The sequence below is a fragment of the Candidatus Aegiribacteria sp. genome, from assembly GCA_021108435.1.
GTDB lineage: Bacteria > Fermentibacterota > Fermentibacteria > Fermentibacterales > JCC-6 > Aegiribacteria.
Window position 1 is genome coordinate 1 of record JAIOQY010000184.1, and the last position, 57,671, is coordinate 57,671.

The 57,671-nt window shown below is 45.9% G+C and carries 37 protein-coding genes and 2 pseudogenes; 9 read left to right on the top strand and 30 right to left on the bottom strand.

Annotated features, from left to right (window positions below; all coding sequences use genetic code 11):
• Window positions 1-267: 267 nt before the first annotated feature.
• From K8R76_10745 to K8R76_10790, 10 genes and pseudogenes are all read right to left on the bottom strand, one after another.
• Window positions 268-348: pseudogene (locus tag K8R76_10745) on the bottom strand (prepilin-type N-terminal cleavage/methylation domain-containing protein).
• 850 nt (window positions 349-1,198) lie between these two features.
• A pseudogene (locus K8R76_10750) lies at window positions 1,199-1,288 on the bottom strand (prepilin-type N-terminal cleavage/methylation domain-containing protein).
• Between the two features lie 265 nt (window positions 1,289-1,553).
• Complete coding sequence (locus K8R76_10755) at window positions 1,554-2,870, bottom strand: hypothetical protein (GenBank protein MCD4848654.1); 1,317 nt, start codon at window positions 2,868-2,870, stop codon at window positions 1,554-1,556.
• 54 nt (window positions 2,871-2,924) lie between these two features.
• The gene (locus K8R76_10760) at window positions 2,925-4,334 is read right to left on the bottom strand and encodes a sigma-54 dependent transcriptional regulator (protein MCD4848655.1); all 1,410 of its coding nucleotides are present in this window, start codon (window positions 4,332-4,334) and stop codon (window positions 2,925-2,927) included.
• Entirely contained in the window at window positions 4,327-5,991 is a 1,665-nt protein-coding gene (locus tag K8R76_10765; GenBank protein MCD4848656.1) for a hypothetical protein, read from the bottom strand. Before K8R76_10765 ends, K8R76_10760 begins: the two co-directional genes overlap by 8 nt.
• Window positions 5,992-6,045: 54 nt before the next feature.
• Window positions 6,046-7,254 (bottom strand): type II secretion system F family protein, encoded by a 1,209-nt coding sequence (locus tag K8R76_10770; GenBank protein MCD4848657.1) that lies wholly within the window; start codon window positions 7,252-7,254, stop codon window positions 6,046-6,048.
• A gap of 16 nt (window positions 7,255-7,270) precedes the next feature.
• A complete protein-coding gene (locus K8R76_10775; GenBank protein ID MCD4848658.1) occupies window positions 7,271-8,341 on the bottom strand; it encodes a type IV pilus twitching motility protein PilT in 1,071 nt (356 codons plus the stop codon).
• A gap of 1 nt (window position 8,342) precedes the next feature.
• A complete protein-coding gene (gene tadA / locus K8R76_10780) occupies window positions 8,343-10,145 on the bottom strand; it encodes a Flp pilus assembly complex ATPase component TadA (GenBank protein ID MCD4848659.1) in 1,803 nt (600 codons plus the stop codon).
• 11 nt (window positions 10,146-10,156) lie between these two features.
• Entirely contained in the window at window positions 10,157-11,944 is a 1,788-nt protein-coding gene (gene tadA, locus K8R76_10785) for a Flp pilus assembly complex ATPase component TadA (GenBank protein ID MCD4848660.1), read from the bottom strand.
• Between the two features lie 218 nt (window positions 11,945-12,162).
• A complete protein-coding gene (locus K8R76_10790; protein MCD4848661.1) occupies window positions 12,163-17,757 on the bottom strand; it encodes a hypothetical protein in 5,595 nt (1,864 codons plus the stop codon).
• Between the two features lie 117 nt (window positions 17,758-17,874).
• On the opposite strand from K8R76_10790, the gene K8R76_10795 reads away from it, so the two are divergent.
• The 3 genes from K8R76_10795 to serC all read left to right on the top strand — a co-directional run bounded on the left by K8R76_10795 (window position 17,875) and on the right by serC (window position 21,602).
• The gene (locus tag K8R76_10795) at window positions 17,875-19,281 is read left to right on the top strand and encodes an LptF/LptG family permease (protein ID MCD4848662.1); all 1,407 of its coding nucleotides are present in this window, start codon (window positions 17,875-17,877) and stop codon (window positions 19,279-19,281) included.
• Window positions 19,278-20,369: an LptF/LptG family permease gene (locus tag K8R76_10800; protein MCD4848663.1), complete on the top strand. Its 1,092-nt coding sequence runs from the start codon at window positions 19,278-19,280 to the stop codon at window positions 20,367-20,369. Before K8R76_10795 ends, K8R76_10800 begins: the two co-directional genes overlap by 4 nt.
• A gap of 147 nt (window positions 20,370-20,516) precedes the next feature.
• Window positions 20,517-21,602 carry a 3-phosphoserine/phosphohydroxythreonine transaminase gene (serC, locus tag K8R76_10805; GenBank protein MCD4848664.1) on the top strand — a complete coding sequence of 362 codons (1,086 nt, stop codon included), beginning with the start codon at window positions 20,517-20,519 and terminating at the stop codon, window positions 21,600-21,602.
• A gap of 178 nt (window positions 21,603-21,780) precedes the next feature.
• Here serC and K8R76_10810 read toward each other — a convergent pair whose 3' ends face one another.
• Window positions 21,781-21,927, bottom strand: coding sequence for a hypothetical protein (locus tag K8R76_10810; GenBank protein MCD4848665.1), 147 nt, complete (start codon window positions 21,925-21,927; stop codon window positions 21,781-21,783).
• A 666-nt stretch (window positions 21,928-22,593) separates the two neighbouring features.
• Between K8R76_10810 and K8R76_10815 the strand changes: the two genes are divergently transcribed.
• Window positions 22,594-24,723 (top strand): T9SS type A sorting domain-containing protein, encoded by a 2,130-nt coding sequence (locus K8R76_10815; protein MCD4848666.1) that lies wholly within the window; start codon window positions 22,594-22,596, stop codon window positions 24,721-24,723.
• A 789-nt stretch (window positions 24,724-25,512) separates the two neighbouring features.
• Here K8R76_10815 and K8R76_10820 read toward each other — a convergent pair.
• From K8R76_10820 to K8R76_10835, 4 genes are all read right to left on the bottom strand, one after another.
• On the bottom strand, window positions 25,513-27,672 hold the full coding sequence (locus K8R76_10820; GenBank protein ID MCD4848667.1) for a hypothetical protein: 2,160 nt from the start codon (window positions 27,670-27,672) through the stop codon (window positions 25,513-25,515).
• Window positions 27,673-27,753: 81 nt separating this feature from the next.
• Window positions 27,754-29,748 carry an NAD-dependent DNA ligase LigA gene (gene ligA, locus K8R76_10825; GenBank protein MCD4848668.1) on the bottom strand — a complete coding sequence of 665 codons (1,995 nt, stop codon included), beginning with the start codon at window positions 29,746-29,748 and terminating at the stop codon, window positions 27,754-27,756.
• Window positions 29,738-31,606, bottom strand: a complete 1,869-nt coding sequence (locus K8R76_10830; GenBank protein MCD4848669.1) for a DUF1926 domain-containing protein — start codon at window positions 31,604-31,606, stop codon at window positions 29,738-29,740. The genes ligA and K8R76_10830 overlap by 11 nt, the downstream gene beginning before the upstream one ends.
• A 133-nt stretch (window positions 31,607-31,739) precedes the next feature.
• Entirely contained in the window at window positions 31,740-33,878 is a 2,139-nt protein-coding gene (locus tag K8R76_10835) for a hypothetical protein (protein ID MCD4848670.1), read from the bottom strand.
• A 179-nt stretch (window positions 33,879-34,057) separates the two neighbouring features.
• On the opposite strand from K8R76_10835, the gene K8R76_10840 reads away from it, so the two are divergent.
• Window positions 34,058-34,750: a hypothetical protein gene (locus K8R76_10840; protein ID MCD4848671.1), complete on the top strand. Its 693-nt coding sequence runs from the start codon at window positions 34,058-34,060 to the stop codon at window positions 34,748-34,750.
• A gap of 115 nt (window positions 34,751-34,865) precedes the next feature.
• Here the strand turns inward: K8R76_10840 and K8R76_10845 are convergent, their stop codons facing one another.
• From K8R76_10845 to prfB, 14 genes are all read right to left on the bottom strand, one after another.
• A complete protein-coding gene (locus tag K8R76_10845; protein ID MCD4848672.1) occupies window positions 34,866-36,182 on the bottom strand; it encodes a hypothetical protein in 1,317 nt (438 codons plus the stop codon).
• 11 nt (window positions 36,183-36,193) lie between these two features.
• Entirely contained in the window at window positions 36,194-37,402 is a 1,209-nt protein-coding gene (locus K8R76_10850; protein ID MCD4848673.1) for a zf-HC2 domain-containing protein, read from the bottom strand.
• Complete coding sequence (locus K8R76_10855; protein MCD4848674.1) at window positions 37,399-37,998, bottom strand: sigma-70 family RNA polymerase sigma factor; 600 nt, start codon at window positions 37,996-37,998, stop codon at window positions 37,399-37,401. The genes K8R76_10850 and K8R76_10855 overlap by 4 nt, the downstream gene beginning before the upstream one ends.
• 13 nt (window positions 37,999-38,011) lie before the next feature.
• Window positions 38,012-38,506: a hypothetical protein gene (locus tag K8R76_10860; GenBank protein ID MCD4848675.1), complete on the bottom strand. Its 495-nt coding sequence runs from the start codon at window positions 38,504-38,506 to the stop codon at window positions 38,012-38,014.
• Window positions 38,507-38,538: 32 nt separating this feature from the next.
• Window positions 38,539-39,300 (bottom strand): acyl-ACP--UDP-N-acetylglucosamine O-acyltransferase, encoded by a 762-nt coding sequence (gene lpxA, locus K8R76_10865; protein ID MCD4848676.1) that lies wholly within the window; start codon window positions 39,298-39,300, stop codon window positions 38,539-38,541.
• Window positions 39,297-40,613: a UDP-3-O-acyl-N-acetylglucosamine deacetylase gene (gene lpxC, locus K8R76_10870; GenBank protein MCD4848677.1), complete on the bottom strand. Its 1,317-nt coding sequence runs from the start codon at window positions 40,611-40,613 to the stop codon at window positions 39,297-39,299. The genes lpxA and lpxC overlap by 4 nt, the downstream gene beginning before the upstream one ends.
• A complete protein-coding gene (lpxD, locus tag K8R76_10875; protein MCD4848678.1) occupies window positions 40,610-41,638 on the bottom strand; it encodes a UDP-3-O-(3-hydroxymyristoyl)glucosamine N-acyltransferase in 1,029 nt (342 codons plus the stop codon). The genes lpxC and lpxD overlap by 4 nt, the downstream gene beginning before the upstream one ends.
• A gap of 1 nt (window position 41,639) precedes the next feature.
• Window positions 41,640-42,146, bottom strand: a complete 507-nt coding sequence (locus tag K8R76_10880) for an OmpH family outer membrane protein (GenBank protein MCD4848679.1) — start codon at window positions 42,144-42,146, stop codon at window positions 41,640-41,642.
• A 72-nt stretch (window positions 42,147-42,218) separates the two neighbouring features.
• Window positions 42,219-44,453: an outer membrane protein assembly factor BamA gene (gene bamA / locus K8R76_10885; protein MCD4848680.1), complete on the bottom strand. Its 2,235-nt coding sequence runs from the start codon at window positions 44,451-44,453 to the stop codon at window positions 42,219-42,221.
• The gene (locus K8R76_10890) at window positions 44,450-46,930 is read right to left on the bottom strand and encodes an ATP-dependent Clp protease ATP-binding subunit (GenBank protein MCD4848681.1); all 2,481 of its coding nucleotides are present in this window, start codon (window positions 46,928-46,930) and stop codon (window positions 44,450-44,452) included. Before K8R76_10890 ends, bamA begins: the two co-directional genes overlap by 4 nt.
• 133 nt (window positions 46,931-47,063) lie before the next feature.
• A complete protein-coding gene (locus K8R76_10895) occupies window positions 47,064-47,741 on the bottom strand; it encodes an ABC transporter ATP-binding protein (GenBank protein ID MCD4848682.1) in 678 nt (225 codons plus the stop codon).
• Complete coding sequence (locus tag K8R76_10900; GenBank protein ID MCD4848683.1) at window positions 47,734-48,984, bottom strand: ABC transporter permease; 1,251 nt, start codon at window positions 48,982-48,984, stop codon at window positions 47,734-47,736. The genes K8R76_10895 and K8R76_10900 overlap by 8 nt, the downstream gene beginning before the upstream one ends.
• On the bottom strand, window positions 48,981-50,444 hold the full coding sequence (lysS, locus tag K8R76_10905; GenBank protein ID MCD4848684.1) for a lysine--tRNA ligase: 1,464 nt from the start codon (window positions 50,442-50,444) through the stop codon (window positions 48,981-48,983). The genes K8R76_10900 and lysS overlap by 4 nt, the downstream gene beginning before the upstream one ends.
• Before the next feature lie 2 nt (window positions 50,445-50,446).
• Complete coding sequence (gene prfB / locus K8R76_10910) at window positions 50,447-51,511, bottom strand: peptide chain release factor 2 (GenBank protein MCD4848685.1); 1,065 nt, start codon at window positions 51,509-51,511, stop codon at window positions 50,447-50,449.
• A 173-nt stretch (window positions 51,512-51,684) separates the two neighbouring features.
• Between prfB and K8R76_10915 the strand changes: the two genes are divergently transcribed.
• The 4 genes from K8R76_10915 to K8R76_10930 all read left to right on the top strand — a co-directional run bounded on the left by K8R76_10915 (window position 51,685) and on the right by K8R76_10930 (window position 56,231).
• A complete protein-coding gene (locus K8R76_10915; GenBank protein ID MCD4848686.1) occupies window positions 51,685-52,917 on the top strand; it encodes a cation:proton antiporter in 1,233 nt (410 codons plus the stop codon).
• Window positions 52,918-52,919: 2 nt separating this feature from the next.
• Window positions 52,920-53,750: a PTS sugar transporter subunit IIA gene (locus K8R76_10920; protein ID MCD4848687.1), complete on the top strand. Its 831-nt coding sequence runs from the start codon at window positions 52,920-52,922 to the stop codon at window positions 53,748-53,750.
• A 32-nt stretch (window positions 53,751-53,782) separates the two neighbouring features.
• Complete coding sequence (locus K8R76_10925) at window positions 53,783-55,231, top strand: hypothetical protein (GenBank protein MCD4848688.1); 1,449 nt, start codon at window positions 53,783-53,785, stop codon at window positions 55,229-55,231.
• Window positions 55,232-55,370: 139 nt separating this feature from the next.
• Window positions 55,371-56,231, top strand: coding sequence for a transposase (locus K8R76_10930; protein ID MCD4848689.1), 861 nt, complete (start codon window positions 55,371-55,373; stop codon window positions 56,229-56,231).
• Between the two features lie 20 nt (window positions 56,232-56,251).
• Here the strand turns inward: K8R76_10930 and K8R76_10935 are convergent, their stop codons facing one another.
• Window positions 56,252-57,622, bottom strand: a complete 1,371-nt coding sequence (locus K8R76_10935; protein ID MCD4848690.1) for a DUF4900 domain-containing protein — start codon at window positions 57,620-57,622, stop codon at window positions 56,252-56,254.
• Window positions 57,623-57,671: the final 49 nt, after the last annotated feature.

Genomic DNA, 57,671 nt, shown 5'->3' on the forward strand with positions numbered 1-57,671 from the left:
TATGCCGTCAACCATGCTTCCATGATTCGGAGCACCATTTGGACAGGGAACAGTGTAATTATCTCCAGTATGAGCAATTGTGTAAAAGTTTGAGTTAGTGGGGCATATTAACAATGTTGCATTATTCAATATACCTGATGTCTCAAGCGCCCCAATAAGGCAGTATGTACTGTTAATTGCATAATAGATGGCTTCCGCATTCGCCAGTTGTCGCATATTGCTCCTGCACGCAACCTCGTTTGCCTGCTGCTTCACAGACGTGAACTTAGGTATAGCAATAGCGGAGAGTATACCGATTATCACAACGACAATCATGAGCTCTATCAGAGTGAAACCTTTTCCGAACATTTTACAACCCCATTCAGTTGCTACACAATTAAACTCTATCTCTATAAACACTTGCATAATACTTGCCATCATGATTCTGATCAGATTATTCAAAGATATTTAATATATTCCTCTATTTTTCCTTGATGTATTCGAATGCGAAATATTCAATTTCTCTCCTGTATTGCATTTTGCATGTAATTTGAGAAATTACTACTTCAAGTAAATATTGGAATTCTGGAAATCTTCGGATGGAGTTCAAATATCGCTTATTATCTTTTCGATCTGATCTCAGGATCATACTGAGGAAATCCTGATGCACTTTTCAGCTCTGATAAAAAGAGTAAGAAATATTAATATTCTCAGTCCGTGTTTGTGGACTTTCGTTGGAGACAGCAAGTGGGAAAATCGTATCAGTGATCCCCTGCAGCCGGATTCTACTGAAATATGCAGTCTAAACCTTAACCAGGAACTTTCATCAATATGACTTAAGTACGGTTGTTAAAGAAAGGGAGGGCACAACGATTCTCTCTGATAATGCATGATGGCGGCATGAAAATCATACCGCCATTTTTTCTAGAACTGAATCAGAAAACTACTGCCAGCTCATGATTCCGTCGCTAGCACTTCCATGAGGCGCGTTTCCACCAGTACCGTTACAGGTGATTGTATATGTGTCGCCTGGAACCGCGTAAACGTAAGCTGCATTATCAGACGGACATGTCATTGCAGCAGCGTTATCCATCACTTCACTACTGACAAGTCCTGCTTCGTTACCATAGAAGTTGTTAATGCCGTAGTACATGGACTCAGCAGTTGCAAGTGACCTCATGTTGCTTCTGCAGGAGACTTCCTCTGCCTGATCTTTAACACTTGAGAACTTCGGTATCGCTATGGCAGCAAGGATACCGATGATGACCACAACGATCATCAGCTCAATGAGTGTAAATCCTTTTTTCATGTTTTGTCCTTTCCGTTCGAGTTATCAGTTACATTCAGATTATATGCTTGCAACTAGACTTAAGCAATATGCTTACCAACCTGCTATATCTACTTATTATTATTCAATTTTAATGCATACATGCATTAAAGATGAAACTGGCACACTTTCTCTTGAGTTATATCTATTGCATTATGCAAGAGATAAGGTAATGGTGAACAAGCAGAAGAACACCGTATTTCAGCCTGCATGTCCCTATATAGTGAATAGCAGTGACTGTTACCATTTAATCGAAAAATACGGGGTGACCTGGATTGTCCTGCATTGTAGCGTTTATGAGCCTGCTCGCAAGCACTTCACGGGACATGCTGTAGTCACCAACATCAAGAACGCTTCTTGAAAGATCAACCTCAGGATTGAACCAGGTAGCCATTCTTTCAAACCATCCGGAGAAGTTCGCTGTAGAGAGCAGAACCATATCAGGCCTCCTGTCATCAACGTATTTCATGACCCAGCCACCATATAACAGATCATTGCTGCTGATGAACAGGATGGATTCAAGAGGAGCGGGAGCAAAACACTCAGTGATATTCTCAGATTGATCAATAAGAGGATTCCAGCAAATCACACCAGCTGCAAGAACAGCTCCAGCTAACACTATACCTGCACTTCTGCGCCATTTCTCAACGGCAGTAATCCCGATTATTGAAAGCACAAGTATTACAAGAAGTGACAGAACTGCGGTCTGAGAAGTTCCAGCTGCCATCGGATTAACAATCAGTACAAACAGCAGATCTGCAATAAACAGAATTCCCAGTTTTGACAGAAGATACCTGTTCTCTTTGTACGTCCGAATTATTCCAATCAATGCCGGAAGCAGAAGAACCGGCCAGAACACCTTCAATAATGCACTGAAATGGCGAAAGATCGAATTGAGTGAAAGGCTCCCCATGCTGCTGCCGTAAACTTCTCTGTATCCTCCGGCAGTAACCTGCCTGAGGAAATCAGTAATAGATCCGGGATTGCCCCAGTCAACAATTGCTCCGGAAACCGAATATACCGGCAGAGCAAGATATAGACTGCATCCAAGAATCAGGCCGCCAATAAATAGCGAAGCTGAATCCTTCTTCCAGCTGAACAGTATCGGCAGAAATATCCCCTGCGGGTGAATCGCCAGCGCCAGTCCCATCAGATAACCGGCTTCAAGACCCAGAGAAGGTTTTCTGTACAAAGTAATCGCAAATATCAAAAATAAAGGTCCGTAAGCATCCCAGGCTAACAGCCTTTCAGTCAGAGATGGTAGTAAAAGTATACCTGTGGTGAATAACATTATCGAAATTGTTATTTTTCTGTTGATCAGTTTCAGCGCCAGTACTGCGAATAAAGCAAAAAGAACACGCAGTCCTTCCCTGCCGAAAAGAATCCAGGATACTCTTGACGACAGACTGAGCAATGGAAGTCCGGGAGGGTGGTTTGTACCGCCCAGACGGGCAACTGTCAGGAACTCCCCGCCATCTTCAACAGGAATACCTGTCTGGCCTGAAAGAAATGCTATGAAGAAGAGCAGAAGGAATATGGCTGCTGCTGTGAGCGGTTTAGTCATAAGGACACATTAAGTACAGGGGACACGCATAGAGTTGCATGTCCCCGTTCGCTGTCATTGGTTTTCCCGGTCTTTCGCGTATTTTTCCAGTTTTCTGTAGAGTGTGCTCTCGTTAATGCCGAGCAATTTTGCTGCAAGTCGTTTCTGACCTCTGGATCGATGTTCCAGTACATACAGCGTATATGCCTTCTCTATTTCGTCGAGAGTTGGTGTGTCTTTCCCTGCGGGAACAGCTGATTCAGCTTCTGAGGTTTTTTCCTCGAAAACACCTGAGTCTGTAACTGCTTGCTCCTTGATGAAGTCGGGAAGGTCAGTAAAAGTGATCTCGCTCCCGCTTGTCATAACGCAGACACGCTCAACTACATTTTCGAGTTCTCTGACATTGCCGGGCCAGCTGTAACAAATCAGAGCTTCTCTTGCCTCTCCGGTGATTGTTCTGGCGGTTTCCCCGGTCTCTTCATAATAATCTTTAATAAACTTATCAAGCAGAATTGGTATATCCGATGATCTGTCCCGGAGCGCCGGAACATGAAGAGGAATCACATTAAGCCGGTAATAAAGGTCGGGTCTGAAATCATCTCTGCTGACCATCTCTTTCAGATTGGCGTTAGTTGCCGCTATGATCCTGGCATCGAAGGATATGTGTTTCGTGCCTCCTACCGGAAGCACCTGGTGTTCCTGCAGGGCTCTAAGCAGTTTTACCTGCAGTTCCCTGTCAAGCTCGCCAACTTCGTCAAGGAAGAATGTTCCACCCTTTGCCGCAACCAGAAGACCCTCCTTGTCTCTGTGAGCACCTGTGAAAGAACCCTTCAGGTGGCCGAACAGTTCACTTTCAAGAAGGCTGTGAGAAAAACTGCCGCAGTTGACACCGAGAAATGGTTTATCAGCTCTTGGGCTTATTGAATGAATTGCTCTGGCTATGAGTTCCTTCCCGGTACCGCTCTCTCCTGTTATTAAAATTGTGCTGTCTTTATCGGCAACCATCCGGACTTCATCAAGAAGATCGATTATCGGCTTTGATTTCCCGATTATTCCCTCTATACTGAAACGTGAGCGGATTTTTTTCCTCAGCTCTTTGTTCTCTTTCCTGATCTTCTGTTCACCAAGAGCTTTCTCTATTGCTACAAGAAGCTGATCAACTTCAAAAGGTTTGATCAGATAATCAGTAGCGCCTTTGCGCATTGCCTGGACTGCTGAATCAACACTGGAAAATGCTGTTATTACAATACTTATCAATTCAGGAGATTTTTCACGAAGCCTGGACAGAACCTCAAGTCCGCTGATGCCCGGCATCTTGACATCAACTACAAGAATATCCGGCATATTCTTTCTGCCTTCTGCTACCGCTTTCCTGCCATCGGAGAAACACTTAACCGAATAATCCTGCTGTTCAAGGAGAATCGAGAGCCATTCAAGCATCGGTTTCTCATCATCCACGATCATGACTGAAAGCTGATTATCCATGCTCGATACCTCCGGTTTCGTATGCAACAACGTCAGGTGGAGCAATTGGAATTATTACTCTCACCGTTGTTCCCTTTCCTGAAGCAGACTCTATGTCCATTCTGCCATTATGATCCCGAGCGACTCTTCTCGCAACATACAGCCCGAGACCTGTTCCCTCATCTTTCGTAGTGAAGAAGGGATCGTAAATATCATTCATAACAGTATCCTTAATGCCAGGTCCATTATCCGTCACAATAAATTCAGCCATGCCCTGCATCTGTGATTTCATGAGAGAAATACCTATCCTGCCATCAGGCTTGTTCTCCAGAACTTCAACACTGTTGCGAATAATATTCGATAATAACTGAACAAGGCGTGATTGATTTCCAAAAACGATGAAATTGCCTTCAATATCCAGTTCAATTTCTGTCTGCCAGCCAAAGCCCTGTTTTGCCACATCAACCGCTTCCATGGCGACGGCTTCGAGTGAAACAGGATTAGTATACAGAACATTGCTCTTTCTGGATAGTTCGAGGTATCCCTCGATTATTTCCGAGATCCTCTTTGCCTGACTGCTTATGAGTTCTGTCATTCTGTCTGTCTTTTTCCAGTCAATTGATCCCATTTTCAATATATGAGCTGCACCGCTCATTGAGGCCAGCGGATTCCTGATTTCATGCGCGAGCGTACTGGACAGCTTGCCGATCGCAGCAAGTTTTTCCCGCTCCTGTAATCGTTTCTTCAGTTCGACTGTTTCCGTTATATCCGTCAGTGCGGCAAGGGCTCCGGCAGACTTGCCGTAATGATCGAGAAGTGTACCCATTCTGCATTCAATAACTCTGTTTCCCAGGATTATCTCGATAATTGAGGGCATTCCTTCGGATATCTGGTACTCTTTCAGCATAGTGTAGATATCCGTATTAGATATAGTCTTACGCCAGTTCTCATCAAGAGACAGAATCCGGAGACCAGATCGGTTAATACTGATTGGAGAGCCGGAGTTATTAATCACGAGAACTCCATCTGACAGGCTTTCCAGTATCTCCCTGGACATACTCCTGGCCTCCCGGAGTTCACTGAGAATTACTTCAGCTCTGCCTTTTTCAAAAAGAAGGTGCTCTGAGAGGTATCCGGTGACAAGCCCTGTTATCATCAGGAGACCGGCGTAAATCATTACGAACAGAAGCGCGTATTGGAAAGATACATTGGATGGAATGACTTCTACTAAACCCTCCAGGGAACCTCCTGCAGGACCGATATTCAGTATTCCTGAAATCGTTGAGTAAGCAAGCGCAGCTATCATCAGAGAATCGAGAACCGCCATGATTGCTCCACCCCTGATACCCAGATAGACACCTGCTCCGAATGTATGAATAAAGAAAAAGACCGTGAAAGGACCATCGAAATTGCCAGCCATCCGGATAAGGATCGCAGCCAGAATTGAATCGAGGGTGAAGAGAATCCAGATCTGCCATTCCCGTTCTTTCCAGATCTTTCTGCACAGCATGTCCATTATTATTGACAGAACTACCGCAATGCCGACAGAGAAGTAGATTCCACCGACTCTTGTCCATCCGAGAAACAGAATACCCAGCAGAACAAAGAGACCGAAGACAATGAAGCGCCCCACCTGAAGCCAGGCGCGGCGCCCCATTCTTAGAATTCCATTACTCATACGATATTGTCCCTGCAGCACGACAGAGGAGTACTACTTTTCCAGCAACAGTTATTACGCTCCCACCGTACCGATGAGGTCGAAAATCGGGAGATACATGGCTATCACGATACCTCCCACGATTACACCCAGGACTATGATCATAATGGGTTCGAGAGTTGCAGTAAGACCCGCAACTGCTGTGTCCACTTCTTCTTCATAGAAGTCGGCAACTTTAAGAAGCATTGTATCAAGCCCGCCGGTTTCTTCTCCAACAGCTATCATCTGAGTCACCATTCCTGGAAATACACCGGAAGCTTCAAGAGGATTCGAGATATTCTCTCCTCCGGAAATACTTCCCCTGGCTTCCATAATGGCATCCGCGACTACTCTGTTACCCGAAGTCTTTGAAGTGATACTCAGACCGTCAAGGATTGACACTCCGCTTGATATAAGAGTACCAAGAGTCCTTGTGAACCTGGCAATAGACATTTTTCTGAGGAGCATTCCGAAGATAGGCATCTTTAGTTTGACTGAATCAATTACTTTTTCACCGTTCTTTGTCCTGTAGTACAACTTGTATCCGGTAATCAGGGCTGCAAATCCAAGGAGAATGAATAACAGGTTTTCCTGTACAAACTCCGATGCTCCTACGACAATCTGAGTAGGCGCTGGAAGTTCTCCACCCATATCGGCGAACATCTGCTCGAATATCGGTATGACAAACAGAAGAAGAGCCATCACAACCACAACAACCACGATGAGTACGACAAGTGGATACATCATGGCGGATTTGATTTTCCCTTTCAGTGCTGCTGCTTTCTCCAGATGCGTTGAGAGCCTGTTCAGGATTGTATCAAGAATACCTCCCTGCTCGCCTGCTGCAACCATGTTGACGTACAGATCACTGAAAATCCTGCTATGCTTTCCGAGGGATTCAGCCAGTGTTCCACCCTTTTCCACATCAGCTGTCACTTCCTCAATAGCATCTGAGAAAATCCTGTTTTCCTGCTGAGCGCTCAGTATCTGAAGGCATTTAACCAATGGAAGCCCGGCATTGATCATTACAGCAAACTGACGGGTGAATGCGGCAAGATCCTTGTCTTTAATACCTGTACCAATTGTTCCAAAGGTGGCCAGGTCAAATCCTTTGCCGGTTACCTTTATATTGCTGACACCTCTCTGGGCGAGGAGTTCCTGCGCATCTGCCTTTTTCGCGGCAGTAATCTTTCCCGACATTCTCCTGCCGGCTCTATTTGTTCCTTCCCATTTGAACTCAGGCATTTTCAGCCTCCTGTCATTATAAGATATCCCGACCCGTTGCGATCATCTGTTCAAGTTCAGCGGCATCGTTCGAACGTTCAAGAGCAACTTCTCTGGTTATTTCCTTTTTCTTATACATGATAAGCAAAGCCTGATTCATTGTCTGCATGCCATGTTTGTGTCCAGCCTGCATCATTCCGTATATCTGATGAAGTTTGTCCTGCCTGATCGTGGCTTTAACGGCTGGAGTGCAGACCAGAACTTCCGCGCAAAGAACCCTGCCGTGTCCTCTGGCTTTTGGCACAAGCTGCTGCGTTAGAACACCAAGGGTCACAAACGAGAGCTGACTCCTGACCTGATCCTGACTCTGAGCTGGAAATGAATCGATGATTCTGTTAATTGATTCGTAAGTTGAATTAGTGTGCAACGTAGCCATCGTGAGGTGCCCTGTCTCGGCAATGTTAAGAGCAACCTGCATTGTCTCCATGTCTCTCATCTCGCCAATCAGGACGACATCGGGATCCTGCCGGAGAACGTATCGAAGTGAATTGCCGAAGGATGTTGTGTCCTGTCCTATCTCGCGCTGGTTGATAATACCCTTGTCATGATGATGGACGTATTCGATAGGATCTTCAATCGTAATTATATGACAGTGCCTTGATGTATTTATCTTACGGATAATAGAGGCCAGTGTAGTTGACTTGCCGCATCCCGTTGGACCTGTCACCAGAATAAGTCCCTGGCGTTTCTCCGCGAGAACACTGACTACCGGAGGAAGACCGAGTTCTTCAAAACCGAGTATCTCATGCGGAATAGACCTTATGGCACATGCCACGCAGCCGCGTTGAAGAAAAACATTAGCCCTGAATCTGGAAAGTCCTTTGATTCCAAAAGCGAAATCTAGTTCCTTCTCAAGTTCAAACCTTTTTTTCTGCTCATCTTTCAGCAAACTGTAAACAAGATTCTGAGTATCCTGAGCAGTGAGAGGATCGTACTCCATTCTGTCTAGTTCCCCGTCTATTCTGACAACGGGAGGAGTTCCTACAGTAAGGTGAAGGTCTGTAGCGCGTCTTTCCATCATTTCTTTTAATAGAGTCTTTATAATCATATCAGGCCGAATGTCCTTCCCTCTTTTGTTGCTTGTCCCTGGCTTTATTCGCCGCTGCAGCCTTGAGAACCCCAGGCTCATCTTCCGTGGTTACTCTCATTACTTCTTCCAGGGTAGTAATGCCGGCTTTCAATTTTTCGACTGCATCCATTCTGAGTGTTCTCATTCCATTCTTAACACCCATTGTTCTTAATTCTCCAGCAGTTACTCTATCAATGATAGACTGTTTTATATTCTTGTCAATCGATAGAACTTCGTAAAGCCCTATCCTTCCCCGGTAACCAGTACCGCTGCAGCTGCTACAGCCTTTCCCAATATACGTTATATAATTTTTCATCTCCCCGGGATCAATTCCTGCAGCCAGATACTCCTTATCGCTGTACTCATGAGGTGTTTTGCAATGCTTACATATTTTCTTGACCAGCCGCTGAGCCATGATGGTTCTAACCGCAGAAGCCACAAGAAATGGCTTAATACCAATATCAACAAGCCTGTTCACCGTGCTTGGAGCATCATTCGTATGAATAGTGGAAAAAACCAGGTGTCCGGTCAGTGCAGCTTTTATTGCTATCGAAGCCGTCTCCAGATCTCTGATCTCACCAACCATAATGATATTGGGATCCTGCCTTAGAATCGCTCGGAGGGCAGTTGCAAAATCGTACCCCATGCTGAAATCTATCTGTGTTTGTGTAAGACCCTCAATACTGTATTCTACAGGTTCTTCTGCGGTATGGATATTTCTATTATCCGTGTTCAGCGAACTGAGCGCTGAATACAGCGTCGTGGTTTTCCCGCTTCCTGTAGGTCCGGTTACAAGAACAATTCCAAAGGGGGAATTGACTCCCTGCATGAAGACTTTCAGAGCTTCTTCAGGAAATCCAAGCTCTCTGAGATCGAACTCCAGGCTTCCTCGGTCAAGTATCCTGAGAACTATTTTCTCACCGTTAACTGTGGGAACCGCGCTTACTCTGAAATCAATCCATCTTCCGTCGATTCTGGCCTTTATTCGACCGTCCTGCGTCTTTCTGCGTTCAGCAATATTCATGCCTGCCATGATCTTGAAACGACTGAGAATCTGCGGCTGTATTTTCTTGGGGAGCTTTCGCACAACAAAACAGGCTCCATCCCGTCTGTATCTTATCTGGAGGTAGTTCTCGTAGGGTTCAATATGAATATCACTAATCTCTGTCCGCACAGCTTTTGCTATGATTTCGTTAACAAACCCGACAATAGGACCGTCTACCGCTCCTGCGTACTCTTCTTCCAGATCCGATTCGAAATCCTCTTCTTCTTCCGGATCAAGGGATTCAACAATCTCCAGTTCATCAAGTTCACTGCTGTAATCATCAATCTGATCCTTTACCGAAACAAGAGAGTCAGCTTTTCCATAGAGTTCATCCTGTGCTCTTCTTACTGCAGGCGGCGCGGAAGCGTAAACGATAACTTCCTTCCCGGTAGCGAATTTCACTTCATCAACTGCGTACAGATCTCCTGGAGAGCCCATTGCTATATAAAAGTATTCCCTGTCCACCTTGATTGGTGAAATCAGGTATTTCCGGGCAAGATCTTCCGGCAGCGATTCAGCAAGCCTGGAATCAATTTCTATTTCATTGATATATATAGGTTTAACAGAGTATATTTCTGAAAGGAACTCAGTAACAAGATCCTCAGGTACAATTCCCGCTGATATCAGCTGATCCGCAAGTTCGATTTCACCAGGACCATATTCCTTAATTACCTGATCAATTTCATCCTGGCTGACCATTCCTGATTCAAGCAGCATTATTCCCAGTCTGCTTAACACTTATTCCTCCATCAGAAACTCGAAATTGTTTCTCTAATTACTTCATCGTATGTGGTCTCTCCGCGCTCAAGCTTTCGAAGAGCGGATTCTCTCAGATTTATCATACCCTTTGATAATGCGGCCTTTTCTATTTCAAGACTGTTGGCATCACCCTCGATCAGCTGTCTTATTTCTTCATCGACGCTCATAACTTCAAAAATCCCTATCCTGCCCTTGAATCCGGTATTGTTGCAGTACGAACATCCTGTACCTTCGAACAGCTTAACATTTCGGAAACGTTCCGGATCAATCCCGGCGTCCGAAAGTACTTCATCAGGAATATGGATTTCAGTTTTACATTTAGAACAGATTTTCCTGATCAATCTCTGGGAAGCGATACATGCCAGTGAAGTGCTGAGCATGAACGGTTCGGTTCCAATATCTATAAGCCTGTTAATTGTACTTGGAGCATCATTCGTATGAGTTGTTGAAAGAACAAGATGCCCTGTCAATGCTGCTCTGATGGAAATCTCAGCTGTCTCCTTATCCCGGATTTCTCCAACCATGATAATATCGGGATCCTGTCTGAGATAGGCTCTGAGAGCATTGGCGAATGTTAATCCAACATCGGAGTTCATCTGAACCTGGTTGATTCCTTTAAGATTGAACTCTACCGGGTTCTCAGCGGTCATTATATTCACTTCGATATCATTCCGCTCGGTTAGAGCGGAATAGAGTGTTGTTGTTTTTCCGCATCCTGTGGGACCTGTAACAAGAACGATCCCGAAAGGTCTTCTGATAGCCTTTCTGAATATTTTCAGGGGTTCTTCCTCGAAACCCAGTTTTTCCAGATCAAGAACGACCTTGGATCGATCAAGAAGCCTGACTTCGACTTTCTCCCCGAACAGAGTCGGAAGTGTTGCAAGCCGCAAATCAACAAATCTGTCTCCAACCAGGATCTTCTGCCGTCCATCCTGTGGAAGATGATGATCCGCGATATTCATGCCGCCAAGAATTTTCAACCTGCTGACCATAGCTGAACGGTATTTTCTGCTGGGACGCATTACTTCATGCAGGACACCGTCAATTCTGAATCTAACCCTGATATACCGCTCGAATGGTTCAAAATGTATATCACTGGCTCCTCTGCGGACAGCATCAGCGATCAGACTGTTAATAAGTTTAACTACGGGAGAATCAGATAGATCCAGAGCTATATCCTCCTCTTCGAATTCTTCCTCTTCCGTATCCTCGACGATCATTGACTCAAAGACTTCATCTCCCACGAGCAGGTCAACACCTTCGATCCTTTCTTCATCAATATCTGTAATAGACGTATGAACCGAACTTCCAACTTTCGCACGGCTTTCATCAACAGGTACAAGCGCCTCTGAATTCTCATAATACTTTCCAAGCGCTCTTCGAATCATGCTGGACGCGGTTATATGTGGCTCAATATCCATCCCGAGCGAGAATCTAAGATCATCAATCGCAAAAAGATTGTGAGGATCTGTCATGGCCACGATTAATTTTCTACCGACAATCTCAATAGGAATGACTTCATATCTGCGCGCAACATCACCGGATATCAGGTGAATAATGTTTTCATCAATATCTATTTCATCAAGATTAGCGCTTTCAATATTCTGCTGTCGTGCCAGAAACTTATTGAGATCATTTTCTGAAATGGCATTACTGCTCACCAGATAGTAGCCCAGTCTGGCGCCACCTTCATTCTGCTGATTGAGAGCATTTTCAAGCTGCTTATTTGATATCATCCCGGAATCAAGAAGAATTTGACCAATTCTGATGTTCATCAAGCCTCCGATACTATCCAGACAGATGATTTCCTTCGAGGTAATGAAAGGAGCCAATCACCTTCTGTCCAAATTCAATTTCATACCGTTCAAATCATAATTCCAGACAATGAAAAGCATATATAGAAAAAGCGTGATTGACCAGAGGGATTTTTTACTTGAAATATCATAAGCATTCCGGCCAACTGATTGAAGTGTGTATCAGGACGAAGCAAATACCGTCAGAAATTGATAATAACCCAGATATTCATTCCGATATCCCGCTGATTGTACTGGGAATTAACTCTGTCGGTCTTCCATCCGTAAATTCCTGTCAATCCGGCGGTGACAGAACCGAAATCGTAGTTAATGGCGGGTTCAATTCTCCATTCTTCCCTGTCGGATTGAAGCTGGTTTCCATAACCGCTGCTTATAAGTTCGCTTGTGGTTCTGGATCTGGTGAGGCTCAGACTAGTCGTGAGATCACTCTGAAAACTTATGCGAAGCTTGTCAAGAAGAGGAAGAGGAATCGCAAATCCTCCCGGAGCGCTGAATGAATACTGTACTCTGAATTGTAAGCTGTTGTTATTGCTTCTTGTTTCCGTCTGTGTGCCTGTATAGTTCTTCGAGACAGTATTTGTCAGATTGTCACTGATCGTAATTTGAATATCGTTCTTAAGAGTCACGTTTATACTGAGCAGAGGAGACCAGCGTGTTGAAGTCGTTTTCGTAGTTGGAATATATATATCACTTTCATATCTGCCGCTTTCAGTAGTCTCGATCTTGTATCCTGAACTCACTGTCCCGTTTCTCAGGAAATCCCTTAAACCGGCCAGCCCGTTCAATCCTGACCAGGATAATATTACGGATGGCCAGGTTTTTGATCTCTGATTATTCCAGAATCCGGAATACATCGTTTTTGAGTCAGAAGATCTGTACTCCAGGCGCACCGACATTGAAGATACAGGTCTGAAACCTCCTGTTATCTGGAGGTTCCATCCCTCTGTCCTGTCCCAGGGCGTGATATCATCCAGAACAGGATTCAGACCGGTCTGATACCGCCATCCTGGAAGGAAATCCATATCTCTGTATTCGCTTCCCTCCGTTTCTGAATAAACAATATTTGGATCAGTTATCAGGTTGGCCCATCGTTCCAGTTTCATGAGGAACCACCGGGGACTTCCGGGTTCGGCTTCTTCATCCAATCTTTCATCTCTCAACCTTGCCAGGCTTCTGATTGTATGGACAAGACCAATTCGGACATTGATCCTTCGAGTTGATGAAACTGAGAACTTCGGCAATCCAAGTGTATCAGCCCCGGATGTCGTATGAGGAGCCAGCCTTGATGCGTGATAGTTAACATCGTAGGAAAACCTGGGTTTAAGATAATTGAAAAGATTGATATCCTGAGAAATACTGATATTCTGATTTCTGGAAATCTCCCGCCCGATATTCACACCGATATTGCCTTCCCAGGGATAGAGAAGATCCCGCAGAAGCGAAAGAGAACCGCTGGCTGAAAAACCTTTCCAGACATTAAAAGTGAGTGTACCGCTTGATGAGAGGGTTGATACCGTAGTAGCTCTTGTCTGAACACTATCACCGTTTGCGAAGCTCCATCGTGTATCCCAGCTGTTATGTCTGGATAATGACCAGGCGACTCTTGTTGGTCGAAGTCTGAAAAATTCAATGATCGGCAGACTGAGCAGCTGCATTCTGCCGGGTGCAAGATCGTAAGACAGTGTTCCCTCAGCAGTACTGGCAGTATCTCGATACGTAGGAGACATTCCATAATTTCTGGAGTAAGTATGGATAAACCTGAATGGATCTATCAGATATCTGCCTGGCCATTCCTCCGCCCTGCTGTTTTTCCTCCACTGGAATCCGGTACTCCATCTCCTGGTCTGAGTTCTTTCATCCCAGGATTCATCATCATCAAGTCTTAGATCAGATCCTGATTGAAATCGAGGCCTGGATATATCCATAGACCATGAATAATTCGCAGGAATGGAAAGCGACCACAGTGGAGGAGTGAAGCGATCCAGATGGAGAGTAGCGAGAGCATCGTAGCTGGTCGTCGTAAACCCCTGCCCGGACCTGCTTCCAAGACCGTGGAAATCGGAATCTACTTCTCTGTAATCACCACTGAGTGACAGGAGATCAGCCAAATCGACACTTGCTGTAATTCTGTGTGCGGTTCCGGTATTATCCCACGGCTGGTGAAGCGTGATATCATCGATCCAAACCATTGTATTCAGAAATTCTCTTGTTTCGCTCTGAAGCCCAAGTGACATTTCCATGATCTTCGCAAGATTGGGGGAGCCTTTTACAGCAAGGTCACCCTCGCTGAGATAATCAAGGCGCAATTCATCTTTTTGGATCTTGAGATCCACCAGATCATCAAGATATATCTCGATAATCTGCCATCCATCCTCAACATCAACTGCGATCTCATAATAATTCAGGCTGTCAGTGCCGAGTCTGTATACTAATTCGGATTCACTTCTTTCCTCTCCGTGCACAAGGAACCTGATCTGCTTATAAGCTGTGAAATCTTCGCTGCTGTAGAAGCTCTGAGTCGCGATTCCGATATGCCCCAGCCTGATATCAACTGCCTGAAGGGACAGGGACTGCTCCAGCCTGCGGTCGCCATATTCATCATCCCCGTGATCTACTGAGGGTGGCGGATCGTTTGCATAGTCAGGATTGTCCTTATTGTTCACCGTTGAGACAAACAGCTTTTCTGATTCGAATACAGGGGTTCCGGATGTATCGGAGAGAATTACTCCTATCTCTTCCCAGCGATTTCCGATTATCGAGAAATCGTATATCTGAACGGTATCCACGGCTGTAAATCCATCCATCCAGATTCGGGCATAACTGATTTTCTCCCATGTTGGTGTACCTGATACAAGATCGGGAATTGAAACGAGAGAAGTGTCTCCCAGCGGGATCTCCAGAAGCATCCAGCCGTGTTCATTCGGTCCTGATATGATATACTCTTCGTCATCAAGAGGAATTCTGATCCGGAAAAATGAATTTGACCTGTCCAGAATACCGTTGGTGTTGAGATCCTCAGTATCCAGACTGTTGTTACCCTGCGTACCGTTTACACTGGTATATCTTTCAGAAGGTGGATCGTTTCCATCGTAATAGTAGTTGTCCCTGTTGGGATCACCCCCCTCTGGGGGATTCTCCTCATCATCCCATAGAATATCCAGACCGGTATCCTCATCATTGGCAAGAATTCCGTCCCGGTTCAAATCCTCCGTATCAAGTTCACCGTTTGCTCTTCTCGCCAGTTCTCCGGCTGTTCTTTCAAGCCAGTAGGAGTCCTCATCTATTCTTTCCCCGAGGTCCAGACAGATGTTCGCGTTCGCTGCATCACCTGTGAATCTGACATACAGCCTGATATGCGTCTTACGGGAGAAATCGATTCCGTACTTGTCAACGCAGCGCATCACTCCGCCCCAGGAGTTCGGATTATAATTTTCGGGCTGGAAGAATAATTCCAGAACATTGTTCACATAGTTATCCGCCTCGTTACCGGTTGCGCTGGATACAATTTCACCGAGCTTCCACCTTCTGTATGTGTTGTACCATCGAAGAACTCCAGCAGGATGAATCAGTGAGGAAACATCCAGTGGCATGCTGGAGAGATGCCATGCAGCTCGGCTCTGGCCCAGGGGAAATGATGATTCTGCACCTTCCATATCATCAATGTAAGCTACACCATTTACATTCGGATTCGGAAAGCTCATGGCAATCTCTCCGGATAGAGTAGCGTTGCTTTCCGCTTCAGTGTTTATTCCGGGTATGATATTCGCGAAATCAGTCAGGAATCCTGGTTTTACTTCAAAATGGGCATCCACATCAGCAACCAGGGTTCTTGTCGACTCCTCCCCTATCCTTGGTCTGTCCCCCGGAGTACTGGCGCTTTCGAACATCACCGTTGCTCCAAGCCAGGAGTCTGATCCGATACCGTATACAGCTCGTGTTCCAACAAGGGTTTTCTTCTGAGACGCGAAAAGAGGGATGTATTCGTATGTAACACGCAGAACATTACTCGGATTCTGTGCGTCCTCCGCTGCCTCACCCATTAAAGTGAGGAGTCCGATTTCATATATGATCGTATAATCAACGTCTTTAACAAGTGTTCTGGCAATTCCCGCGACGGTCAGGGTTACCGTTTCACTGCCTGGAATAATCCCCATATGCCCCAGAGAGTAAGTGGTTGACGCCGCCCTGTAACCTACTTCGATAAAGTACTTGCTCTGCGCCGGAAGAGGATTGTTTTCCTCATAAATAGCCGGATTCTTCTCTTCAAGAACAGAACTGTCGAAAGGCCTTGTATCGGGAAACACAAGGAACCCGTTATCCCAGTCAACCGCATTTTCCTCATCTGCCAGTGATCCGTCACCGTTTGTATCAAGATCAAGAAGCTCGATGAAAGACACGCCTCCCTGAGTCTGGACTGGATCTTCTCCGGATCTTGTCAGGTAGATGTTACAGTTAAAACTCTCCTGCACGATATTGTTCGCTCCAAGAAAATACCTGTTCCGAAGCTCGTAATCCCATGTGAGATCAGTAGGCAGAGGATTGCTCTCCTTTATAAGCTTCAGATTCCAGTCGGTTCCGGTTCCAACATTTCCTATCGTATCTCCGGCTGTCGTAACCATCCAGATGGCCAGCATATAGTTATTATCTACAGGACTGGTGAAGCGTATTACTGTGGAATCAATCAGAACATAGTCCAGATCCGGTCCGGCTATCAGTTCATCCCAGTATCCTCCGGTATAGGTTTCTCCTCCTTCTATGTAATAGGCACTCTCCACTGCTCCGGTTTCCTCATTATTATTACCGTTAAGATCATCCTGAAATATCCTTATAGAAGCAATCTGTGGCTGAGGAAGAGAATCCGGTGATGTGAGAAAGAAGTAATTATTCGCGGGATGAATATCCAGAATGCTGTCAGCAACCAGTGTTGCCTGACCTACGAATTCAGAAGATTCAGTTGATCCAGCCTGCCTGCTCGCAATTGTTGTGATTTCCACAGGCCCCACCTGCGCGATGATCTTGGCGCCGAACAGACCCTGATGCGGAATACTGTATGAGACAAATTCCGGGCCGGTTATGGAGAGACTGACATCACCCATATCGATTCTCTGAATAATCTCGTCTTCGTATCCTTCGTACCTGAGACTGAGGCTGCTCTGAGGCCCCATTCTCCTCTCGCTGTCGTGATCAACATCTACATGAATCTTCTCGCCAATCGTGCCTTCAAGCTGGACTCTGAGCTGCTGCTCCATCTTGAGATCCGGGAACAATGACTGGCTCTGACCTTCCTGCTCAACCGCATTCGGCCTGTAATGAGTTATACCTGAGAGTGTGATTTTCTGATACCCGCTGATATCAATCTGCCCGCCCTCTCCAATTGCTCCGGCAAGTATCGGAGGCATATCGATCGGCAAGTAGATTGTCGGCACCAGAGATCCCTGCTCTCTGGTGGTCCTCAGGCAGGAGTTCCTGTTCACGCTCAGCCAGCTTCTCCGAAGAGACCACTCGATTGTTCGATCATTAATCTCGTCAAGCGGGAAACAGCCCAGACGGGATACGGGGATATCTCCGTAGAAAAGACGCCATGTAAGATAATCGCTCCTGAGTGAAGGCAGAAAACGCCATGAAACGCCAGGTTCTATAAGTACATGGCGGGATCGCTCAGTTTCCCATGGATACCGTGGAATGAGTTCAGGTGCACGAATGCCCACTGCCGAAACAGCAGAAACAGCAAGCACCAGCAAAAAAAGGTATGGTAGAAGTGTAGTTTTTATTTTCATCTCTGGGTTCTAGTCTCCGGCCAGATCAGGGTTCCCATTTGCGTGTTGAAAGAACTGAACCAATCAGTATAATTGTCGTGTTGTCAAATATTCCCGAAGGCCTATAATGAGATGTATATGAAAAAGCTGCAAGTTTACACTTTACGGGAGTTTTTTTCTCCCTTTCTGATATCAGCGGGCATATTCACTTTCGTGATGCTGCTTGATAAGCTTCTCGACCTTCTTGATATGATAGTCAGCAAGGGTGTACCTGTCCGAACGGTTGTCGAAGTATTTTTGCTGCTCCTTCCCTCGATGGTAGCCGTTGTAGTACCGATGGGAGTTCTTGCGGGCGTTCTGATGGCTGTGGGCCGTATGGAATCTGATCTGGAAGTAACCGCGATGAAAGCTTCCGGCATCAGCATATTCACCTTACTGAAACCTTTGATGCTTGCCGCTCTGATCCTGTCTGCTGTAATGGTTCTTTTCAATAACTACGTCCTTCCTGACGCGAATCACCTGGCCAAGAATCTGCTCCTTGATATCGGCACCATGCGTCCGGCCGCCAAGATCATCCCCGGTATGTTCGTCGACGATATCGACAATTACAGAATAATCGTCAGTGACAAGGATGATCTGACTGGTGACCTGGAAAATGTAGTGATACATGAACGGATACCGGGTACTAACGGAAGAACAATCACAGCGCTGAAAGGCCGTATGGAACCGGTATCCGCAAATCGATTCTGCCTGGTACTCACTGATGGTCAGATGCACGAACTGTCAGAAACAGGAGAGTACAGAAAACTCGATTTTTTGACCTACACTGTCGAGATAACACGCTCGGAAGAACTCATCAGACAGAACAGGAACAACAGAGGCGATAGAGAGTTGTCGGCATCCCAGATGAGATCTCTTGTAGATTCGCTTGAAAAGCAGTCAACCGCTCTGACGGATTCACTGTGTATCACCGGAAGCGAGCCTCTCCTGACGCTTCTCACTGATTCCACGATAACATCAGGAAGGGGTGGAATATTTCCTCCTCCTGACAGTCTGGATGAACGTACAAGGTTCAATATTGCCAGAAACTACTTTATCCAGCATGCATCCAATCTGAGAATATTGGTTGACAGGAAAGCCTCGGTCCAGAGAAGTATCAGCCGATACCGGGTGGAAATAGAAAAGAAATACTCAATTCCTTTCGCATGCCTGGTTTTTGTACTGCTCGGTGTACCGCTGGGTCTCTCCACCCGCAAGGGGAGCGCGGGTATCGCGCTTGGAGTCAGCCTGCTCGTGATTCTTGTCTACTATCTCTTTCTTATCGCGGGTGAGCATCTCGCTGATAGAGGCATGATGCCGCCTTTCCTTTCGATGTGGCTGCCGAACATAATACTCACCGCGCTTGGAATCGTACTGACGGTGAGAAGCCTTCATGAAGGTAATCCGCTTCCAATCGAAAGAGCCGTCTCTGGAATGGTGGCCTTCGTTAAAAGATTCCACCGAAACGGCATCGGCAAATCCAGTCAGAGCGGAGCAGATCAATGAATGCGCGAAAACTGGATATATATCTTGCTTCGAGATTCATGAAGATGATTGTTGTTGCAGTATCTTCCTTTGTCGTGATCTTTGTCAGTGTTGATGCTTTCGATCATTTCACCAGATGGGTGGACAAGGATGTGTCTCCAGGGATTTTCCTGGAATATTACTTCTATGGTCTGCCTTACATCATCGTGCTTGTACTTCCCGTTGCGGTTCTTCTCAGTTCCCTCTTTCTGATTTCATCGCTTTCCCGAAGAAACGAACTGGTAGCCATGCGTGCCGCGGGTATCAGCATTCCCAGAATTTTCCTTCCCCTGTTTCTGGTCGGCGCTCTCGCATCTCTGTTCGAGCTCGGAGTAGGAGATTTCATAGTTTCCAACGCCATCTATCAGCAGAGCCAGGTTAAGCGAGTGCAGATAGATGGACAGGAACCGATAAATTACGCCAGAAGGAGCGGATTTGCGCACAGGTCTCCAAATGGAGCAATTTTCGACATAGGTTTCTTCAACGGTGAAACCGATATACTCACTGATGTAACAATTGAGTGGTTCGATGACAGCTCCAGAATCACCCGGCGGCTTGATCTGGACAGAATGATCTGGTGTGACACACTCTGGACAGGAATAGGAACTGTTGACAGAGTTTTCGGTCCATCCGGAGCCCTTGTCCACACTACTTCGGATTCTCTCCCGCTTCCCGGAATCACTGAAACTCCAGAAGATTTCGGATCAAGACAGAAGGCTCCTCAGGAAATGAATTTCGTTGAACTGTGGAACTATATCCAGAGGGTGAATGCGGCAGGCGGTGATTCCAGAGGTGATATGGTGGAATTCTACCTGAAGATCCTTTTTCCATTATCAAATCTGATCATGGTAATGGTTGGCGCGCCGCTTGCGCTGAGGAATCCGCGAAGCGGTAAAGCGTCCAGTATCGGACTTGCAATTCTACTTGCGTTCATCTTCTTCTCGCTGCTCCGTTTCGGCCAGACTCTCGGACATAAGGGAGCGCTTCCTCCTCTTCTAGCGGCAAGCATAGCTGAGATAGTCTTTATCGCACTTGGATTATTCCTCCTTACGCGGGCATCAAGAGCATAACCTCTTAATTACTATACATATAGTGAGTTAACGTATTTTTTCTCATGAACACTTGCTTATTGGCACTTCGAAGTTGCATATTTTCACCTGTTCGTACTCATTCGACAATCATACATACGGTGCTTCACTCAATTCAGGGAGGCTGAAATGCCAGAGCGCATACACAATTTCTTCGCAGGTCCGGCTACTCTTCCATACGATGTTGTTAAAAAATCTTTTTCCGAAGCTGTAAATTTCAATGACAGTGGAATGTCAGTTATGGAGATATCCCACCGGTCTGCCGCTTTTGACAGCATGTTCACCGAAGCGCAGAAGAATATGCTTGAGATCATGGGACTCTCGAATGACGAATACGCTGTCCTCTTCCTCGGCGGCGGAGCCAGTACACAGTTCTGTGCCGTTCCTTTCAACTTCCTCGAGAAAGACATGACTGCTGATTATGTAGTTACCGGCGGATGGTCGAAGAAAGCTGTCAAAGAAGCTAAATTCTTCGGTAATGTGAATATCGCCGCCAGCAGTGAAGACGCGAACTTCAGTTTCATTCCGAAGCAGTTCGACCTCACTCCCGGAGCCGCTTACGTTCATACGACCAGTAACAACACTCTTGTTGGCACCCAGATAAAGGACTTCCCTCAAACCGGTGATGTCCCTCTTGTCTGTGACATGTCCAGTGATTTCCTGTCCAGAAAACTTGATTTCAGCAAATTCTCGCTTATCTACGCTGGAGCGCAGAAGAATATCGGCCCATCCGGTGTCACCGCTGTCGTTATCAAGCGTTCATGGGCTGAGAAAGCACGCAAGGAAGTCCCTTCGATGCTTGCTTACGCTACCCACATCGATAAGAATTCCCTTTTCAATACTCCACCCTCCTTCCCGGTCTACGTCGTTGGCAACGTAATGAAGTGGATACTGGAGCAGGGCGGTCTCGAAGCTGTTGAGACGGCAAACAACAGGAAAGCCGGGCTGCTTTACGAGTATATGGACGAGAACAGTGATTACTACAGATGCACGGTAACCGATCCTGCAAGCAGATCTCTTATGAACGTCACGTTCCGTCTCCCAACCGAGGAACTTGAGAAGAAGTTCATTGCTGAAGGAGCCGACAACAACCTCATCGGACTCAAGGGACACAGATCAGTCGGCGGCTGCAGAGCATCCATCTACAACGCCATGCCGCACGAGGGTGTCGAAGCACTTGTGAACTTTATGAAGAGGTTCAAGGCGGTAAATTAGAACTGATTTCTATGAGCTTTATAGTTGGGCGGGGAGAAATCTCCGCCCTTCTTCAAACCTGAGATCAATTATCGCTCTACATAACCTAATAACTGTCAGGTAGTAAGTCGCCGTAAATGTTGCCTGCATCGATTATCATCCAGTCTTGTCATTGACTGTTATTAAATTCAGGTGGTATTTAAAAGGAGGAAGTGAAGGTTTGAGGGCTGTTTATCAGATATCCGCCATCCGGGAGCTTCGTTACAGCCTGATAATTGCTGAATTCATCCGTTCCCTCAAGAGCGCATGTCCATAACGTGTCATTCTGTTCTGTGCAGGCAATCATCCACATCTCGCTCGATCCCCCAAGTTGGGAATAGCTCAGTATGAGCCGGTTATCAGGGATATCCAGAACAACCACTTCACATGATACCGGACATCAAACTGAATCAATTACAATCGGTTTGTGGGGTCGTATCTTGAATTTTGGTATTTTTCTATCTATTGATTATTCTCAAGATTCTCTATGCTATGATCTTGCTGATAGTACTGTAGTGCATTCCAGAATGCTTGCAATCTCTTGTTGGCTATAACTATGTTTTATATGAGCAATATGGATAGCTTTATTACAACCGACTTTGTTAAGCAGTTTCATTCCCGCTGATAAATTTCCATCGGATGTCTTAAGTAGTAAATGGCAGTGACATCAGGCAATATGCATGGCAAAGCCAGTTATGTCGGCTTATCGTCATAAGTAATTGTTCCAAAAACGCTGTTTTTATCGGAGTCGTTCAAGAAAATGTTCTGTCAACCGGTACCACGAGCAGTCACGTGATACATGATACACAGCAACTGGATATTCTATTCGGAGTGATCTAGTTATAGGTGAATAACTATCACGCCAAAATTCAAGATACGACCCTATAAACTATAAACACCCCTCGAAATCCACAAGCCATTGCCTTCCAAAATCCAAAAACATATACTAGAATAAAGAAAGGCAAGATTTACGATGAGATTTAAACTGTATACATCACCATTGATAGTACTTTCTTTCATTCTCATTCCTGCTTTGTCTTTCGCCGAACCAGATTGGTACTGGTTGCATCCGACACCTACCGGAGCATCTATCCATGAAAGCTTCTTCATAGATTCAGAAAATGGTTGGATTTCGACAGCGAACGCACTTTATATAACTCATAATGGTGGTGAATCGTGGGAGGAAGGCTTTGTTTGGCCCTGGTCTAATCCAAGGTTTTGCGATATCTTTTTCATTGATTCATTAGAGGGCTGGGCATGTGCATATGGCCTTATTCTCCATACTACAGACGGAGGCAGCACTTGGGATATTCAAACAAGTGAATTCCAGGTATGGTTTAAATCAATTCATTTCGTAAACTCAGAATGCGGGTATGCAGTTGGTCACAATTCTGCAGTAGTGCGCACAGACAATGGTGGTGATACATGGTATAGACAAGCAGTGTCTGATCATGGCCATACTTTTGAGGATGTGTTTTTCGTTGATTCAACGACAGGATGGATTGCAGGCCTCAGGAGTTCCTTCTTTTTTACAAATACAGCAGGCTCTTCCTGGATTGAGCAGCCCACAGGAATTGTCCCTATTGGTAGTTATGATTTCCTCTGGTTCAATGATAGTCAGACCGGTTGGGCGGCAGCTACTACCGGGGAAATTATCGCCACCTCTGATGGAGGGGAGAACTGGGTTCAACAGTATTCAGAATTTCATTGGCTAAGTGATTTCGATTTCGCCGATCTGAATCATGGAGTTGCTTGTTGTAGAAATTCAGGTGCGATAATCCGTACTGATGACGGAGGAAAAACCTGGGTTTATGAGATTGTTCCGCATGAATTGGCTGATCCCCTGACGCTGTACACAATCTCATATCCTGATGCTACCACAATACTGACAGCAGGTGTGTACGGTCTCATCTTCAGGAGAACCGATGCTGCCGGATGGGAGACATTATCCAACCATATGATTATTGAAAGTCAGAGGGGAATCTGCCATATCCCCACGGGCAACGTCTGGGTTTGCGGTTTGTACGACAAGATAATGCACTCTGCAGACAACGGTTTAACTTGGGAATTCCAGACTCTACCACCCGAAGTTAAAGTGCTTAACGATATATGCTTCTTGGACTCAAACATCGGATATGCATGTGGACGTAAAGAGAATGGTCAAGGTGTTGTGATTCGGACCTTTAATGGTGGAAGCACTTGGGAGATTGCCTCTCCTCCTCCTAATCTTCAAGAACTCTATTCTCTTGATTTTGTTTCGTATGATAGTGGTGTTGCTGTTGGTGCACTGGGTGAAGTCATACGCACATTTGACGGTGGAACTAGCTGGGTTAGGATGAATCCACTGACATACATGACACTAAAGAAATTCCGGTTCGGAGATGCTGACCATGGATGGGCAGTCGGAAATAGTGGAATTGTTTTGCGATGTGATTTCTCTTCAGATTCCTGGTCACTGCAATACAGTAGCACAGATTCAGATATGTATAGCTTATTCGCACTAAACGCTGATACTGCTTGGGCTGGAGGTTGGAACGGTACAATCATAAGGACCCATAACGGTGGAGATAACTGGTACAAGATAGGTGAGACTGGCAATGACTATCAGGATATCTGGTTTTTCAATGGGAACTACGGGTATTTTGCAGGAGGAGGCAATGTTTGGATCACCGAAAATGGTGGTAACTCACTCTACGGATCAACAGCATCAAGAAATGGCTACGTCCGTTACTTCTGCTTCAGCGATCCGAATAACGGATGGGGATGTGGAAATAGTGGTCATATTCTCCGTTACGGAGAGGGGGGAACCAGCGTAGAGGATCAGACGACTTCCTGTATGTCCTCATCGCTTAACCTTTCCATTTCCCCAAATCCCTTCGTATCCCTGTTCTGTATATCATTCGATCTTCCTGAACCCTCGCAGGCTCGATTAAGTGTATACGACATTTCCGGTCGAGTGGTCATGGCACTGGATCTGGAATATATGAATGAAAGAGAACAAAATATATTGCTTGACGGTGCCCGGTTGCAGCCAGGTATCTACCTGGTTCGTCTCGAATACAATGGGCAGGTAAGCACCAGTTCGTGTGTCAGGCTCAGATAATCAATTAGCTTGTTCCAAAATCAAAACATTAATGAAGTAGATTTATCTCTTTCGCCAACGGGCACGAAGAGTAAGGACGACTACGACTCACTCGTTGACCATTTTTGCTTCCTCATCAGCTGGAGAACGCTCATCTCTATTCTAAAAGAACTCCTGAGTTCTCAGAGTTGCTTCAATCTTATCGTTTTCCAATTGATTCCATTGGCTCTGTAGGTCTCTCGTAAAGAGGATTTCCTTAACTACTCCACTCGTTGGTGATGACGCATACGACTAAAACTATGATGCCATACCTTTGCAGTTTTTAGCTTTGAGCCTTGCGCCAATATTAGTCCAATGTGCGGTTAGTATTGTTCCATTACGCTCATAGGCTCCATATAGCAATATGAATCTTGATTTCAAGCCGTTCCGGGAATTTTCCCGAAACAGCATATTCGTCCCAATAAAGTCTCCGATTTCTGCCTGAAACTGACCATACTGCACGAAACAATCTTGGTCAAACAACTTGTGGGGTCGACTTGTGGGGTCGTATCTTGAATTTTGGTATTTTTCTATCTATTGATTATTCTCAAGATTCTCTATGCTATGATCTTGCTGATAGTACTGTAGTGCATTCCAGAATGCTTGCAATCTCTTGTTGGCTATAACTATGTTTTATATGAGCAATATGGATAGCTTTATTACAACCGACTTTGTTAAGCAGTTTCATTCCCGCTGATAAATTTCCATCGGATGTCTCAAGTAGTAAAAGGGTAAGTTACCCTATCGGAAGCGGTGGTCAAACAATTATATCTAGTCGGGAAATAGATAACCCGGGGCGGGTGAAGAAGCTTCAGACAACTCAAACTGATAGGTATCAGGATTGTTCAACCATCTTGCTATCTCCATAACTGGTTCCGGAGAATCGAGCCAGTAATCCGGGATGTAACCGACGCCCTCTTCAAATCCTGGCGCGATAAAAAGCTTGCACGGCAGGAAGAGACGGATGAGCGAGTTCGGCAACCAGTATTGGTGAACCTCTCCAAATGAACCTACACCTGCGGAATTTTCGCCAATCAGCATGGCTCCTGGTATTGACTTGGTATAATCAATCAGGGCTTCTCCGGATGATGCCACACGTCGGTCAATCAGAAATACTGCACGGCCCTCGTAATCTCCCATTTGCCTGGGAGTCAGTTCATCACGTACATACAGCCAATTTCGGACAGGTTTTTCTCGCAGGCGTTCCAGGGCCTGCCGCATTCGATTAACAGTTTCTTCAAATCCTGCCGGCATATCTTCGGTTATGGGCATTGCTGCTACAGAGCCGACAGTGGCAGGTGTACAGAACATGGCGCAGTACATTCTCCACTGTGCCACGCCATTCAGATTTTTGACAAATTCCTTGGCATATAAGCTGGACCCCCCTTGATTTCCCATTAGGTCAACGATAAACCGGTCCGTCTCGGCAAGGGCAGTCCCATTCTTTACAAACATCTGAAGATGCTCATGATGGCTGGTGGAGAAGCTGGAAATACGAACAAGATCAATACTGTCTATTTCGGTTGCGTAGTATACGCGGTCATCCTGGTGCTTTGCCTTGCTCAACCGGCATTCATGGAGCGGAAGTGCTATCGAAACTACTGAAGCAGAATCGAAAAAGGACGATTCACTGGAATCCGAGCCTGACTCCTCTGCAACTGCAGGCTTTGCATGGAATTGGAAAGAGGCTTCAGAAGTCTCCTCACTTGTGAAGACTCCAAGCTGAAACTGCTCAACACCGCGCCTGGACAGAATCCTGAACAGCCGGTCTTCCGGACCGACATAGGTCATGCCGGGATCTACGGAGTTGCAATTCGATCGGACAACGCTGTATTCAGTCCCGGAGCCACTACCACTATTTTCAGCGGAAATTCTCTCAACGATTACATTGGCAAAGTATGGGTTTTTCCTGTTCAGAAAGCGATGCCGCTCATGACCGGCTACTCCAAAATGACCATCCTGTACATGTTCTAAACCCTCCGCAATAATGCGCTCCATGTCAACAACTGAAACCTTCTCGCTTCCCTCGGCGAGTTCAGTCAGACTATTATAAACAGCATTGAAGTCTACTCCCTGGTTTTCCCAATACGAATAGCCGCTGTATGCATTCTCGAAGAGGTATTTCAGCATTTCAATGTCCTGAAACGCCTCATTTTCTGAAATGCTGTCAGGACACTCTCCATCTGCAGCGTAAACCAGTTCCATGAATGTTGTCGGTCGATAAAGCTCATTTATGTAGGCTGCAAGTGGGCCCTGTACTTCACGCGGCTCTGTATCACCACATTCATCGTCGTAGAGGAAGATCAACTCGTCTATCCATAGTATGCCACTTATCGAAGAGAAGAGAATAAATTTCACATCCCTCGCCAAGTGTGCATCCAGATCAAGAGATATACTGATTTCAGCCCAGTCGAAGGAGCCTTGTGGAAGCCTGGTCAGAGTGTTACTCCTGTCCCCAAACACACCGTCGTACCAGAAACCGGCATAGCAGTTATTAAACTGATTGCCTTCCTGCTGCAGATCCTGCCCTCTTATGTAAAACCTGACGGTGACAAACCTTATATCATCCGGTAGATCGACAGAAAGCGAATGCCAGCATGTGGTGGAATCGCTACCTGAGATCCTAAGACTGCTCCCTGTCACAAAGACACATGTATCCTGTTCGATAATGTTATCTACTTCAGCCTCTCCAGTAGTAGCACCAATATCCCTTTCCATACCAGCAGGTGTGCCATCTACAAAGGTATCGAAGTCGATTGAGCCTATTCTCTCAGTAACCGTTTCATCACTATGGTCGGTATAGCTGTCAGGAAATGTATCCGCGCAAGCCGGTGCAGTAATAAAGGCATACAGCAGCACTACCAAAGCGGGTAGCATTATCGTTTTCAGAAGCATTTCCATTTTAACGCATACTCTACCCCGTTCTATCATTTCCCGATCTTTCCGTTACTGTTGCGATTACCAATGGGAACTCAAAACATCTCGAGAACAACGTCCTTTACTTTAGCAGCGTTATAACCGCTTGAGGAATTCCTCTTCATTTATTATTTCAATCCCAAGTTCACGGGCTTTCTGAAGTTTGCTTCCGGCTCCCGGGCCGGCTACTATTAAATTGGTTTTACTGGAAACGCTTCCTGTAACCGTCGCGCCGGCTGCTTCAGCTATTTCCCTGGCTTCTGAGCGAGACATGGATATTCCACCTGTAAATACAACAGTCATTCCATCGAGGGGTTTATCAGAATTGTGAGTGTGTCTGCTTTCAGGATTGAAACCGGCCTGAAGCAGCCGCTCAACCACCCCAAGCGTAACAGGTTCATGAAAAAACGCATGAAGATTTTCAGCAAGCACCGGACCTATTCCGTCTACGTCAATGAAATCCTCTACTTCAGCTTCCATTATGTCCTTGATACTGCTGAATCTGTCTGCCAGAAGTCCTGCAACCGTTCTTCCTACTCCAGGTATGCCAAGGCCTGTGATAAATCTCTGAAGATCAGTATTTCGGCTTTCTTGAAGTTCATTGATTAGATTGTCAGCGGACTTCTCACCCATTCTTTCCATCGATGATAGCTGCTGGCGGGAAAGGTGATAGAGGTCTGAGATATCGTTTACAAGTTCTGTTTCCACGAGCTGCTTCGCCAGTTTTCTGCCAAGGCCTTCAATATCCAGGGCATCCCTCGAAGCCCAGTGGAAGATGCTTTCACGCAGTCTTGCGGGGCATGATGGATTCATGCATCTGTGAACAGCTACACCTTCCGGTCTTGCGATCGGACCGCCGCACACCGGACATCTGTCGGGAAACTCGAACCGCTCTCCCCTCTCCTCTTCGGATGGCCTTCCAAGTGATCTGACAACTTCCGGTATCACATCGCCCGCTCTGCGGACTATCACCATATCACCTGGTCTGGCATCCTTTTTCCTGAGTTCATCCTCGTTGTGAAGGGTAGCGCTTGATACGGTAACGCCACCTACAAAAACGGGCAAAAGGCTTGCAACAGGAGTGAGTCTTCCGGTTCTTCCAACCTGGATATTGATATCAAGCAATCTCGTAACTACTTCCTCCGCCTGGAATTTCCAGGCTGTAGCCCATTTCGGGAATCTGCTCTGAATCCCGATCTTCTGCTGAAGCGAAGCTTCGTTGAGCTTTATTACAACCCCATCGATTTCGAAGGGTAGAGAGTCACGAAGGTCTTCCAGTTTCTCAAACGCTGTTTTGACCTCTTCAATACTCCAGCAAACTGAATTGAGAGGACTGACAGGAATCCCAAGCGAATCCAGAAGCGAGAATAAGCTGTTCTGTGAAGTGATCCCTTCAGGCCATTCAGCAGTACCGTACGATATGAAACTGAGCGGCCTTGATGCTGTAATTCTGCTGTCCAGTTGTCTCAGGGAGCCGGAGGCGGCGTTTCTGGGATTTGCAAAGGGATTCAGATCATCCTTTATCCTGTTCTGATTCATTCTTCTGAAATCATCTTTTCTGAAGATGACTTCCCCCCGAACAATCAGAGTACCCGGAAAAGGTCGAGCCAATCGGAGCGGAATCGAGTGAACGGTTCTTGCGTTAGGAGTGATATCCTCTCCCTCAGTACCGTCTCCCCTCGTTCCCGCGCTGATGAGAACACCGTCACGGTAGATCAGCGCGATCGCAAGACCATCCAGTTTGGGTTCAACGGAATAGACCGGAGTACTGTCAAGGTCGAGTTCACGCATTATTCTGCTGTTGAATTTCTGGAATTCATCAAAGCTGAACACATTATCGAGGCTGAGCATGGGAGGATTCCATCTGATTGGCGGAAACCCGGCTACAGGTTTCGATCCGACTCTCCTTGAAGGTGAATCTTCCATCTGCAATTCAGGCCACTGTGTTTCGAGCTGTATTAACTTTCGCAAGAGTGCATCGTACTCACCGTCGGTGATCAGAGAGCGATTCTCACCGTAATAGAGTTGATTGTGATGGCGGATGAGTTCCCTGAGCCTTCGAACCTCGGAGTGTGCTTCTTCAGGAATCATTCAGACTCTTCATTTCAACAAGTAAGTTAAGTAAGTTATGCCCGGCTTTATCTGCCTGGTTGGAAATATACATGGCAGCACCCTGGTGCACTCTTTCATACCCGTTCTCCGATCTGTTGACCGATTCAAGGGGCGCGAACCAGATATCAGCTTCATTATCAATATCTACTATAACTATGACCTTCCGCCAGCGGTCAATAATCTCTATCCGCTTTCCCCTTGCGGTACCGTCTTCACCCATCATTCGCTCCGGCCCTGAATCAATTCTGAAACAGCGGTCAGGCGAGTTTCCGGTCATAAGATTCAGGCATATCTCCATGCCGGTTCTATCAAATGGATTGACGGAATACACTGATTCTACAGTAATCCGTGCGTAGTTCAGATCAACGTGCAGATCCTTCGCGAGTTCAAGGTTGTTTCTCTCATATGTGCCTTTGAAATCAACAATTTTTTCTGACTGACCGAACGAACACGATGAAAATGATTTCTGGAAGCTGACGATTCGAGAATCACACCGTTTCCAGTCTTCAAACGTTACATCAGGCACCATCACCAGATCGCTGAACAGTACCCTTCTCCATCGGTCGATAATTACCCTGTCCGCGAGCCCGTCTTCCTTCGAGAGCAGATCGTCATGAATTGTCCTTACTTCTCCTGAATCGGTCATTCCAGGAATACCATCATGATATTTCTCGCGGCGTCTGCTGAGGACATGCCCCATGGGTACAGGACCTGCGTGGTCGGGCAAGAAGCTGAACTCGCTTACCGTAAGACCCTTCTCAGGATGAACAAGCAGTGATTGAATTTCTGTCACTATGACAGTTTCCTCTTGTCCGTCAGCGTCTATATCGCTGTTTCCTATGAATGGATACATGTCCATTTCACGAAGGGCTTCGCGTTCAGCCGAGTGAAGTTCCTTCCATACAGCTTCTCTCAAATGTGGAAGGTATATTCCTCCAAATACCCCATGCCAGAAGGAACAGTTGCACTGACTTCTCCAGAAGTGATGAAGGGCTGTTTCACTTCGGGAGCGGCGTACTGTTTTTTCAGCCTCGAGTATCCTGCCGTGCAGTTCTTTAGATTCAGGATAGGTTGAAAGAAAATTCCTCCAGAAACCTTCTGAAATCCACTCACCCATCTCTGAATAACTCGCGGTGGGAATATAGACAGGTCCGGATAAATTTACTCTCGACGCTGCTGAGGGCAGGACCACCTCAAGCCATGGAGCGGATTCAATCGCGCTGAGAAAAGTATCGAGCCATCCCTGAGCGTAACAGAGTTCATTCGTTCCGGGCCAGACGCCGAACTTCTCTCCGTCATCTCCATAGAAGACGAGATCCGCGCCGCTGTTGTTCAACCGTTCGAGTTCTCTCATTGTATCCTCGACCGAAGCAAACGGGATACTGTATCTGAGTTCCCTGTTGCTTCCAAGAAGCCTGACTGTCTTTCCGGCATCTTCGGTTATGAAGGGATGAAAAAGGTTCATTCCTTCGATGCCAGCCTTCTGCAGGTGAAAATCATCGACTACAGCGTAGGAAATACCGGCCTCACAAAGAATTGAAGGCAGCTGCGGTTCCCATACTCTCTCGCTGAGCCAGAGACCCTCCGGTCGTTTGCCGGTGAGAGATTCGAGATGATCGGAATAGCGGGATATCTGTTCTATAATGTCGAACCGCCTGAAGATAGGAAGGATCGGTTCGTACCTGCCGCTGGTCAGTAATTCCATCTGCCCTTTGCGGCACATGAGCGAAACCTTTTTCAGATATTCGGGATGATACGATTCCAGCCATTCCAGCAGTGTGCCGGAAATGTGAAATCCGGTTCTGAATCCATCATGCGATTCCATAACTTCAATCATCGGCAGATAGCATTCATTATATGCCGATTCCATTATATGTTGAAAATTTCCCACCGGCTGATGATTATGAATGCAGAAACTGATTCTCACTTAATGTCCTTCAGTGGATAAATGTTCGGCTTTATCTTGGTTATTAATCAAAGCTGCCATGAAGATGCCTGTAGATAATATCAGCGGGAAGAATTCGGTCAGGATCAATATTGATCGCTCGAATATTCTTTGTTATATCCGGTATTCGACCGGAGAAGAAACCCTCTGTTGAACCTCTTGTGAGTTCAATCATTTCGGAATTCTCTTCAGTAATGATAAGAACATCGTCTGTTATCGATCCAAGCGGAAAATTCTGCCCCGGCTGGTACTGTTCTATCCAGATATGCAGATATCCCGACGAGTCAGCCCATGCGACCTCAATTTGAGGAATACCAGGACTGTACAGCCATTGGAAGAACAGCTCTCCAAACTCCCCGCTCTCCCAGATTCCCATCGCGGAAAATAATCTGCCGAATGAATCACCGGAGTGCCTGAGATTTCCGAGAGCTCTTGGTATTCCTCTCTTGAACGCGGGTATCTCTCTGGTAAGGAATTCAATAACTACCGGGGCTTTACCGAGTACCACAGGATCATATAGCGGAGATTCATTTAATCCGGGATCAGCTATCCCGTATTCCACGCCGCCTTCTATCTCTGACGTATAGAGATAGTATTTCATGTATGCTTCAAGCAGTTCAGCTGAATCCGCATTATCCTCCGCAATGGCAAATCTATAGACCGACCATGCTGCGAAAGCGTCCCGGAGGCATTCCGTAAGATAAGTACTGCCTGCGAGGAAAGCTCTTGCTGCCTCAAATACAACTGCTGCGGCCGGAACGGAAATTCCTGAGACAAGTGAATCAGACCATGATTCATACCCCTGAATTGACGAGAGCATATCAGAGGAAAGAAAGACGCATCCGGGACCAGTCAGGAAAACAGGAACGTCAAGACTGCGAACGATTACGAAATCCAGTCTGGCGCCGGAGAAGCCCATATTGTTCCAGAAAACAGATGCAAGATCATCCGCCAGATACCTCATTTCCAGCGCAAGAGAATCGGAATCATGGCAATAATACTTGCTTCTCCATCCGGAAATATCCATTTCAGAGAATACTCCTGTCGCCCAGGCAAGAGGACCTCTTATACCACCTTCCGGGGAGGAATAGGATACGATCAGCAGTGAATCGGACACAACTCTCGATAATTCCTGAAGTGGAGCATAGACTCTGTACCCCATATCCGGAACGGAAATGTCCAGTCTGTACGAAGCCGGTATATCATTTCCGGGATAGAACCACATACCACATTGAAAGGAAGTCGATGGATTGATCTGCAGTCCGCTGATTGTGATCCGGTCTGTAGAACCGGAAATGAATCCGGTCCATTCTCCGGAGAATAGACCTTTGAATACTCTTGAGGAATCCGCGACACAGCATACTGAATCTCCACTGTATTCAAAGTATCCGCTCAGAGACTCGAAGTTGGAATCGGTTCCGGTGTTCGGAAGAAAAAGAGTTAGCTGGCTATCGGATTGAGTGGGACTGAAATAAATTGTAAGTGTGTCAACCACAGTGATTTCTCTGCGTGCAGGATTAACGGAGAGAACAATACTATGATAAACATCAGGAGGAACTGTTACATCTGAATTGACTTCTTCCACAATCATGGTCCGATTGCGATCAGAGAGATAAACGGATCGTAACATATTATTTGCGGGGTTAACCAGTTCAGCGGTCCTGAAAATCCTGCTGACTGAAGAGAGAAGCAGATTGGGAGAAGAACCCTGTGTTTTCGCCTGAAGTACCGCGAGTTCCCCGGCCCCCCTGTTCCATACTCTCTCTACAACACTGGAATCCTCACATGTATATAGGACTGCAAGGAATCCAGCGGTTTCACCAAGTGGAGGAACCTCAACCATTATTGGTTTTGAGAGTCCTCCGGTTTCAAGATAATTTACTCTGTCTTCTGCTGTGGAACCGCATCCCGGAACAAGCATCGAAGTCAGAACTGTTTCAGATTCATCGGTTTTGAATACAATCCCGGTCACCAGGTCATCTCTATAGAACAATGAGTCTTCGAAAACATCCGAATGGATATCAAGGTTGAATGAAACGCCCTTACAGGTATTCAGAGAAACCTGATCTCCCGTACTATCGAATTCCGGATCCTGTCCGGTCCCGGTGCAGTATAATGATAATAGCACAGAGAACACTGACAGGAGAAACAGAGCAGTTTTCATTTAAACCTCTCAAATAGCCGGATCCGATATTATTCAGATAATCAAGGAACAATCATTGTACTCCTGAATATATGACCAAGCAGCGCGATCAACGCAAATATCACTTATCAGTATCTGAAGGTGACAATTGACGAAAGCTGGCAAATTAAACACATTTGCGCGAGCGAAAGGAAAAATGTATGAGTATTCTGTCTTTTCTGACTGGTGAGATCTTTGAAACAGTTGATGTAACCCTCAGAGACTATGCTGTAACAGGATTTTTCGGGTTCGCTGCTTTTCTATTGTTTATTTTCCTTCAGCTTCTTGGAACCAGATTGTACGTTAAGATCACTGAATCAGGACAGATAGGTCCGAAGGTATTCGTGATAGTATTACTTGTACTTGGTATAACCGGGACTGTTTTCAGCTGTTTCATCAGTCATAGCGAATCATCACTGGTTCTCGGATTTGCTTCCGGACTCTTCATCTGGACAGCGCTCTGTGATATACCGGAACAGATGAAATGGATTTCACCGCTCTCAAGGAATGCTGTTCTCGTTTTTCTTCCACTTTTTCTACTATGGACTCTCGGTATTCTGCTGCTCAGGAGTATTCCAGCTGCGGTTTTCGGTGCGACCGGATATCCTCTATGTGTATGGGGTATACATCTCGCCAGAGTAAGAGTCATATCGAAGTGGGGCCCTGCATCACTTGCAGCAACAATACTCATTCTCTTAACAGCTGCTGTTGCCGGCGGAGCACTTGCTCTGGGCATTGTACACGGAACAATCTTCTCCGGAATAATAGGCGGAGTCATCTTTGCTATTGCTACATGGTCTGCTCTTGAAGTCATATGGGAACGTGGAATGGCTGAGCGCCCCTGGAAACGCTAACCAGTAAAGATGAATGCGGACTAGACATAATGGTTGGATTACACAACCAGACGGTTATATATCGTTAGTAGTTGCTAAACGATAACCGTACAGAAGGGTGGTCCAAGCATTATGTCTAGAATATCATCCAGATCAAACCGGCATGAATGTTGAATGGACCATGTTCCATCTTTGTGTAATATATCTCATCAGGATTCGCATCCCTGACTTTGCCGCTGTATTCCTGTACCGTCCAGTTTTCGGCTGCTGTTCCCAGTACTCCGGAGATACCAAACTGAATTCCAAGGTGGTTGGAGAAAAGATACTCCAGACTGGCGTCAGCGATTGCAGCAACGCAAATCGCGCTTGAATTTGAAGCAAGTGTATCCGATCTTACATCCTGCATAAGGAATATAGCCTCACCCCCTCCGGACAATCTCAGACCCAGCGAAGGACTGGATAGCGGAATCCTTGTTCCGACTAAGAAATCAACGCCAAGACTGGATGAATGCTCCAAACCTCCCGCTCTCAATCCACCGCCGAATGACAGTCCCCATTTCCCTGTTTCCACGCCCAGTCTAATGTTGCTGCTCCAGTCAGAGTCCGTTCCCTCAAGACCTTCACCGCGTTCAACCTTCATGGAAAGCAGATTGTATTCAATATACATTATTGCCGGGGCTGACTGCTCAATCGCGGTAACCGCTCCCCCGTTCACCAGATGTCCGGAAAGGAGCCTTGCGCTGGATTGTGTATTCCCGACATCGGATATCTGAAGCAGTCCTCTGCTCCTGAGTGCTTCGTACTCGGACAGATCTTCCGGAATTCCTGAAGAAGCTGCAACTGCCGCCATGATCATGCCATTGCTGATTCCCTGTTCTCTGCCGATCGGAATGCTGAAAATCTGACTGTCCGAAGCAATGAAGGTTACTTCAAGCGGGAATAGTTCGAGAATGGATCTGGCTGCCAGCTGTTCGGCACAGGTTAAAGCAAGTCGGTAGCGATCAGGCACAAATGGAAGCATCTCTTCTCTGGAAACAGTATTTCTGATTGTCCCAATCAAAGTTCCGGCAGAAGTGTAAAACCTTCCCAGTACATTGACGGTTACCGTTCTGTATGTGATGAGTGAGTCATTCCGGAATGATGTGCGGTCATATTCTTCCGCGGCTGGTATTTCCAACGCGAGAAATATGTCAAGATTCTCTTCTGAAGCAATGGTCTGCAGACGATTGATCAGCAGATCAGGAGAAACGTTAAGATAGGATACTGAATCAAGGTCAACGACCTCGAAACGTCCGCTTCTGATCAGTTCCACCCTTACTGTTTCAAGAATACTATTGTCCGGAGCGAAATCATCGGAATCGATGGAAACAACACCAATTCTGGGAAGTGCGGCTGAACTGATTCCCGCCATAAATAGAACAATCACTGAAATAACTGATGTATGAAAGCGCATTCTGTTTCTCCTTACTCATTCTCGCAAGCAGGTGCAGTGTTAACATTTACAAAGTATTCATATATACCATCGCGCTGAATTATCAGCGTTGTGTCTCTGAATATAAATGGAATATACAAATACCACTCGGGAATGAGCGAATCAAGAAGTAATGCTGTCATACTGTCCGGTTCACCGTTAATATCAAAGACAAGCTCAATGTTGGAAAGTTTCTCAGAATCCCGCCACAGGGATGAAACTTCATCAGCAGGCATAATGCCGTCAATGGTCTGAATCCCGATGATCTCCTCAGTTCTGTCCTCTATGGACGAAGCTGGGATTGAAGATACCGTTTTGAGTCCCGTTGTATCCATATCCGGAGACAGCACAGTTTCTACCTCTGATTCTTCCTGATGAATCTCGCCGCAGCTGGACTCCAATGAGAAAATTAATCCATCTTCGGAGATTCGATCATCATGAGACATGATTTCTTCAGTTTCTTCGAGAGTTCCTTCTTCAAAATAGTAATCCTCATGCAATAATCCGCCGCTGCCTCTCGCGGAAACATCGAGTGATTCCGATATTTCATCAGGGGATGCAGATGCTCCAAGCAGCTCCTCTCCTCCCTGAGCGGTTCCGGAAGCACCCGTCTGCATTTCCGCACCACCTCCTGAAACTGCTCCGGATATCTCTCTATCGGCATCCGATCCGTACCCGATACCTGATATTCTTGAATGAGTATCAGTTTCAACGGACACATCAGTGAATTGAATCGGTTGAGTTTCCAATGGTGCTTCAGACGTCACCGAATCAATGCTGTATCCTGCCTCAGGTGCAATTTGATAAAATGAATCTTCCAAATGTTCTGTAATTGTCCGGTTCGCTTCTGATTCGTACATAGAGTAGCCGGAAGGAATTTCTATGGACGGTTTCTCGGAAAGAATGAATTTTACTCCCAGTAGAACAACAGCTATTCCTGCAGCAATGGGAACGGCTGTCCACCATTTCCAACTAGAGTGATGATTTATCTTGTCGAACAGCTGCTGTTCGATTGCTCTGAATCGATCATCATCCGGAGATCTGAAGCTGTCTCGCCATGAAGTTTCAATATGCTCCTGAGAACTTATAATTTTCCTGCATTCACGACACGACTCAACATGATCTGTTACTTCTTTCAGCTGATCCTCAGGTAATTCACCATCCAGCATCAGCATCAGAATCTCAAAATCAGGGCATTTCATTCCCATTCCCCCAGCATTGAACCAATTTCTTCTCTGACTTTCCCTCTTGCTCTGTTCAATCTTGACATGACTGTACCAAGCGCGATACCAAGGCTTTCTGCTATCTCTGAATAACTGAGCTGCTGATCAACCCGGAGTACAAAAACCGCTTTCAGTGCGGGAGTAAGCTTCTCAACAGCTTTCTCAATTGAGTGTATAAGCTGATCTCTTGCAACCATGTCATCCAGATCATCCTTAGTAGTCTGCTGTCCTTCAGCGCTGAATCCTTCGTCAAAACACACTTCTCGTCTTCTCATTCTTTTCTGCGAGTAGTTAATCGCAAGATTCGTAGTAATCCTGTATATCCAGGTAAAAAATCTGTATTTTGTATCGAACCTATCCATTGCCTGCATTGCCCTGATGAACGCATCCTGCGTAATATCCCAGGCTTCATCATCACTGCCGCACATCCGTCTGGCCACCCTGAAAACTCTTTTCTCGTACTTTCTGAATAATTCCCCGAATGCTTCTCTGTCGCCATCTTTTGCCTTCCTGAGCAATTCAAGATCAGGATTGGTCTCTTCATCTACAATCATAAGTAATACACTCAGGAGCATTCCTTATTCCCTTTCAGAACCGGAAAAAGACCGCTGCGCCGATACCGGTCTCCTTCTCGAACTCCTCATTCTCACTTTCGAATGAATAGAGGTAGGCGTCCACATAAGCATCAAGCATACCGAAAAGCCAGGCTGCGGAAGTGTACCAGATCAGATCAAGCCTTCGCTGGCTGTGTGCTTCATAAGCATGTTCATCACCGGAATGCCTGGCGTCCTCAGACGCCAGATGTTCGATTATCAGCCATGAAAGCAATCCCAGCTCAACTGAACCAAATAGAAGGCCCTTTATCGGCTTATCATTATAGAACTGTCCCCATCCCGGCAGTGCAGCTGAACGAAGTAGAGCACCCGTAGGATTCTTATTTACAATAAGTATGATATCGGAATGTTGAACGTCAGTCTCTAATGATTCAGGAATAATTTCGTGGAAATTTTCCCCTGGACTATCTGATATCAGCTCATCCTCACCCACATCACTCAATCCTGTTGAGGACAGGATGACCGTCATCAAGATCAGCAGCAAGTAACTGCTAGCCCTGGTCAGCTGATAACTCCTCTGTTGCTTGACAGGATAAAATCAGCGAGTTTCCGCGAATCTTCTGACAGCTCTGTATTTTCCATCAGTTCCCTGGCTTTAGAGGTAAGAATACCATCGGAGCGGAACAGGTATCTGAATACAGTATCAAGATCATCAAGTCTTTCTCTGTTGAAGCCTTTTCTGCGAAGTCCTATACGATTCAGCGCTGATACCCGCAACGGATACCCTCCCGCAAGCACGAACGGCGGGACATCCCTGCTTACCCTGTACCCTCCTCCAATCATTGAATACTCACCTATTCTGACAAACTGATGGATGGGTACAACACCTCCGATTGTTACATCGCTGCCAATCTGCACATGACCGGCCATGTTGACGGAGTTCGCAAGAATGACTCTGTCTCCAATTTCACAATCATGAGCAATATGTACGTAAGCCATTATCAAACAATCCGATCCAACAATTGTCCGACCGGAATCAACTGTTCCCCTGTTGATATTCGCAAACTCGCGAATGACAGTTCGCTGCCCGATAATAACTTCGGTTCTCTCGTTATTGTATTTCAGATCCTGGGGATCGGTCCCGATAACGGCTGAAGGACCTATGCTGACGGAATCTCCAATAGTGGCCGGACCCATAAGACATACGTGTGCAGCAACCCTCACACCGCTTCCTAATTTAACATCCGGTCCTATTACTGAGTATGGACCTATGGAAGCATCGGAGGGAATGTCTGATTCAATGACAGCAGTAGAGTGTATCATTTTTTCTTAACCAGCATAGCCATCAGAATTGCTTCCACTACGATTTTTCCATCAACTTTGGCTATGCCCTTCATCCTGCACATTGTACCCCGTCGCTGTATCATTTCCAGATCAAACACGATCTGATCACCGGGTTTGACCGGATTTCTGAATCGTGCTTTATCAAGCCCGGTAAAGTAAACCAGCCAGTTAGCCGGGTTATCAACCGAATTGAAGAGCATCAAACCGCCAACCTGCCCCATAGCCTCAACTACAAGTACTCCAGGCATGATGGCAGCTCCGGGGAAATGCCCCTGAAAGAACGGCTCGTTAATAGAAACGTTCTTAATTCCCACGATTCGCTTATCCGGTTCGACTTTTATAATTCTGTCCACCAGAAGGAATGGATATCTGTGAGGAAGAAGCTCCATGATATCTTCAATATTCCATGGTTTATCAGTGAGATGAGTGCTGTCCATGGTTTTTCTGTGAGTCTCCTCTATCTTCTTGATGAATTGAACATTCGAAGCATGGCCGGATTTCACTGAAATAACGTGTCCTTGCAGTCTGGCGCCAAGGAGAGACAGATCACCGATAAGATCAAGTATCTTGTGACGGACAAATTCGTCAGGAAATCTAAGCGGTTCTTCGTTCAGAATGCCGTCATTCCCAATAACTACTGCGTTTTCCAGTGTTCCGCCCTTTATCAGATTCTTTTCCTGAAGGTGTTTGACATCGTCGTACAGGCAGAATGTTCTTGCTGGAGCAATTTCATTCTTGAAGGTTTCCGAAGTTATATCAAGGGAAAGGTACTGAGTCCCCAGAACAGGATGATCGTAGTCGATGGTAAAACTGATTTTAAGACCGTCATATGGCACAACTGTGAGATTTGCTCCGAAAACATCGATACTTATCGGCTTATCGATCTTTATCAAGCTGCGGGGTTTGTCAGGATACTCCTTGATGCCGGCCTTTTCAAGAACTGTGATATAGCTTCTCACGGAACCGTCATTTGGTTCGGGGGGCTCATCCGAATCGAGTTCAAGCACAGCGTTATCAATTCCGAGACCGTACAGAACGGAAAGAACATGCTCAACCGTATGAACTTCATAGTAGTCCTGTCCGAGAGTCGTTCTTCTGGATTGTTCTTCCACCTGTCTGACATTCTCAGGACATACTTTTATGCACGGTCTGCTTCTGACATCAGTTCTTACAAATACAATTCCGGTATCAGCCGGAGCCGGTTTGAATGTTATTGAGGTCTCCTTGCCGAGATGAAGACCAATTCCTTTGTAAACTGCGGGTTTCATGAGAGTAGTCTGGAAATGGCTCATCTATTATCCTCTTCCGTGCTGTTAGAGTTCCGCATAAATTCAATAACTTTTCTTCTGAAATCGGGAAGATCCGCGAGAGCAGCGCTAATACGCAATGCCCTGTCATGAGGTCGCGCAGGATATCCCGATACTGTAACGCCCGCAGGAATATCTCGCGAAACCCCTGCCTGTGCCGCAATGACAGCACCATCCCCAATATTAATATGCCCTACGATACCTGCCTGTCCTCCAAACACAACCCCTGATCCAACTGATGTACTGCCGGCAATTCCGGTCTGGGCTGCTAACAGGCACCCGGAACCAATGGTAACATTATGAGCGATATGAATCAGATTGTCTAGTTTCGAATTATTCCCGATAACAGTACTCCCAACCACGGCTCTGTCTATGGTACATCCTGCACCAATCTCAACGTCGTCTTCAATAACGACATTCCCATTCTGAGGAACCTTGAGATGACCGTCAGGATCAGGAACAAATCCGAATCCATCTGAACCGATTACTGTACCGGAGTGAATGATCACTCTGTTACCGAGAACTGAAGTATGATAAATCACAACGCCTGGGTGAATTACGCATTCGTCTCCAATACGAACTCCAGAACCTATGATAGTTCCCGCACCGATTGAAGAGCCTCTGCCTATAACTGCTTCAGTATCAACAACAGCATTCGGGCCAACTGACACATCAGAAGCAAGGACCGCTTCGGGATGCACAACTGCGCTTGTATGAACTCCATCAAACCCGGAAGCATTTGTTTTTCTGAATATGATCAATGCCTCTCTGAAGGCATGATATGCTTTATCGACCAGTATGATGTTTCTGGAAGATGATTCAATACGTTCACCAGTAATAACCGCCAGGGCATTTGTACTTCTCAGGTGGCTTTTGTATAAAGGGTTACCATAGTAACAGACCTGATCAGGAAGAGCGTCCTGAATCGTTGAAACCCCGGACACCTGTTCATCCGCATCCGGACCTTCAAGATGCCCTCCAAGCTTCTCCACAAGAGTGGAAAGCTTCATCTCAGTTTTCGCTCCTTACTGAGAGTTTTTCCAGAACAGCATTTGTTATATCCAGTGCATTCTCAACATAGATCACTACCCCTGCTGAAATGTCGAATACAATATCATATCCTTCTTCTCTGCTGATTTCCTGCACTGCTTCATTGATATTTGCGACAATCGGAGAAACAAGCTCTTCATTCCGGGATTCTACAAGTCCGCCAGGTCCGAATATGTATTCAAGAAATTCCTGTAGCTCAATTGATTTTTCCTCGAGAAGAGCTTCCCGAGAGCGTCTTCGTTCAGGGCTCATGACCATAGTATAGTCAAGATCAGTCTGAATTGCGTCAATCTCATCCTGAAGGGAATCGGCATGCGCTTCCCAGTCTTCGATCTCCGATTCAAGCAGTTCCTTCGCGTCAGCTACTTCACCCATAGTATTAAATATTTTGTCCGAATCAATAACTGCGATTGTCTGCGCAAAGATCACATACGTAAAGGTTATCAGAATCAATGGCAATAACTTCATAAAAGCTCCTCTAAAGAATTAACGGATTATGGAATATTCACGAATCCGTGGGACAGAGCAAACTGAACCTGATCAGAAGGTTGTCCCAAACTGGAAGTGTGGTTCCCAGCCTCTGTCAGGACCATCAAAACCATATGCGTAATCAAATCCCATTATTCCAAGCATGGGGACCTCAATTCTGATACCCATTCCAGCACCCCTGTGAAGATCCGAGAAATCACTGGATGACCAGGAGTTCCACGTGTTACCGGCATCAGCAAATACAGACAGCTGCAATTGATCGATGATTCTGAATCTATATTCCGCGCTGAGAATGAGCATTGATCTTCCACCTACTGTTTCAAACCCTTCAACAGCACCTATGGATCGTGAACCATAACCTCTCACTCCATAGAATCCTGTTCCACCAAGCTCGAACAGCTCATATGCAGGAGGTTCTACTCCGGCAAGTGAAGTAATCACCCCTGTTCGAGCTCTCATGAAGAAAATGAATTTCCAGAATGAAGGAACATACCAGCTTGAATCCAACAGATACTTCTGGAAACCTATATCTCCACCAATCGCGCCGCCTGCGAACTCAGCAGTCAAGCTGTTCAAGGATCCGGTTGATGCAAATACCTGTCTGTCGCGACTGTCTCTTGTGAAATTCAATCGAATGCTGCTGGTCCATCTTGGCCAGTTCTCATCTCGAAGAGAGTAGTAATAACTTGTTGAATCAGTTGTAATGTCGAAGACATTCACTTTCTCAAGAACGTACTTTATCGATGCAGAAGAATAATCGATCCATGGCAACGGACGTCCCACAATAACAGCACCGCCTGTTCTGCGTCTGTCGTATTCTGTTCTGCTTTCCGTTGTGTGGAACAGCTCACCGCCAAGAGAAAGAGGTGTATCCATAAACCATGGTTCTGTGAATGTGACATGGATATCCTGTTTTTTCTTCGAGAACTGGTAGTTGAGCGTTATATCCTGCCCGCGTCCAAAAAGGTTGGTTTCTCCCAGTTCAACGAATCCACTGAAGCCGTCACTGCCCCCGTACGCGGCTCCGACTCCAGCTTTCCCGGTCGTTTTCTCCTCGACACTGATCATAAGATCAACATCCGGAGAATTATCTATATATTGAAAATCAACATTTACATTACTGAAGTAATTTGTGTAGAAGATATTCCTGTAACTTCTCATCAGTGCAGACCTCTGGAACATGTCGCCAGGAAAGACTATCAGTTCTCTTCTGATAACATTATCCAGCGTTCTTGTATTTCCCGAGATATCCACTCTGCGAATATGAGCCCTCTCTCCTTCCTGAATAAGGAAAGAGATATCAAGTGAATTCAGATGTTCATCTTCTGTTACGACAGGCTCTATTCCAGCATAGAAGTATCCTCTCTCCTGGAAAAGCTCATACAGGGTGAAAAGAGAGGAATCCAGCTTTTCCTGATCGAACTCATCACCATTTTTAATATCAAGTACAGATACAAGCACTGAATCGGAAAAGACTTCATTACCGGAGAATGATACATCACCGAATGTGAAATATTCTCCTTCTTCAACGGTAATCTCAAATCTCAGGTGACGCCCATCTTCCAGCATGGATCGCTGTATATCCAGAATCTTTGCATAAGGATATCCATGATTCTGGTAGTAAACCACTACTGTATCAAGATCTGCCTCGAAGTCACTTTCTCTGAATCTACCGGACCTCCAGAATGAGTCCTGTCTCGTATCCATCTGTCCTCGAAGCTTAGCATCATTAAATACGGTATTCCCGAAAAAGTCAATCTCTCCTACTCTGATATCAGGTCCCTCATCGCACTCAAACAGCAGGATACTCCGGTTACCTGTATCAGGATCAAGCCATCTTGGATTAACGGTTGCCTCATGCCTGTGTTTTTCCGCATAGAAATGCAAAACTATCCTGCGAGCACTCTCAACCTGCCCCGGAGAGACAGTCTGACCGGGAAAAAACGAAAGTGAATCAAGTACATCATTTTCTTTCAAATGACCGGGATTGCTGAATTCGATTCCACTGAGCAACCGATTCTCATTGATCATAATAAGTACATCAGCAAAACCATCAACAGTATCAGCCTGAATTTCTATACTGCCGAAATATCCGAGATTGAACAGATCTGAAGTTCCACGTTGAATAGCCCTGCTCGTAAAGGTATCTCCGGGATTCATCCCGAAGACACGTAAGATCAGGCTGTCACTAACAAAGGAGTTGCCGATTACATCTATCGATCTTACTTCAAGAGCGAACGATACTGATATCAGGGCAACAAGAAGAATTATGAAGTTATATCTCAATTCTCGACTCTTCCATGTATTGTGTTCATGTTAATCTCTTCTGTATCTGTACTTTGAGATTCGGAAATCCTGAACAGAATCCGATTCTCTTCTCTTACTGCAAGCACTGAATCACCTGAAGAAAATTCGTTTCTTAGTATTGCGTCAGTCAGAGGATCTTCAAGGAGTCTTCTGATTGTTCTTCTGATATGCCTGGCGCCTGCCTCTGGATCGTAACCAGCTTCAGTTATCAGAGTTAATGCTTCAGGTGAAAGTGAAAGTGAGATGCCCAGTTCAGAAAGCCTCTCTTCAACAGCACACATCTGAAGATTCACAATCTGTTCCATATCGTTGAATTCCAGTGGATTGAACACGACAATCTCATCAAGTCTGTTTAGAAATTCAGGATTGAAGCGATTCCTGAGAGCATCAAGAACAATACCGTCTTTGCGTTCAGCTTCTGAATCCTTATCATCGGATGAAAATCCCAACCTGCTTCCTGAAGCGAGATTCCGGGAAGCGATGTTGCTTGTCATGATCAGTATTGTATTTGTGAAATCAATCTCTCTTCCATAATTATCAGTCATGCGGCCATAATCCATAACCTGAAGCAGCATGTTATAAAGATCAGTGTGAGCTTTCTCTATCTCATCAAGAAGTACAATGGAATAAGGTCTTCGACGGACTTTTTCAGTCAGTTGTCCACCCTCATCATATCCGACATAGCCAGGAGGAGCTCCTACAAGCCTTGAACCGGCGAAGCTCTCCTGGAATTCAGACATATCAATACGGATCAGTGCGGATGGATCTCCAAAAACCATTTCAGCCAGAATCCTTGCGGTTTCAGTTTTTCCAACCCCTGAAGGACCAAGAAACAGGAAAGTTCCAGCAGGTCTGTCTATGTCCCTCAGACCGACACGGCTCCGTCTGATCGCCCCGGATATTGTACTGATCGCTTCCGACTGGCCCACAATCCTCAAAGCAAGGCGTTCCTCAAGATCAAGCAGCCCCACAGTCTCGCTTTTGCCTACCCTGCTGACTGGAATACCTGTCATGTCGGCTACTACTTCCGCTACCTGATCTTCTGAAACCGGCGCGATCTGAATCTCCGACAGCCACGCTGATCGAGTTTCAGCCAGTTTCTTCTCGAGTGATTCCATCTGTTCCCGAAACGAAAGAACAACTTCAAAATCATCCTTCCGGGATGCATCCTGTTTCAGGTTCCTGAGGTCACTCACTTCATCCATTATTTCCTGTATGTGATGCGGTATCCTGTAATGGAATACTCTGTTCTTGGATCCTGCTTCATCCATTACATCGATAGCCTTATCCGGAAGAAATCTTCCGCTTATGTATCTTGCGGCAAGCCTGGCACACGCCTGAATAGCTTCATCAGTATATGTGGTCCCGTGATGCTCCTCGTACCTGCGCCTGAGACCTTCCAATATCTTAATGGTTTCCGATACTCCTGGCGGATTTACAGGAACAGGCTGGAAACGTCTTTCAAGAGCTCCATCCTTTTCAATACGTTTTCTGTATTCGTCAAGCGTAGTAGCTCCAATACACTGGAGTTCTCCTCTTGCCAGAGCCGGTTTCAGTAAATTAGCAGCATCAAGCGCACCTTCAGCAGCACCTGCTCCAACCAGAACATGCACCTCATCGATAAAGAGAATAATATCTCCGGATTCAGTAACTTCATTAAGCAGTTTTTTCAACCTTTGTTCAAACTGGCCTCGATACTTCGTCCCGGCTACAACGGCTGCCATATCAAGAGCAAGAACGCGTTTTCCAGCCAGAAGATCAGGTGTTTTTCCGGATGCAATCAATCCGGCAAGCCCCTCAACAATAGCTGTCTTCCCGACACCTGGCTCGCCAATAAGGATTGGATTTGATTTCTTTCTTCTGCACAAAACCTGCATGATTCTGTTTATCTGCTGTTCTCTGCCTATAACAGGATCAAGATTGCCTTCTCGAGCCAGCTTTGTCAGATCCCTGCAGAAGTAATCAATTCCCGGTATTTCCTGAGCCTGTTTCTGTTTTAATTCACTATCGGATTCGATATGCAGGGGAAGCTCAGCGGCTGCATCTTCGGCAGCTTTCTGGAACACTCCCTTCTCGCGAAGTATACTGGAAGCCTGACAGTTTCCTACAGACAAAAGTCCCAGGAGAAGATGATGTGTGCCTGTTGCGGGTGCACCGCTGCTAACAGCTTTTCTCACCGCTTCGCGCCTGACCAGTCTGGCCTTGGTTGTCCATCCGATCTCTCTGAGATTTATTTCATTTGCAACAGGGCGGCGCATAAGGTTTTCAAGACGGGTTCTGAGCACACCGATTCTTACACCCAGTTCATGAAGTATGATCAGCGCTGCTGAACCTCTAACAGAAATCAGACCGAACAGAATATGTTCCGAGGTAACTTTGCTCTGTCCAGACTTCTCAGCTTCCTTTACCGATATCTCAAGAGCGGCCCTTGCCTTTTCAGTCAGATTTTCCGGCACTTACCCCTCCTCCTGTTAATTCGCGAGTTCTGAAACACATCTATCCGGCTTGGTTGCTATTGTTCCTGACGTATGATAATGATTACCCTGACCATAATAAAGATAACCATGGTGAAGGAACTCTGCAATCTCATTATACAAGAATTCCATCCTCCAGAGTCAATTTCCTGTGAGCTCTGTCAGCGAGTTCAATACTGTGAGTGGCAATAATAAATGCCTGATTTCTCTTTTCGGCCAGTTCCAGTATCATATTTTCTACCCGTATACTGTTTTCAGCATCAAGGTTGCCTGTGGGTTCATCGGCCAGGACTACTGAAGGAGATAGAATAAGTGCTCTGGCTACAGCTGCCCTCTGACGTTCTCCTCCTGAAGCTTCGGAGGGAAAGTGCTCGCTCCTGCCCAGAATACCTACTTCATCAAGTAACTGCTCAGCTATTTCAAGCGCGTCTTTTCTGGAATTCCCGGCAAGCATTGAGGGCATAGCTACGTTCTCAAGCAGAGTAAACTCATCAAGAAGGTGATGAAACTGAAACACAAAACCAAGTGCCTGATTTCTGATCCTTGCTCTTCCGCTTTCATTAACATCCCAGACGTTCGTTCCACTGACAGTTACAACACCTCTATCCGGACGGTCAAGCACCCCGCAGACATGAAGGAAAGTACTTTTTCCGGATCCACTCGGACCAACCAGGGAAACCACCTCACCTGCTTTTATCGAGAGGCAGGCTCCTCTGAGAATGGAAAGGAACGTAGCTTCAATCCCGTAGGATTTCCAGATATCTGTTGCTGACAGAACTATTTCCTTACTCATACCTTACCGCCTTTGATGGAGATACCGAAAGCGAATAAACAGCTGGGATCAAAGATGCAAGTAAACAGGCAAACACTGTAGCTCCCCCTATACACAGGATAAGGACAGGCTGTATCTCACCTGGAAGAACATCAATCCAGTATACACTGCCTTCAAGTCTGATTGGAAATACTGTATTGATTATAAGAACAGTCATGACAGCAAAAAGAGAACCAGTCAGCGCACCGGCCAGACCTATAATTCCGCCCTGCGTCAGACCTGTGGCAAGTACCGCTCCCGGTGAAGCACCCATGGCTCGCAATACACCTGTATCTCTCCTGTGTTCCAGTGCTATCATGTTAAGAGCGCTAAGCAGATTCAACAGAGCTACGACGCTGATCAGAGCAAGTACAATTGACATGCCTGTTTTTTCCAGGCCCAGAGCAGCGAACAGATTTTTGTGCCGTGAGATGAACGCATCACAGACCATGTAATTACATTCATCACCTATGTAGGAAGCTCTTAGAATGGCTGATACTTTTTCAGCAGTATGCAGGGGATCATATCCAGGCACTATTCCAACGCTCAATGATGTAGCAGTAATATCTTCCCTGAATAACAATGAAGCAGTTACCAGATCAGTGAGAATAATTGAAGAATTGTATTCATCGATACCAAAATTTATCACAGCGGATACTCTCACGGGAATAATAGTATCGACAAGCAATCTGCCCATCGAAGAGAATTCAGTGACGTCGGTAGAAGCGAATCTGATCGAATCACCAGCGGATACTCCAAGCCTTGTCGCAAGAATGTGCCCCAGAACGGCTCCTCTTCCTGTTATGTTCATTCCATCAAGTCTGTCGCTTGAAATCAGATGTGGTTCAACATCCCAGTCAATTCCCCTTACGCGAATGCCAGCAACATCTCCGCTGTTTCCGGCTGCTACAACTGTTTTCTCCAGAACGGCTGATACACCGTAGAGTTCATCCAGCGAATCCGCAAGATTCTCCACAAAAAAAAGATCGGTTTCCTCAACAGGATATCCTCCAGGTGCCCTCACCTCAAGTGGAGGTTGAATTGCTGCAAGATGCTCCATGATAGTTCCGGAGAAACCATCCATGAAGGCGTGGAGAATTAACAATGCGGCTACACCGATTGCAATACCGGTTATTGATAAAAGAGATACTGTTCTGACAAAGCCTGAATTTGATCTGCTGAGTATCTGTCTCCAGGCAATGCGCAGAATCAGAGAATAATTCACTTGTTCTGCCGCCGTAGATTAGGGAAAAAGATCGTATCTCTGATCTTGCTTGTTCCTGTTAAAAGCATGACGAGACGATCAATACCAATCCCCATCCCTCCGGCTGGAGGCATCCCGGTTTCCAGTGCGAAAAGGAACTCTTCATCAACCGAACCCTCCCGATGAACACTGGCTTCAGCCTGCTCCTCAAGAATTTGCCTCTGAAGAATCGGATTGTTCTGTTCACTGAAAGCATTCGCAAGTTCCAGACCAAGCACAAAGGCTTCAAATCTTTCAGTCACACCAGGTGAACCGGGTTTACCCTTCGCGAGAGGTGAGAGAGCTTCCGGATAATCAACAACAAAAGTGGGCTGCTCAATTCTGTCAGCCACATAGAAATCAAAAAGTTTATCAAGAAGTGTGATTCTGTCTTTTGCAGGCGTAGTAATACCATTCTTCTGAGCGAGCGCTTCAAGATCTTCCGGTTCCCAGGAGAAGAGATCTTCTCCGCTAGCCTTCAAAAGGGAATCAATGAATCCTATCCTCCTGAACGGTGGGGAAAGATGAATCAGAGTTCCCTGATATTCAAGATCTGATCCGATTCCTGAAACCCCAGCAGCAGTAATGACCATTTCCTCGAATCGAGTCATCATTACATTGTAATCCGCATAAGCCTCGTACATTTCGAGTTGTGTAAATTCAGGACTGTGCGTCCTGTCGATTCCTTCATTCCTGAAATCTTTTCCCAGCTCGTAGACTCTATCAATTCCACTGACAAGGAGACGTTTAAGATACAGCTCTTTGGCGATTCGCAGAAAGAATGTTTCATTCATGCTGCTATAGTGTGTTTTGAATGGTTCCGCTGCAGCACCACCGTAAATAGACTGTAATACAGGAGTTTCAACTTCCAGGAAATCATTTGAATCGAGGTATGATCTGAGTGAGGATATTATCCTGCTCCTCTTTCTGAATCTTTCGAGAGAATCGGGGTTTATCAGAAGATCAACACATCTGTGCCGATAAAGGTAATCACTGTCGGTAACCTCGTCGTGAGCTACTCCCTCTGAATCAATCTTAACGACAGGTAGCTGTCTGAGACTCTTGCTCAGCAAAGTCAGATCGGCACACTTGACAGTCAATTCGCCCAATCTGGTTGTGAAGATTGACCCGTTAACCTGGATTATATCTCCAAGATCAAGAATACCGACAACAGACCAGGCCTTCTCATCAAGAACATTCCTGCTCAGATAAAGCTGAATGGAACCTGTGCCGTCGCGAAGATCAGCGAAGACTGTTTTGCCATGTTCTCTTTTCCCTGTGATCCTTCCAGTAACGAATATGTCTTCCTCTGTTTCTCCTTTATCTCTGGCTTCCTTCATGGAGAATGATTTATGGCTTCTTGGGGGATAGGGATCAATCGAAAATTCCGATTGAAGTTTTTCAAGCTTGCTTCTTCTCAGATTCTGCTGTTCATCACTCATAATTACTGACCGTTCTTTCTGAGATATTCTTCAATAAACTCCTGTATATCACCTGAGAGAATATTATCAATATTCGATGTTTCCATACCGGTTCTGTGATCCTTCACCATTTTGTAGGGATGCATTACATAAGATCTTATCTGATTGCCCCAGGAAACATCCTTTTTTGTTTTTTCCATTTCCGCCTTCTCTTCCCGGCGTTTTTCCTGTTCAAGTTCATACAGGCGAGCCCGGAGAATTCTTCTTGCCACTTCTCTGTTCCTGAACTGAGATCGCTGATTCTGGCACGTGACAGCGATTCCAGTCGGAATATGCGTCATTCTCACAGCTGAATCTGTTTTATTAACGTGCTGGCCGCCGGCTCCGCTTGCCCTGAAAGTATCTACTCTTATTTCATCATCATTTAGTTCAATCTCAATGGTATCATCAAGATCAGGAAGCGGAAATATCGAAGCAAAACTGGTATGCCTCCTATGATTCTGATCAAAGGGAGATTTTCTTACGAGCCTGTGGATTCCACCTTCAGCACTAAGATACCCGTAAGCCCATGGTCCCTTTATTGATAGAATCGCTTCTCTGATTCCACCCTCAACACCACCCTCACTCATACTCAGTATATCAACATTAAATTCCTGCTTTTCAGCCCAGTAAATGTACATCTTCATCAGCATTTCAGCCCAGTCCTGACTATCCTGCCCGCCGGCACCGGACCGAATTGTCAGTATAGCATCATTCCTGTCGTTAGGACCTGACAGCATCTGCATGAAATCAAGACGGTTCAGTCTTCCGTTCACCCATGTCAGATTAACCGAGCATTCCCTTTCCAGTTCTTCATCAGGATCATTTGAAAGCAGTTCGACTGCAATCTCCACATTCTCCAGTTTGTTCTCAACTTCTCGAATAGGATTGATCCGGGCCTGGATCTGCTTATGCTCATTTATGATCTTAAGAGCAGCTTCCTTGCTATCCCAGAATCCAGGTTCAGCCATGATTTTGTTGAGTTTCTTATCATTGGAAACAAGCAAAGGGAAGTCAAAGACACTCCTTGAGTCTGGTGAGTCTCTCAAATGCTTTTTTGTAAACTGATCGTAAATCTTCGACTGTCATCTGAACCTTTCATTATATCATATTTAGAAACTGTTCTCTCGAATCGCTGGAATATAAAGCTTTTCAAACTGAATCAGTAAGGTTGACCCACAGGCAATACAGAATTATTCTGAGGGCTTCTTCAGGAGGTTAGATGTTTTCAGATATATCGGGTTACGTGCTGGAACTGCGTGAAGCTTTCAGCACACATATTGTATTCGGAGTCGGGATTCTTCTCATGGGCAGCTATTTCATGGGCAGGTTCGCGGAAAAAGTGCGGCTTCCGGCTATCACCGGCTTCATACTTGCAGGCCTTCTCCTTGGTCCTTCATGTATCGGTCTTGTGCATGAAGACCTTGACGAAACCCTTGCTTCGATAACCGAGATCGCCCTGGCACTTATCGCCCTGGTTATTGGAAGTGAGTTCAGCCTGAAGAAACTCAGAACCATCGGCAGACCGGTGGTAATCATTACACTGTTCCAGCTTTTCGGTGCATTCATACTTGTTACGACCGGTCTCGTTATTGCAGGAATGAGGCTGGAATTCGCAGCAATTCTGGGAGCCATAGCATCTGCAACGGCACCGGCAGCAACGGTCGCGATTATCAGAGAACTCAAGGCAAGGGGACCTTTTGTGGATTACCTGTATGGAGTCGTAGCTCTTGATGACGCAGGATGCGTATTACTCTTCGCAGCTGTTACTGCTATTGCCGGTAATTCCCTGGGATCAGCTGCCGGTCTTGTTCATTCGGTTTTCCATGCTGTTATTGAGATCTTCTCATCACTTGTACTCGGGGCATCAGCAGGATGGCTCCTGCATTTCCTGACCCGAAAAAGAAGAAGAACCAATGAAATCCTGATAATTTTACTCGGGGTCATACTCATTCTTTCAGCAGTCTGTAACAGTTTCCATCTCAGCGCACTTCTTGCCAGTATGGCGGCTGGTGCTGTTATGGCGAATCTGTCAAGGAAAACCCATCGGATAATAAATACCCTTGACTCGATTTCCCCCCCCCTGTACGCAGCGTTTTTTGCGATTGCAGGTACCGAACTGAGTATGTCCGTCATGACCTCGCCACATATCCTGCTTATGGGCGGAATCTTCGTTCTGGCCAGGGCTGCGGGAAAGATTGCAGGAGTACATATCGGAGCATCGGCAGCTCATTCGGATCCTATAATTAAGAAATATCTCGGTTATGGAATGCTTCCACAGGCCGGAGTAGCCATAGGTCTTGTACTATTTCTTGATACGATGCCATATTTTGCACTGAATCGAGAGATCACCGCCACTCTGATAAACATTGTGCTGTTCTCTGTACTTTTTAATGAACTTACCGGACCGCCGTTTTCAAGATATTCCGTGGTGCACGGCGCCAAATTGGAGTAATAATGGATATTTCCAAATACCTTTTACCGGAATCCTGCACAATCGAGCTTGCGGGAAAAACAAAAGAAGAAGTTGTCAGAAGCCTTGCTGAACTTATTGAAACATCCCCAAGCGCTGCCGGAGTCGATCTGGAAAACATCGAGCAGGGCCTTCTGGAAAGAGAAAAAATGGGATCCACAGGTTTCGGCAAGGGAATCGCAATTCCCCACTGCAAGGTTACAGGCATGAAGGATTTTGTACTGGCTCTGGGTATTTCAAACAAGGGTGTGCCGTTCGATGCCATGGACAAAAGAAGTGTGCACGTATTCTGCGCTATAGTAGGCCCGCCTGAAGATCCGGAAATGCATCTGAGGCTCCTGGCGGCAGCCAGCAGAGTACTTGGAGCAGGTAAATCCAGATACGAACTGTTAAGCAGTTCAACCTCGTATGCCCTCAGAGAAGCCTTCCTTTATCATGCTGCTCCGGCAACTGCCATTGATTCCTGTAAAGACAAAACCTTTAACCGGCTTATGCTGATAATTGTCCAGGAGGACGAGATCTACAATGATATTATCGAGCTCTTTCTGGAAATGGGTCTTCCAGGGGCCATAACCCATGAGGGAAATCTCATGAGTCAAATCCTTTCCGGAGCACCTGTTTTTGCGGGATTTCTTGACGTTCTCGGCAGTTCCCAGCCCGAACCCAGAACCATTCTTGCACTTGTTCCAGCCGATACCCTTGATGAAATGATAGCTTCAATCGAGGAAATTACCGGAGATTTGGAGAATCACAGGGGAGCCTGCATTATAGTACTGTCGCCTGACATAGTAAGAGGATCACTGGAAACAATATAAATCCAGTTAATGAACTTATAAGGAGTGGAATCATGGCCGATTTATCGCAAAAAATGGATGACCTTTTCGGAAGAATACGGGAGAACAACCTGTGGAGACAGAGGAAATGCATTAATCTCATTCCCTCCGAAAATACACCCAGCCCTCTTGTCAAAATCTGCGAATTGTGCGATCCAGCAGGCAGATATGCCGAGCATAAAAGGATGAAGGGCAGGGATGTTTATTTCTATCACGGAACTGATTTCATCAGAAAAATAGAGGAAGAGGTCGGAGAAGCGATAAAGGAATATTTCCAGTGTTCGGAAGCTGAACTGAGAACCATTAGCGGACAGATGGCAAATGAAGTCATATTCGAGGGTGTAACCAAATTTGTGAACCGCTCCACTCCGGATGGCACATTCAGAAAGCTCCGCTCTGTTATGAACAATAATCTGGGTCTTGGAGGCCACCTGTCCAGCCAGCCTTTCGGAGCGCTCTTTAATTTCGTTGATATAGATCCTGGAACAGGCAAGGAGAACTGTGTCAACTTTCCCGTGATGGAAAGCAATCCATACAGGATCGACGTGCCGAAGATGCTGGAAACTGTGCGCAGGGTACGTCCGGAGCTTGTTATCTTCGGAAAAAGCATGTTCCTCTATCCCGAACCTGTCAAGGAACTGGCTGACGAAGTAGCCAATTGGGAGGACAGACCTGTCATAATGTACGACATGGCACATGTGCTCGGGATCTATGGAGCATTCCAGGCTCCGCTTATGGACGGCGCAGACGTTGTCACAGGATCCACCCACAAAACATTCTTCGGCCCACAGCGTGGTGTAGTGGTCAGCAACATGGCAAAGAAAACTCCACTGCGGAAACTCTGGCTTGATATCACGAGCAGAGCTTTCCCCGGCAGCACAAGCAACCATCATCTTGCCACTCTTCTGGGTCTTCTCGTTGCAACTATGGAGATGAACGAGTTCAAGGATGAGTACCAGAACAAAGTCCTGTCAAACGCAAGAGCCTTCGCGAAACACCTTGCGGATAACGGGCTTATGGTTGAGGGTGATCCTGCTGACGGGTACACACATACGCATCAGGTTGTTGTTCGTGTGGCGGAACACGGAGAAGGCTCCAAGATAGCAGACCGCCTTCAGGCCAATAACATCATAGTCAACTACCAGGCACTTCCCGATGATGAAACGTTCCTTTATTCAAGCGGCATCCGGACAGGTGTATCCGAAATGACCAGGTACGGAATGAATGAAAACGATTTCGGTCAATTGGCTGAATTCATGGCAAGAATAATCCTGAAGAACGAGGATATTGCCGATGAAGTAGCCGATTTCAGGAAGAAATACACTGTGATGCGCTACACATTGCCGCTTGAAGAAAGCATCAGGCTTGCTTCGGGTGCCCTTGAATCAGCATTTCCGACCGGTGAATACGCAAAACTCTTCGCCGAAAACCTGAGAGATCTGGGGGCCGGGCCTAACATTTAAACATTTCTGGTTTATCAGCGGCAATTGATGTTTTGATCCGATTCTGACATTGTCGCTGAACATCTAATGAGGGTACTTTTATTTAGTGCTTTTCTTTTCAACACTTGAAATGTATCTGATTTATGCGTACACTCATAATATGAGCAGGCAATTAAGAATCGAATACCCGGGAGCTTTGTATCATGTTACCGCGCGTGGCAACAGTAAAGCTGCAATATTCATAAATGATGCTGACAGATACAAGTTTCTTGATACTCTGAAAAACTGCACCAAAGCATTCAACTACATCTGTCATGCATACTGTATCATGGACAATCATTACCACTTACTTATAGAAACTCCTGACGCAAATCTGTCAGCAGGAATACACAGGTTGAACTCGATTTATGCCCAGTATTTCAATAAGCAATATGATCGCGTCGGTCATGTATTTCAGGGAAGATTTAAAGCAATTCTAGTACAAAGGGATGACTATCTTCTTGAACTGTGCAGATATCTAGTTCTTAATCCTGTAAGAGCTGGAATTGTGAAACACCCTGGAGAATACCAGTGGAGCAGTTTTTCTTCAACCATCGGCAATACCAAATGGTGGGATTCTTTCCTTACAATAGAGTGGATTCTATCCCAGTTTGACAATGATATGTCACTTGCCCGCAAACGATACATAAACTTCGTTATGGATGGTATCAATGCTGATCCGCCGATGAAGGATATCAAGGCTGGTCTGATTCTGGGAGATAAAAGTTTTATAGAATCGCTAAGTAAAAGAATCAGTGAATACAGAGATGATACGGAGATTCCAAGGGAACTGAGATATGCATGCAGAGAGGATCTAAGCTCACTATTTAAAGATCTCGAATCTATGAATGAAGAAATAAGGAATAAAACGCTATTTGAAGCATATTCCAAGCATGGATACACTCAGAAAGAACTTGCGCAGTTCTTAAACAAACATATCGTAACAATCGGGAGAATCATCAAAAAGAGACGAAATGTTTAAATGTTAGGCCCGGCCCCCATTTAGAACAGGTTGTCTTCGATGCTCAGTTCGCCATAATCCCTGTCCTGCTGCCAGGACGATACTACCCATCTGTCAAGATCCGGAAAATGAGGCGGATGCTTTGTCGTAAGTATCTCATTCCAGGCAATAGCAAGTTCATAACCTTTCCCGCCGATTCCGATTAAACCAACATCCTGAAGAATAAGGCCTCCATATATGGTAATCCTCACGTTCGGGTCCGGCATACCTGGGTCCTGTGCTCTGAGACGGCCATCAGGTGCAGCCAATACAGCACGGATCTGAAGATGCTGATCAGTTTCAATATTCCATGGATAAGGCCAGTCATCACCGCCTGAAAGATCAGGATCTTCTGCAATGATTATGTCTGCCAGGGAAACGATTCCCAACGGTCCTGAATCATCAGAAGCGGGTTTCTGAATTGATCCGGCAATGTATATCTGTCCTGAACTTACCAGGGTGACCGCATGATCCGGACGTCCTGCAGTTTTAAGGTAAGCGTAACCGGCTATACACTGAATGTAGACCAAATCCTTTCCGACAAGGCTGACCGTATCCACGGGAGAATCTATTCCGCTCTTCAGAAGGAGCATGTTACCCTTAAGAATGATTCTCCCTGCACTGGTGATCATGGTTCCCTGCGAATGTGCCTCATTCTGCAGCTGCCTGAACCATTGAGACATAGAGTGGAAGTCTATGCTGTCAGCTTCAGTTACCCAGTGTGGACTTCCCCTGAGATGTCGGCGGTAGGGTCTGACCCAGATATTTGAATTCGCCGGATGGGGTACATCGGAGTAACCGGCATCGGAGAAGTAGAAATTCTCCAGGCTTGTGGATACTGCTGCCACATAAGGATCTTCAAACGAGTCGGGTGAAAGACTGGAAAACCCTATTAAACCGTTGGAATGAACCGGTCCGGTTATGAAGGTTCCATCATCGAAAAACCCGGGTGGAATCCTGTTATTCAGAAGAAGAGCATATCTCGAGGGGTAATCGGGTGAAGCCCGTATCACGATGTCTCTTGTTACGTTGCCGGATAATCCGGTACTCCTTATTTCGACAGCGCCAATAACATTAGGATCTGTATTACCGTCATACGGATCAATTATGACCCGGGTTTTCTCGTTTCCCGCTGGAATACTTATCCAATTCGCACTATCACCGGGAAGCAAATATGGGTCTGTTTCAATCGGCGCTCCGTTTCCGAGCGCAAGTTCATGCAGCGCGATATTCGCACCTGCTTCCGCTGCGGCTATTGCCCTGATTCTGCCGGATGTGTTCATGTACGAATCCATATTAGCTCTGAACAGAACGAATACGGCTGTAGAAAGAATGAACAGAACCAGGGCAAGTATCATCGTGATCGCCAGCACGGCGCCTTTGTTACCGGCCAGACTGCATGGTATTCTTAAACAGTTCCTG

Bases quoted from the DNA above. Each gene is read 5' to 3' on its own strand.
- K8R76_10755 (MCD4848654.1), bottom strand. From the start codon at position 2,870: ATGACTAAACCGCTCACAGCAGCAGCCATATTCCTTCTGCTCTTCTTC.
- K8R76_10760 (MCD4848655.1), bottom strand. From the start codon at position 4,334: ATGGATAATCAGCTTTCAGTCATGATCGTGGATGATGAGAAACCGATG.
- K8R76_10765 (MCD4848656.1), bottom strand. From the start codon at position 5,991: ATGAGTAATGGAATTCTAAGAATGGGGCGCCGCGCCTGGCTTCAGGTG.
- K8R76_10770 (MCD4848657.1), bottom strand. From the start codon at position 7,254: ATGCCTGAGTTCAAATGGGAAGGAACAAATAGAGCCGGCAGGAGAATG.
- K8R76_10775 (MCD4848658.1), bottom strand. From the start codon at position 8,341: ATGATTATAAAGACTCTATTAAAAGAAATGATGGAAAGACGCGCTACA.
- K8R76_10790 (MCD4848661.1), bottom strand. From the start codon at position 17,757: ATGAAAATAAAAACTACACTTCTACCATACCTTTTTTTGCTGGTGCTT.
- K8R76_10795 (MCD4848662.1), top strand. From the start codon at position 17,875: ATGAAAAAGCTGCAAGTTTACACTTTACGGGAGTTTTTTTCTCCCTTT.
- K8R76_10800 (MCD4848663.1), top strand. From the start codon at position 19,278: ATGAATGCGCGAAAACTGGATATATATCTTGCTTCGAGATTCATGAAG.
- serC (MCD4848664.1), top strand. From the start codon at position 20,517: ATGCCAGAGCGCATACACAATTTCTTCGCAGGTCCGGCTACTCTTCCA.
- K8R76_10810 (MCD4848665.1), bottom strand. From the start codon at position 21,927: ATGATTGCCTGCACAGAACAGAATGACACGTTATGGACATGCGCTCTT.
- K8R76_10815 (MCD4848666.1), top strand. From the start codon at position 22,594: ATGAGATTTAAACTGTATACATCACCATTGATAGTACTTTCTTTCATT.
- K8R76_10820 (MCD4848667.1), bottom strand. From the start codon at position 27,672: ATGATAGAACGGGGTAGAGTATGCGTTAAAATGGAAATGCTTCTGAAA.
- ligA (MCD4848668.1), bottom strand. From the start codon at position 29,748: ATGATTCCTGAAGAAGCACACTCCGAGGTTCGAAGGCTCAGGGAACTC.
- K8R76_10830 (MCD4848669.1), bottom strand. From the start codon at position 31,606: ATGATTGAAGTTATGGAATCGCATGATGGATTCAGAACCGGATTTCAC.
- K8R76_10835 (MCD4848670.1), bottom strand. From the start codon at position 33,878: ATGAAAACTGCTCTGTTTCTCCTGTCAGTGTTCTCTGTGCTATTATCA.
- K8R76_10840 (MCD4848671.1), top strand. From the start codon at position 34,058: ATGAGTATTCTGTCTTTTCTGACTGGTGAGATCTTTGAAACAGTTGAT.
- K8R76_10845 (MCD4848672.1), bottom strand. From the start codon at position 36,182: ATGCGCTTTCATACATCAGTTATTTCAGTGATTGTTCTATTTATGGCG.
- K8R76_10850 (MCD4848673.1), bottom strand. From the start codon at position 37,402: ATGAAATGCCCTGATTTTGAGATTCTGATGCTGATGCTGGATGGTGAA.
- K8R76_10855 (MCD4848674.1), bottom strand. From the start codon at position 37,998: ATGCTCCTGAGTGTATTACTTATGATTGTAGATGAAGAGACCAATCCT.
- K8R76_10860 (MCD4848675.1), bottom strand. From the start codon at position 38,506: ATGACGGTCATCCTGTCCTCAACAGGATTGAGTGATGTGGGTGAGGAT.
- lpxA (MCD4848676.1), bottom strand. From the start codon at position 39,300: ATGATACACTCTACTGCTGTCATTGAATCAGACATTCCCTCCGATGCT.
- lpxC (MCD4848677.1), bottom strand. From the start codon at position 40,613: ATGAGCCATTTCCAGACTACTCTCATGAAACCCGCAGTTTACAAAGGA.
- lpxD (MCD4848678.1), bottom strand. From the start codon at position 41,638: ATGAAGCTTTCCACTCTTGTGGAGAAGCTTGGAGGGCATCTTGAAGGT.
- K8R76_10880 (MCD4848679.1), bottom strand. From the start codon at position 42,146: ATGAAGTTATTGCCATTGATTCTGATAACCTTTACGTATGTGATCTTT.
- K8R76_10895 (MCD4848682.1), bottom strand. From the start codon at position 47,741: ATGAGTAAGGAAATAGTTCTGTCAGCAACAGATATCTGGAAATCCTAC.
- lysS (MCD4848684.1), bottom strand. From the start codon at position 50,444: ATGAGTGATGAACAGCAGAATCTGAGAAGAAGCAAGCTTGAAAAACTT.
- K8R76_10915 (MCD4848686.1), top strand. From the start codon at position 51,685: ATGTTTTCAGATATATCGGGTTACGTGCTGGAACTGCGTGAAGCTTTC.
- K8R76_10920 (MCD4848687.1), top strand. From the start codon at position 52,920: ATGGATATTTCCAAATACCTTTTACCGGAATCCTGCACAATCGAGCTT.
- K8R76_10925 (MCD4848688.1), top strand. From the start codon at position 53,783: ATGGCCGATTTATCGCAAAAAATGGATGACCTTTTCGGAAGAATACGG.
- K8R76_10930 (MCD4848689.1), top strand. From the start codon at position 55,371: ATGAGCAGGCAATTAAGAATCGAATACCCGGGAGCTTTGTATCATGTT.